At 44.3% G+C, this 57,046-nt stretch carries 59 protein-coding genes (2 of these 59 running past the window's edge); 19 read left to right on the plus strand and 40 right to left on the minus strand.

Annotation, left to right across the window (positions count from 1 at the left end; all coding sequences use genetic code 11):
* A protein-coding gene (locus POW22_RS12685) for a 2,3,4,5-tetrahydropyridine-2,6-dicarboxylate N-succinyltransferase (RefSeq protein ID WP_272833091.1) crosses the window boundary here: on the minus strand, positions 1 to 586 show its 5' portion. 230 nt of this gene lie to the left of the window's left edge; the window shows 586 of its 816 coding nt (coding positions 1-586); it begins with the start codon at positions 584 to 586; its stop codon lies off the left edge, out of view.
* A 90-nt stretch (positions 587 to 676) separates the two neighbouring features.
* On the opposite strand from POW22_RS12685, the gene ruvX reads away from it, so the two are divergent.
* The 4 genes from ruvX to mazG all read left to right on the plus strand — a co-directional run bounded on the left by ruvX (position 677) and on the right by mazG (position 3,004).
* Positions 677 to 1,090 carry a Holliday junction resolvase RuvX gene (ruvX, locus tag POW22_RS12690; RefSeq protein WP_272833092.1) on the plus strand — a complete coding sequence of 138 codons (414 nt, stop codon included), beginning with the start codon at positions 677 to 679 and terminating at the stop codon, positions 1,088 to 1,090.
* On the plus strand, positions 1,087 to 1,677 hold the full coding sequence (def, locus tag POW22_RS12695) for a peptide deformylase (RefSeq protein ID WP_272833094.1): 591 nt from the start codon (positions 1,087 to 1,089) through the stop codon (positions 1,675 to 1,677). Before ruvX ends, def begins: the two co-directional genes overlap by 4 nt.
* A gap of 60 nt (positions 1,678 to 1,737) precedes the next feature.
* Entirely contained in the window at positions 1,738 to 2,139 is a 402-nt protein-coding gene (locus POW22_RS12700) for a DUF5606 family protein (RefSeq protein ID WP_272833095.1), read from the plus strand.
* 88 nt (positions 2,140 to 2,227) lie between these two features.
* Positions 2,228 to 3,004 (plus strand): nucleoside triphosphate pyrophosphohydrolase, encoded by a 777-nt coding sequence (gene mazG, locus POW22_RS12705; protein WP_272833096.1) that lies wholly within the window; start codon positions 2,228 to 2,230, stop codon positions 3,002 to 3,004.
* On the opposite strand, the gene POW22_RS12710 is transcribed toward mazG, so the two are convergent.
* The 13 genes from POW22_RS12710 to POW22_RS12770 form a co-directional block, all read right to left on the minus strand.
* On the minus strand, positions 2,988 to 3,623 hold the full coding sequence (locus POW22_RS12710; RefSeq protein WP_272833098.1) for a class I SAM-dependent methyltransferase: 636 nt from the start codon (positions 3,621 to 3,623) through the stop codon (positions 2,988 to 2,990). The two genes, mazG and POW22_RS12710, sit on opposite strands and share 17 nt — an antisense overlap.
* Before the next feature lie 2 nt (positions 3,624 to 3,625).
* Positions 3,626 to 5,563 carry a DUF349 domain-containing protein gene (locus POW22_RS12715; protein ID WP_272833099.1) on the minus strand — a complete coding sequence of 646 codons (1,938 nt, stop codon included), beginning with the start codon at positions 5,561 to 5,563 and terminating at the stop codon, positions 3,626 to 3,628.
* Between the two features lie 108 nt (positions 5,564 to 5,671).
* Positions 5,672 to 6,403, minus strand: coding sequence for a shikimate dehydrogenase family protein (locus POW22_RS12720; protein WP_272833100.1), 732 nt, complete (start codon positions 6,401 to 6,403; stop codon positions 5,672 to 5,674).
* A complete protein-coding gene (locus tag POW22_RS12725) occupies positions 6,403 to 7,416 on the minus strand; it encodes a DUF368 domain-containing protein (protein ID WP_272833102.1) in 1,014 nt (337 codons plus the stop codon). Before POW22_RS12725 ends, POW22_RS12720 begins: the two co-directional genes overlap by 1 nt.
* A complete protein-coding gene (locus POW22_RS12730; protein WP_272833103.1) occupies positions 7,400 to 8,386 on the minus strand; it encodes a DUF368 domain-containing protein in 987 nt (328 codons plus the stop codon). The genes POW22_RS12725 and POW22_RS12730 overlap by 17 nt, the downstream gene beginning before the upstream one ends.
* A gap of 36 nt (positions 8,387 to 8,422) precedes the next feature.
* Entirely contained in the window at positions 8,423 to 9,823 is a 1,401-nt protein-coding gene (locus tag POW22_RS12735; RefSeq protein ID WP_272833104.1) for a tetratricopeptide repeat protein, read from the minus strand.
* A 140-nt stretch (positions 9,824 to 9,963) separates the two neighbouring features.
* Positions 9,964 to 11,148: an aspartate aminotransferase family protein gene (locus POW22_RS12740; RefSeq protein ID WP_272833105.1), complete on the minus strand. Its 1,185-nt coding sequence runs from the start codon at positions 11,146 to 11,148 to the stop codon at positions 9,964 to 9,966.
* Entirely contained in the window at positions 11,149 to 12,945 is a 1,797-nt protein-coding gene (locus POW22_RS12745; RefSeq protein ID WP_272833107.1) for an OstA-like protein, read from the minus strand. It lies immediately after the preceding gene.
* Between the two features lie 53 nt (positions 12,946 to 12,998).
* Entirely contained in the window at positions 12,999 to 14,270 is a 1,272-nt protein-coding gene (locus tag POW22_RS12750; protein ID WP_272833109.1) for an adenylosuccinate synthase, read from the minus strand.
* A 10-nt stretch (positions 14,271 to 14,280) separates the two neighbouring features.
* Positions 14,281 to 14,730: a Fur family transcriptional regulator gene (locus POW22_RS12755; RefSeq protein WP_272833111.1), complete on the minus strand. Its 450-nt coding sequence runs from the start codon at positions 14,728 to 14,730 to the stop codon at positions 14,281 to 14,283.
* Positions 14,731 to 14,754: 24 nt separating this feature from the next.
* Entirely contained in the window at positions 14,755 to 16,959 is a 2,205-nt protein-coding gene (locus POW22_RS12760) for a RelA/SpoT family protein (RefSeq protein WP_272833113.1), read from the minus strand.
* A gap of 89 nt (positions 16,960 to 17,048) precedes the next feature.
* The gene (locus POW22_RS12765; protein WP_272833114.1) at positions 17,049 to 18,287 is read right to left on the minus strand and encodes a M48 family metallopeptidase; all 1,239 of its coding nucleotides are present in this window, start codon (positions 18,285 to 18,287) and stop codon (positions 17,049 to 17,051) included.
* The gene (locus tag POW22_RS12770) at positions 18,287 to 19,087 is read right to left on the minus strand and encodes a TrmH family RNA methyltransferase (protein ID WP_272833422.1); all 801 of its coding nucleotides are present in this window, start codon (positions 19,085 to 19,087) and stop codon (positions 18,287 to 18,289) included. The genes POW22_RS12765 and POW22_RS12770 overlap by 1 nt, the downstream gene beginning before the upstream one ends.
* A gap of 52 nt (positions 19,088 to 19,139) precedes the next feature.
* Between POW22_RS12770 and POW22_RS12775 the strand changes: the two genes are divergently transcribed.
* Genes POW22_RS12775 through POW22_RS12795 form a run of 5 tightly spaced genes read left to right on the plus strand, consistent with a single transcriptional unit; the run spans position 19,140 to position 22,520 of the window.
* A complete protein-coding gene (locus tag POW22_RS12775) occupies positions 19,140 to 19,949 on the plus strand; it encodes a DUF6503 family protein (protein ID WP_272833115.1) in 810 nt (269 codons plus the stop codon).
* A 52-nt stretch (positions 19,950 to 20,001) separates the two neighbouring features.
* The gene (locus tag POW22_RS12780; RefSeq protein ID WP_272833116.1) at positions 20,002 to 20,673 is read left to right on the plus strand and encodes a hypothetical protein; all 672 of its coding nucleotides are present in this window, start codon (positions 20,002 to 20,004) and stop codon (positions 20,671 to 20,673) included.
* An 11-nt stretch (positions 20,674 to 20,684) separates the two neighbouring features.
* A complete protein-coding gene (locus POW22_RS12785) occupies positions 20,685 to 21,326 on the plus strand; it encodes a hypothetical protein (RefSeq protein WP_272833118.1) in 642 nt (213 codons plus the stop codon).
* Between the two features lie 9 nt (positions 21,327 to 21,335).
* Positions 21,336 to 21,926, plus strand: a complete 591-nt coding sequence (locus POW22_RS12790) for a hypothetical protein (RefSeq protein WP_272833120.1) — start codon at positions 21,336 to 21,338, stop codon at positions 21,924 to 21,926.
* A gap of 9 nt (positions 21,927 to 21,935) precedes the next feature.
* Positions 21,936 to 22,520 (plus strand): hypothetical protein, encoded by a 585-nt coding sequence (locus tag POW22_RS12795; RefSeq protein ID WP_272833121.1) that lies wholly within the window; start codon positions 21,936 to 21,938, stop codon positions 22,518 to 22,520.
* Here POW22_RS12795 and POW22_RS12800 read toward each other — a convergent pair.
* The 5 genes from POW22_RS12800 to POW22_RS12820 form a co-directional block, all read right to left on the minus strand.
* The gene (locus tag POW22_RS12800) at positions 22,517 to 23,200 is read right to left on the minus strand and encodes a DUF2490 domain-containing protein (RefSeq protein WP_272833122.1); all 684 of its coding nucleotides are present in this window, start codon (positions 23,198 to 23,200) and stop codon (positions 22,517 to 22,519) included. The genes POW22_RS12795 and POW22_RS12800 overlap by 4 nt on opposite strands.
* A gap of 66 nt (positions 23,201 to 23,266) precedes the next feature.
* Complete coding sequence (locus POW22_RS12805) at positions 23,267 to 23,959, minus strand: DUF2490 domain-containing protein (protein ID WP_272833124.1); 693 nt, start codon at positions 23,957 to 23,959, stop codon at positions 23,267 to 23,269.
* Positions 23,960 to 24,023: 64 nt separating this feature from the next.
* Complete coding sequence (locus tag POW22_RS12810; protein WP_272833126.1) at positions 24,024 to 25,316, minus strand: amidohydrolase family protein; 1,293 nt, start codon at positions 25,314 to 25,316, stop codon at positions 24,024 to 24,026.
* A 12-nt stretch (positions 25,317 to 25,328) separates the two neighbouring features.
* Complete coding sequence (locus POW22_RS12815; RefSeq protein WP_272833127.1) at positions 25,329 to 28,289, minus strand: amidohydrolase family protein; 2,961 nt, start codon at positions 28,287 to 28,289, stop codon at positions 25,329 to 25,331.
* A gap of 201 nt (positions 28,290 to 28,490) precedes the next feature.
* Complete coding sequence (locus POW22_RS12820) at positions 28,491 to 29,558, minus strand: DUF3810 domain-containing protein (protein ID WP_272833128.1); 1,068 nt, start codon at positions 29,556 to 29,558, stop codon at positions 28,491 to 28,493.
* 81 nt (positions 29,559 to 29,639) lie between these two features.
* Here POW22_RS12820 and POW22_RS12825 point away from each other — a divergent pair, with 81 nt between their 5' ends.
* Complete coding sequence (locus POW22_RS12825) at positions 29,640 to 31,097, plus strand: aminoacyl-histidine dipeptidase (RefSeq protein ID WP_272833130.1); 1,458 nt, start codon at positions 29,640 to 29,642, stop codon at positions 31,095 to 31,097.
* Positions 31,098 to 31,141: 44 nt separating this feature from the next.
* On the opposite strand, the gene POW22_RS12830 is transcribed toward POW22_RS12825, so the two are convergent.
* Genes POW22_RS12830 through POW22_RS12840 form a run of 3 tightly spaced genes read right to left on the minus strand, consistent with a single transcriptional unit; the run spans position 31,142 to position 33,831 of the window.
* Positions 31,142 to 32,248, minus strand: a complete 1,107-nt coding sequence (locus tag POW22_RS12830; RefSeq protein WP_272833131.1) for a peptidylprolyl isomerase — start codon at positions 32,246 to 32,248, stop codon at positions 31,142 to 31,144.
* A gap of 10 nt (positions 32,249 to 32,258) precedes the next feature.
* The gene (gldI, locus tag POW22_RS12835; protein WP_272833132.1) at positions 32,259 to 32,816 is read right to left on the minus strand and encodes a gliding motility-associated peptidyl-prolyl isomerase GldI; all 558 of its coding nucleotides are present in this window, start codon (positions 32,814 to 32,816) and stop codon (positions 32,259 to 32,261) included.
* On the minus strand, positions 32,809 to 33,831 hold the full coding sequence (locus POW22_RS12840; RefSeq protein WP_272833134.1) for a DHH family phosphoesterase: 1,023 nt from the start codon (positions 33,829 to 33,831) through the stop codon (positions 32,809 to 32,811). The genes gldI and POW22_RS12840 overlap by 8 nt, the downstream gene beginning before the upstream one ends.
* 91 nt (positions 33,832 to 33,922) lie before the next feature.
* Here POW22_RS12840 and POW22_RS12845 point away from each other — a divergent pair, with 91 nt between their 5' ends.
* Complete coding sequence (locus POW22_RS12845) at positions 33,923 to 34,969, plus strand: alkaline phosphatase D family protein (RefSeq protein WP_272833136.1); 1,047 nt, start codon at positions 33,923 to 33,925, stop codon at positions 34,967 to 34,969.
* 107 nt (positions 34,970 to 35,076) lie between these two features.
* A complete protein-coding gene (locus tag POW22_RS12850; RefSeq protein WP_272833138.1) occupies positions 35,077 to 35,496 on the plus strand; it encodes a nucleoside-diphosphate kinase in 420 nt (139 codons plus the stop codon).
* 12 nt (positions 35,497 to 35,508) lie between these two features.
* On the opposite strand, the gene POW22_RS12855 is transcribed toward POW22_RS12850, so the two are convergent.
* The 3 genes from POW22_RS12855 to recF are packed head-to-tail and all read right to left on the minus strand — an operon-like array spanning position 35,509 to position 37,299.
* On the minus strand, positions 35,509 to 35,805 hold the full coding sequence (locus POW22_RS12855) for a DciA family protein (RefSeq protein ID WP_272833139.1): 297 nt from the start codon (positions 35,803 to 35,805) through the stop codon (positions 35,509 to 35,511).
* On the minus strand, positions 35,798 to 36,223 hold the full coding sequence (locus POW22_RS12860; RefSeq protein ID WP_272833141.1) for a hypothetical protein: 426 nt from the start codon (positions 36,221 to 36,223) through the stop codon (positions 35,798 to 35,800). Before POW22_RS12860 ends, POW22_RS12855 begins: the two co-directional genes overlap by 8 nt.
* Positions 36,220 to 37,299, minus strand: coding sequence for a DNA replication/repair protein RecF (gene recF / locus POW22_RS12865; RefSeq protein ID WP_272833144.1), 1,080 nt, complete (start codon positions 37,297 to 37,299; stop codon positions 36,220 to 36,222). Before recF ends, POW22_RS12860 begins: the two co-directional genes overlap by 4 nt.
* A gap of 151 nt (positions 37,300 to 37,450) precedes the next feature.
* Between recF and POW22_RS12870 the strand changes: the two genes are divergently transcribed.
* The 7 genes from POW22_RS12870 (at position 37,451) to POW22_RS12900 (ending at position 43,547) form a co-directional block, all read left to right on the plus strand.
* Positions 37,451 to 38,215 (plus strand): tetratricopeptide repeat protein, encoded by a 765-nt coding sequence (locus POW22_RS12870; protein WP_272833146.1) that lies wholly within the window; start codon positions 37,451 to 37,453, stop codon positions 38,213 to 38,215.
* Positions 38,216 to 38,217: 2 nt separating this feature from the next.
* On the plus strand, positions 38,218 to 38,715 hold the full coding sequence (gene ribH, locus POW22_RS12875; RefSeq protein ID WP_272833147.1) for a 6,7-dimethyl-8-ribityllumazine synthase: 498 nt from the start codon (positions 38,218 to 38,220) through the stop codon (positions 38,713 to 38,715).
* Positions 38,716 to 38,810: 95 nt separating this feature from the next.
* The gene (locus POW22_RS12880; RefSeq protein ID WP_272833149.1) at positions 38,811 to 39,098 is read left to right on the plus strand and encodes a riboflavin synthase subunit beta; all 288 of its coding nucleotides are present in this window, start codon (positions 38,811 to 38,813) and stop codon (positions 39,096 to 39,098) included.
* The gene (gene mutL, locus POW22_RS12885) at positions 39,099 to 40,931 is read left to right on the plus strand and encodes a DNA mismatch repair endonuclease MutL (protein ID WP_272833151.1); all 1,833 of its coding nucleotides are present in this window, start codon (positions 39,099 to 39,101) and stop codon (positions 40,929 to 40,931) included.
* Positions 40,932 to 41,633 (plus strand): rhomboid family intramembrane serine protease, encoded by a 702-nt coding sequence (locus tag POW22_RS12890; protein ID WP_272833153.1) that lies wholly within the window; start codon positions 40,932 to 40,934, stop codon positions 41,631 to 41,633.
* A 2-nt stretch (positions 41,634 to 41,635) separates the two neighbouring features.
* Complete coding sequence (locus POW22_RS12895; RefSeq protein WP_272833155.1) at positions 41,636 to 42,514, plus strand: rhomboid family intramembrane serine protease; 879 nt, start codon at positions 41,636 to 41,638, stop codon at positions 42,512 to 42,514.
* Positions 42,515 to 42,575: 61 nt separating this feature from the next.
* Positions 42,576 to 43,547 carry an endonuclease/exonuclease/phosphatase family protein gene (locus POW22_RS12900; protein ID WP_272833158.1) on the plus strand — a complete coding sequence of 324 codons (972 nt, stop codon included), beginning with the start codon at positions 42,576 to 42,578 and terminating at the stop codon, positions 43,545 to 43,547.
* Here the strand turns inward: POW22_RS12900 and POW22_RS12905 are convergent, their stop codons facing one another.
* The 15 genes from POW22_RS12905 to POW22_RS12975 form a co-directional block, all read right to left on the minus strand.
* Positions 43,548 to 44,177: a WbqC family protein gene (locus tag POW22_RS12905; protein WP_272833160.1), complete on the minus strand. Its 630-nt coding sequence runs from the start codon at positions 44,175 to 44,177 to the stop codon at positions 43,548 to 43,550.
* Between the two features lie 6 nt (positions 44,178 to 44,183).
* Entirely contained in the window at positions 44,184 to 45,770 is a 1,587-nt protein-coding gene (gene lepB, locus POW22_RS12910) for a signal peptidase I (protein ID WP_272833162.1), read from the minus strand.
* Positions 45,771 to 45,823: 53 nt separating this feature from the next.
* Entirely contained in the window at positions 45,824 to 46,525 is a 702-nt protein-coding gene (gene dapB / locus POW22_RS12915; RefSeq protein ID WP_272833163.1) for a 4-hydroxy-tetrahydrodipicolinate reductase, read from the minus strand.
* A complete protein-coding gene (locus POW22_RS12920) occupies positions 46,522 to 47,118 on the minus strand; it encodes a DUF5683 domain-containing protein (RefSeq protein WP_272833164.1) in 597 nt (198 codons plus the stop codon). The genes dapB and POW22_RS12920 overlap by 4 nt, the downstream gene beginning before the upstream one ends.
* Positions 47,108 to 48,004 (minus strand): ParB/RepB/Spo0J family partition protein, encoded by an 897-nt coding sequence (locus tag POW22_RS12925; protein WP_272833165.1) that lies wholly within the window; start codon positions 48,002 to 48,004, stop codon positions 47,108 to 47,110. The genes POW22_RS12920 and POW22_RS12925 overlap by 11 nt, the downstream gene beginning before the upstream one ends.
* Positions 48,004 to 48,771 (minus strand): ParA family protein, encoded by a 768-nt coding sequence (locus tag POW22_RS12930; RefSeq protein ID WP_272833167.1) that lies wholly within the window; start codon positions 48,769 to 48,771, stop codon positions 48,004 to 48,006. The genes POW22_RS12925 and POW22_RS12930 overlap by 1 nt, the downstream gene beginning before the upstream one ends.
* A gap of 161 nt (positions 48,772 to 48,932) precedes the next feature.
* On the minus strand, positions 48,933 to 49,814 hold the full coding sequence (locus tag POW22_RS12935) for an SDR family oxidoreductase (RefSeq protein WP_272833169.1): 882 nt from the start codon (positions 49,812 to 49,814) through the stop codon (positions 48,933 to 48,935).
* Positions 49,815 to 49,875: 61 nt separating this feature from the next.
* On the minus strand, positions 49,876 to 50,418 hold the full coding sequence (locus tag POW22_RS12940; protein ID WP_272833171.1) for a GNAT family N-acetyltransferase: 543 nt from the start codon (positions 50,416 to 50,418) through the stop codon (positions 49,876 to 49,878).
* A 3-nt stretch (positions 50,419 to 50,421) separates the two neighbouring features.
* Entirely contained in the window at positions 50,422 to 52,548 is a 2,127-nt protein-coding gene (gene scpA, locus POW22_RS12945) for a methylmalonyl-CoA mutase (protein WP_272833174.1), read from the minus strand.
* Positions 52,541 to 53,161: a hypothetical protein gene (locus POW22_RS12950; protein ID WP_272833175.1), complete on the minus strand. Its 621-nt coding sequence runs from the start codon at positions 53,159 to 53,161 to the stop codon at positions 52,541 to 52,543. Before POW22_RS12950 ends, scpA begins: the two co-directional genes overlap by 8 nt.
* Positions 53,133 to 54,503 carry a methylmalonyl-CoA mutase subunit beta gene (locus tag POW22_RS12955; protein ID WP_272833176.1) on the minus strand — a complete coding sequence of 457 codons (1,371 nt, stop codon included), beginning with the start codon at positions 54,501 to 54,503 and terminating at the stop codon, positions 53,133 to 53,135. Before POW22_RS12955 ends, POW22_RS12950 begins: the two co-directional genes overlap by 29 nt.
* Positions 54,500 to 54,832 carry an FtsB family cell division protein gene (locus POW22_RS12960; protein ID WP_272833177.1) on the minus strand — a complete coding sequence of 111 codons (333 nt, stop codon included), beginning with the start codon at positions 54,830 to 54,832 and terminating at the stop codon, positions 54,500 to 54,502. Before POW22_RS12960 ends, POW22_RS12955 begins: the two co-directional genes overlap by 4 nt.
* Positions 54,832 to 55,440: a uridine kinase gene (gene udk, locus POW22_RS12965; RefSeq protein WP_272833178.1), complete on the minus strand. Its 609-nt coding sequence runs from the start codon at positions 55,438 to 55,440 to the stop codon at positions 54,832 to 54,834. Before udk ends, POW22_RS12960 begins: the two co-directional genes overlap by 1 nt.
* Positions 55,441 to 55,511: 71 nt before the next feature.
* Positions 55,512 to 55,973 carry a c-type cytochrome gene (locus POW22_RS12970; protein WP_272833179.1) on the minus strand — a complete coding sequence of 154 codons (462 nt, stop codon included), beginning with the start codon at positions 55,971 to 55,973 and terminating at the stop codon, positions 55,512 to 55,514.
* A gap of 21 nt (positions 55,974 to 55,994) precedes the next feature.
* Positions 55,995 to 57,046: the 3' portion of a PQQ-dependent sugar dehydrogenase gene (locus POW22_RS12975; RefSeq protein WP_272833180.1), read on the minus strand. It continues 73 nt past the right edge of the window; the window shows 1,052 of its 1,125 coding nt (coding positions 74-1,125); its start codon lies off the right edge, out of view; it ends in the stop codon at positions 55,995 to 55,997.

A 57,046-nucleotide genomic window follows, 5' to 3' on the forward strand; every position in this document is an offset into this window, starting at 1 on the left:
CATTGGCGCCTAGAACAGCTTCACGTTCCACACGAACGCCTTCAACCACAATACTTCGAGATCCAATGAAGGCATTGTCTTCAATGATCACCGGAGCTGCCTGTAGTGGCTCTAAAACCCCACCAATACCTACACCACCGCTTAGGTGCACGTTCTTTCCGATCTGCGCACAACTACCAACTGTGGCCCAAGTATCTACCATGGTTCCGGCATCAACATAAGCACCAATATTCACATAGCTCGGCATCATGATCACACCGCTAGAGATATAGGCACCATGTCTGGCCACTGCATTAGGAACCACGCGAATTCCCTTTTCTTCATAACCTCTTTTCAGGGGCATTTTGTCGTGGTATTCAAAGATTCCCGCTTCAAGGGTTTCCATCTTTTGAATAGGGAAATAGAGCACCACCGCCTTTTTGACCCATTCATTGACTTGCCAGCCACCTTCCACAGGGGAGGCACAGCGCAGATCTCCAGCGTCCAAGTGATTGATCACCGCACGGATGGCGTTAATAGTTTCTGGGTCTTGCAAGCGGGATCGGTCTTCCCAAGCTTGTTCTATTAGCGGTCTTAATTGCTCCATGTTTCTTTTTTTGGTAAAGATACTAAGCTGCCTCGGAATACGCGTGTATTGTTTGCTACTATTGGCGAATCGCGTATTTTTGCAGCGCAGATGCCTAGAATTATAGCCATAGACTACGGAACCAAGCGAACGGGTTTGGCAGTGACTGATCCGCTCAGACTCATTGCTTCTGGATTGACCACGGTTTCAACATCGGAGTTAATGCCCTTTTTGAAGCAGTATTTCCAACAGGAGAGCGTTGATCTGTTGCTTTTGGGACAGCCTAAAAGACACGACGGTAGTTTTTCTGACGTAGAACAGGAGATAGCGGTATTTGCAGAAAAACTGGCTGAAGCCTTCCCAGATTTGGAAATCAAGCGCATGGACGAACGCTTTACCAGTAAAATGGCTTTTCAGGCAATGATCGATGGTGGCTTGTCTAAGAAACAAAGGCAAAACAAGTCCTTGATAGACCAAGTCAGTGCAACCATTATTTTACAAGAATATTTAGAATATCACTTATGATTTTACCTATAGTGGCTTTTGGCGATCCCGTTTTACGCAAAAAAGCGGTAGACATTAAAGAAGATCATCCAGATCTTGACGTACTGCTGGAGAATATGTTTGAAACTATGTATGGCGCGCACGGCATTGGCCTGGCTGCACCACAGGTGGGACGCTCCATTCGTTTATTTTTGGTGGATGCTACTCCTTTTGAGGACGATGAGGATCTACCAGAAGAAGAGCGCAAAATGCTCAGCACCTTTAAAAAGGTCTTTATCAATGCTCAGATCTTAAAAGAAGAAGGAGACGAGTGGGCCTTTAATGAAGGTTGTTTAAGTATTCCTGATATTCGAGAAGATGTGTTCCGTCAAGAAACCATTACCATCAAGTATTTGGATGAGAATTTCAAAGAACACACCGATACCTACAGCGGAATCGCCGCTCGGATCATTCAGCATGAGTACGATCACATTGAAGGGATCCTCTTTACCGACAAACTTTCTCCGCTTAAAAAACGTCTAATCAAAGGAAAGCTTAACAATATAAGCAAGGGTAAGGTGAACATCGATTACAAGATGCGATTCCCCAACCCTAAAAAGAAACGTTAAGTAACTTGACATTTCCAATCAAAGAGCTTTAATTTGCAGCCAAAAATTAGCTGATTCAGTATGAGTTTAGAAAAAATCATGGCCATTTCTGGCAAGCCAGGTCTTTATGAATTAAAGACGCAGACCCGCACCGGGTTTTTGGCACAATCTCTTGTAGACGGAAAGACCCTAAGTGTTAGCGGACGCCATAATGTGAGTCTGTTGTCTGAGATCGCGATCTATACCTTGAGCGAAGAAGTGCCGCTTGCAGAGGTCTTTGATAAGATCAGCACTAAGGAAAATGGCGGGCAGGCCATTAATCACAAGAGTTCTAAAGATGAATTAGAAGCCTACTTCTTTGAGGTGTTGCCAGACTATGATGAAGATCGTGTCTATCCAAGTGACATTAAAAAAGTAGTACAGTGGTACAATCTTTTACAAAAGAATGGGCACACTTCTTTCGCTGCAGAGGAGGAAGAATAGGTCAAATACTTTTTATACAATCTTACCATAGCCATCAATTTGATGGCTATTTTCATTTAATTAAATTTGTTTCTTCTCAACCAGAATTATGAACTCACGCCAAGATCAACTCCAAGCCTTAGACCGATTGTTAACCATTATGGATGAGCTGCGCGAGCAGTGTCCGTGGGATCGTAAGCAAACCTTAGAATCGCTGAGACATTTGACCATTGAAGAGACTTATGAGTTGGGCGATGCGATCTTGGATAATGATCTGGAGGGTATTCGCGGCGAGTTGGGAGATCTTTTACTCCATATCTTTTTCTATTCTAAGATCGGCAGTGAAAAAAAGGCCTTTGATATAGCAGATGTTGCTCACGGAATCTCAGAAAAACTTATTTCTCGACATCCGCATATTTACGGTGATGTCACCGTTGCAGATGAAGAAGAGGTGAAGCAAAACTGGGAGAAACTCAAACTTAAAGAAGGTAAGAAAAGCGTTTTAGAAGGCGTGCCCAAATCTTTGCCTGCCATGGTGAAGGCCAATCGAATTCAAGATAAGGTAGCTGGAGTGGGATTTGATTGGGAGGAACCTCATCAGGTTTTTGAAAAACTGCAAGAAGAATTGGCTGAGTTCCAGCATGAGGTTGACAAAGGTGATAAAGCCGCTATGGAGGCCGAATTTGGTGACGTACTCTTCTCCATGATCAACTATGCTCGTTTTTTAAAGATTGACCCAGAAAGCGCCTTGGAGCGCACCAATAAAAAGTTCAGTAAGCGTTTTCAGTTCTTAGAAAAAGCGGCTGCCGCTCAAAAACGCAGCCTGTCTGAAATGTCGCTGCAGGAAATGGATCAGATCTGGGAACAAGCTAAGAAAGACGCGTAAATACTGGCGTGCGATGATCTATAAAGCTAAGATCCAGGTCTAATTGCACTGCCAAGAATTCCAAACTCTTTGGGTGGTAGATAAAGACATGAGTCGGATCGTTCTTGTAATACCACTTTTCAAAATTCAGTTTTCCATCGTAGAGATCTGTTTTGCAGATCAATTGCCCCTTCGGTTTTAAAAGCGACTTAAGCTTTGCAAATTCCAAGTCAGGCTGATGGAAGTGTTCCATAACTTCACAACAAATGATGAAATCATAAGGTTTTTTAAGCGGTGAAGGATCTGGATGAAAGAATGGGTCGTAAAGTTTGACCGCGTAGCCTTGTTCTTCAAGCATGACCGCTGCGACCGGACCGGTTCCTGCACCATAATCCAAACCCGTCTGCTCCGTGGTGAAATTTTGTGTGATATGATTGACAAAGGGCGCTACAAAATTGCGGTAGCCTTTGTCATTGACATCGTTGTTGTGGGTAAGATAGCGCTCTTTTTCTTCTTGGGCCGATAGTATATTGGTTGCAGCTCTATAAAGGCCAAAGCATTGGTCACACTGCCAAAACTCATGCAGTCTGTCTTGATAGAAAAGTTGTTTGTCAGTGCTATGGCATAGCGGGCAGCTCAATACTAATTGAGGGCTTTAAGTTTGCTCAACTTAGCACGCCAGACCTCTAAGGTTTCTTTGTGACGTTCAATATTGTCTTGTACCTCTTTAAATAGCGGATTCGAAGCATCGCTATTTTGGAAAAAGCCCAGATTGTTCTCCAATTGGTTGATTTCCTGGACGACCTCGTCAATTTTCTTGCTCACGTAAATCCGCTCATTGGTGAGTTTACGCGGGTCGTTATTTGCTTTGAGCGATTCCAGTTTAGCCTCGTATTTGATCATCTCTGCCTCAACCTTATCCATATTTAGACTGCCAAAAGCTTGATCCAAAGCCTTCTGGAATTTCGATTCAATGTTCTTCTTGTTAAAGGGAACACGTCCAGCGCTCTTCCAGCTTTCGAGCAGTGACTTTAAGTTGTCTACATCAGCAGCGGCATCTTTTGAAGCTTTAAATCCTGTCAAGGTATCCAGCAAAGCCTTTTTCTTCTCAAAGGCTTCAACCTCTTCTTTGTTTGCAGCATTGCGTTGTGCATGTAGCCGATCGAAGTAATGATTACAAGCGGCCTTAAATTCACTCCAAATACGATCACTGTCCTTTCTGGGGACATGCCCAATTTGTTTCCATTCGGTCTGAATGCGCTTCATGATGGGCGTAGCCTCTTCAAAATCTTCCGCGTCTTTGTATTTTTCAGCGGTTGCAATCAGCTCCATTTTCTTTTCCAGGTTAGTATACTGCTGTTTCTTTTGATTCTTGTAAAAGTCGTTTTTACTTTTGTTGAAGTCCCGAGTACTCGCCTTAAATGCATCCCAGATCTCTTGGTTTTTAGAGCGGGGCACTTTTCCGATCTCAAAAAATAGATTGCGCAGATCTTGTACTTTTTTGATGGCCTGTTGCCAACCCTGATGCGTAGGTTTTACTTGGCTTGTGGTCTCTTTTATGCTGTTGATCACTTCTTGCTTTTGCAGGTAATTCGTCTCATAAGACTTCTCCATTTCCTGCTGAGCGTTCATGCGCTTGTCATGAATGACCTTGGTGGCAGCGCTGAATTTTTCCCAAACTTCGTCTCGATACTGCTTGGCTACAGGGCCCAGTTCTTCCTTCCAAACTTTATGCAACATTTGCAGTTCGCGGAAGGCTTTGGAAACGTCGACTTCTTGAGCCAATTCTTCGGCGCGGGTAATGATCTTTAATTTCTGATCTAAATTGTGTTTGAAATCCATATCGCGGAACTCGCGATTCAAATGCAGAAAATCATAGAAGTTCTCTACGTGGTGGTGGTAGGTATTCCAAACGGTATTGTATTTATCTCTTTGGATGGGACCGGCTTCACGCCAGCGCTCCTGAATGTCTTTAAAGTGCTTATAGGTAGAGTTGATGTTCTCATCTACGGCAAGTAAGCCTTTAAGTTCTTCAATGAGCTCTAATCTTTTGTCTAGATTGGCTTGAAGGTCTTTCTTAAGGTTCTTGTAGTGATTGTTGAGCTTTTCCTTATAATTGAACAGCAGGGTGCTGAAGGCCTTTTTTTCCGGAGTCGAATAATGAAAATCAACGATGTTTCCACCTTCTGCAACAAAGGCTTCCTTCTGTTTTTCAAAGGCTTCTTGAAACTGTGCATTGAAAGCCTGTTTCAAGGCATCTACCTTGGCTTTGATGTTAGAGACCTTCCCACTTTTTAGGAGTTCTTCAAAGGTGCTGACCATTTCTGAAGCGCTCAGATCGCTGTAATCAACCAAGTCTTCCTCAGCCGCATCATCTTCAGTTGCTTCTGATTCATCAGCGACTTGTTCTGAAGCTTCCGCTGCGAGATCTGAAGCTGTTTCTTCTGCGCTTGCAGGCGCCTTAGGTGCATTAACGGAATCTTCTTGACCAGGAGTCTCTGTGGGCTCATTGGCTGTCGATTCAGCTGCTGCTTTGGTTTCTTCTGCGGAATTTTCCGGCTGCTCTTTAGGGTCAGACATGTCTTTCAATGTTTGGGTTCGTAGAAAAATATACCGTTAAGATACTATTTACCCCCTGATTTTGCAAGGCATTTTTTTGGATTCAAAATGGGTCTATCGGCTTGATTTTTAGGAATTCCAGATTTCCCAAGCTTTTTCTGCTTGCCCGACGAGCATTTGATATCCATTGGTAGTTGTCGCTCCGAGTCGGGCTCCTTTTTTCATAAATGTGGTTACCTCAGGATTGTAAACCAGATCAAAAAGCAAGTGATTTTCAGTAATAAATTCATAAGGAATCTCTGGGCTGCGGTCTGTATTGGGATGTGTTCCCAATGGAGTGCAATTCACAATAAGCAAATGGTCTAAGATCACGTATCGGCTAACCTGCTCGTAGCTCAGCGCTGCATCTGAGGCTTCTCGTGAAACGAATTGAATTCTAAAGTCGAGATTGGCTAATGTATGCACGATTGCTGCTGCCGCACCTCCTGTACCTAGAATCAAGGCCGATCTGTCTTTCAGTGGCAAGAAGGGCTCTAAGGCCTTTTGAAACCCAAAATGATCAGTATTATAACCAATTTTGCGTCCGCTTTCGGTGATCTTTATGGTGTTTACTGCACCAATCGCTTCTGCAACAGGGTCTAATTCATCCAAATAGGGAATCACAGCCGTTTTAAAAGGGATGGTGACATTGAGGCCTTTAAAAGGCACGGGCTGTTTAATGAATTGCGCTAACTCCTCAGCAGATTGCAGATCCACGTTCTCATAGGTGTGATCGAGACCAAGGGCTTTGAATTTTTCTCCAAAGTGTGCGCGACTGAACGAATAGTCAATGTTCTTTCCTATTAAACCGAATTGAGCCATTAGCGCCTTTTGTAAGTGTCATACCATCCCAGAGAGAGAATCAGCAGTACACCCAAGGCAATGAAAACTGCGGCCCAAAGTGTTTCTGAACTCATCAATTCCGGAAAAAATCGTTCGTAGTTACTGATAATGGGGTCTCCGTTGGCATCCATGGCGATAGCGCCAGAGGCGTCGTATTCATAGATCTTGTGTTTCCAAGGCCACACCACGCCGAGAGAACCGGTAATAAAGCCAATAATCGCCGCATAGGTCGCGCCTCGAAATCTTTTGAGTACATAACCCAAAGCGTGAGAAAGGGTAACCAGTCCCGTAAGTGATCCTAGTGCAAATACCGTAAGCACTAGCAGAAGTCGAAGCCGTTTTGGGTCGTCTGTAAAGGAAAAATCCCAACTGATGATATTCGCAACCGTATCGTAGAGCGCATTGACCGCATCCACCAAAAGCAAAACATAATTCCCGAATAGAATCAGAATAAATGAACCGGAAAGCCCGGGCAGGGTCATGCCAGAAACACCCACAATTCCGCAGAAAAACACAAAGATCAAATTGTCATTTTCCTTGGCGGGCTCTAAAAAACTAATGCTAATCCCCAGCATTGCACCTACAATAAGCAGGCTTATGGTTTGCTTGTTCCACTTTTTGAAATCGCGACCAATGTAGTAGATGGATCCAATGATCATCCCAAAGAATCCGCTCCACACATAGAGTTCGTAATGCTGTAGCCAATAATCCAGTATTTTGGAAACGCTGAAATAACTGATCAACATACCCAAGATGAGCAGCCCTAAAAATTGTCCATTGATGTATTCGTAAAAACTGCGGAATCTGCCGTTGAACAGTAGGGCAAAGGCTTTACTGTTAATTTTCTGAAGCGAATAAATGAACTCTTCGTAAAAGCCAGCTACAAAGGCAACAACACCTCCCGATACTCCGGGAACTTTATTGGCCGCACCCATAGCCAGACCTTTGAGGACCAGCCAGAAGCCGTCTACAAAACTACGCCCCGTTGCCATCTGCTTTCGCGGATTTGCGTTTCGCTAACCATTCAAAGCCAAGGATAAGTGCACAACCAGCTACTGCAGCAATAATGGCTCCTGCCACCTGTGGATCTCCCGAGAAGTTACTTGGCGAAATGCTGTTCTCTAACAAAGGAACCTCAAGACCTTCACTGTTGATTCGTGTGGTCAAGATCTCCTTCCAAGGCCAAACTTTATTCAGAGCTCCCAGCATAAATCCGGTTAAGACCGCTAGGGTTATGGCCTTGTAATTGTTGAACATCCAATTCAAGATGCCTGAGAATGCTTTGAGTCCTGCTACTGCGCCAATGGCGAAGATGGTCAGTTTTAAAAAGGAATCCCACATGAGATCTGCTTCGCCTGTGAGTCCGTCGATAACTCCAGAGATCGCCCCAATAACAGGTTCATAAGCTCCAAGGAGTAATAAAATAAAGGCGCCGGAAAGGCCAGGTAAGATCATGGCTATGATCGCAATAAAACCAGCCAAGGCCATAAACCAAAGGCTGTCTTGAGCAGCAATGGGTTCTGCAATGGTGATGAAGTAGGAGATCACTGCTCCCGCAATTAAAGCAACGATCACCGGAAGTCTCCAAGTGTCAATTTGTTTACCCACATAGATGATGCTGGCCACGATCAATCCAAAAAAGAAAGACCAAACCAGTACGGGGTGCGTTTCTAAAAGATGGGTAATTATCTTGGCCAAGGAGAATATACTGGTCGCGATCCCTAAAAAGAGTACAGCTAGAAATCCTAAGTTGTAATGCGACCACATGGCTTTAAAGCCGTGATTTTTCCAATGTTTGAACAGTCCCAGATCCAACTTGTGTATGGTGCCGATCAAGGTCTCGTAAATGCCTGTTATGAAAGCAATGGTACCGCCGGAAACACCAGGTACTACATCAGCAGCGCCCATGGCGATGCCTTTCAAATAAGTCGATAAGTGGGAAATAAGCGCGTTAGAAGCCATAGACCCTTAGTGGAATTCTCCCAAAAATAACGATTCCTAACGAGAAGCGTTTTCGTATTGGCGAATAATTTTCTGTACGATTGCCTTTGCAAAAACAGTGGGGAATAATTCCTCAATGATGATGCTGTATTCAACATCCAAACGCAGGGCGTTATTCAAGTGGAATTGTCCTTTGTTCTCTTCCCCGGTCAAGTAGTACAGACCAGCCAAACGGAACTCGATCTCTACCGCGTCGGGATAGAATTCTGCGGCCTGATTCAGGTTGTTGATCGCGGCTTCATATTCGCCCAATTGAATCAAGATATCTGTACGAGAGGTCCAAGAGTCGATCTCGTAATTGCCTAACTCAATGGTTCTGCGGAAGCCGTGTTCTGCTTCTTCAAAGAGGTTAAGGTTCTTATTGATCACGGCATAGCGCTTCCAATACAAAACGTTCTCACTGTCTATATTCAGGGCTTTGTCAATGTAGTAAAGCGCTTTTTGATAATTCTTTTTGCGGTTGTAATAATCCGTAATGGCAATCCACCCTTTGTCTAAAAGGCCGTCTTCTTCTATACATTTGTGATAGAATTGCAGCGCGAGTTCATCATTGCGTAACTTTTCATGACATTTGCCAATGCGCAAGAGTGCAAAACTAGTTGGATCGTCTAATTCTAAAGTAATGGTATAGCTGGTGATCGCTTCATTATAGCGTCCCAGCTTTTCTAAAACCTTGCCCTTTTCTAAATAGGCCCCAATAAAAGTGTCATCACTAATGATCGCAAAATCATAGGCGGCCAAGGCCTTCTTGTATTCCTTGAGGGTGTAGTATTGCTTACCGACTTGATGCCAGCCAACCTCAGAATAAGGGTTGGTGTTCAAGAAATCGTTCAAATAGTCAATGGCTTCTCGATGCTGCTCTAAATAATCAAAACAATAGATCACATTGTAGAGAGCCGAATAGTCTTGATTGTCTATTTCTAAACAGCGCATGAAATTGATCTTGGCCTTTTCAAAATTCTCCAAGAACAGATACTCCATCCCTATAAGCGAAAGTACATCCGCAGCATCATTGGTGATCTTTAAAGCTTTCCCTAAAAGGGCAATAGCTTGCTCGTGCTTGTCGCGTCTGGACAATACATTGGCCTTCTGGATCAGGATCTCCTCATTGGAAGATTCCAGACTGTAAAGCTCGTCGAGCAATGTGTCTGCTAGATCCAGCTTGTTTTCGAATATGTAGATCTCCACCTTATACAACTTCAGGTTCGTAGCCGTAGGATGCTGTTCCAAACCGAGTTTGGTAGCCTTCTTAGCTAGAGCCATCTTACCGTTGTCCAAATAATGCTGAATGATATCCTCGAACTCTTCTGCGTCAAAGAAGAGCACATTGTTGGTTTTCAGCATGGATTCGAAACGGGTAAGTGAGAAGTTAGTAGAGTCCTTATCGCCAAATTGCATAAGCGGGGTGTTAAGTTTCTTCCATATTAAAGTTAACCATGTAAATGGGAGTTCAATTCTCGTGCCGATTATGTTGTCAACAAAGTAATTAACAGAAATTTAAGGCTAATAGCCGCTGATTATCAGTCAGTTATAAATTTTTATTCGGAGTCGATTTTATTGAGGATATCCAGGATGACCTGACAACCTTTCCGAATTTCGTCTTTATTGATGGTCAGTGGTGGGGTTATTCTTACCGCTCGGGGCTCAAAAAGCAGCCAAAAAAGGATCAATCCAGCTTCCTTGGCTTCTAAGACTAAGCGATTGGTGATGTCGGCATTTTCAAGGATCAGTGCCAGCATAAGCCCTTTACCACGGATTTCTTTGATCTGCGGATGTTTAAGTAGGCTTCTAAAGAGCTGCTCTTTTTCCAAAGTCTCTGGCATAAGCTCAGATTCTTGAATCTCATGGAGAGTCGCTAAAGAAGCGGCCGCAATTACCGGATTGCCGCCAAAAGTTGTGATATGGCCCAGCTTGGGGTTGTCTTGCAATTGTTTCATATGAGCGGCACTGGCTGTAAAGGCACCAACAGGGAGGCCGCCACCCATGCCTTTTCCCATCACCACTACATCGGGTACAATATCGTAATGCATAAAACCAAAGAGCTTGCCGGTGCGTCCAAAACCCGGTTGGATCTCATCCAGTATTAAGAAGGCTCCAACTTCCTTACAGCGCTCAGAAAGCGCTTTGAGGTATCCATCCTCAGGAAGAATAAAACCAGCTCCTCCTTGAATGGTCTCCACAACTACAGCGGCGGTTTTATGAGTAATGCGTGGTAAATGCTCAAAGCTGTTGAAGTCAATAAAGCGACAATCGGGAATCAAGGGTCTAAAAGCAGATTTGCGCTCCTCAAAGCCCATCAGACTTAAAGAACCCATAGTGCTGCCGTGATAAGCGTGATTCGCGCCAATAAGCTCACTGCGACCGGTAACGCGTCTGGCGAGTTTGATAGCTCCTTCAATGGCTTCTGTACCAGAATTTGTAAAATAGGTTGTGTCCAAAGGATCTGGCAGGGCTTGAGCCAATTCTTTAGCTAAAGTAACAACAGGTGCTTGCACATATTCCCCATAAACCATAACGTGGAGATATTTGTCCGTTTGCTCCTTTATGGCTGCCACAACCCTTGGGTGCTTATGCCCAAGGCTACAAGCAGAGACACCTGCTACAAAATCTAAGTGTGCATTACCTGCGGTATCATAAATATAAGAGCCCTCCGCATGAGCTACTTCCATAGCCAAGGGATCTGGAGTGGTTTGCGCCTGATGTTTATAAAAATCGTCGAGCATTTAGTTTTCTCCGTCGTCGTTATCGTCTGGATCGTTGTCCTTTTTACCGGTCTTTCCCGGGAAGTATTTCTCCTTCTCTTGAGCAGCTTTGTCCTGCAGCGTGTCGCGAACTTGCGCCTTAGGGCCTTCTGGGTCGTTCAGCAGGTCCTTGGGTTTTAAGTTGGAGTATTCCGGTATCTCGAGATCTTCTTCTGGAACGTCCTCAAAGAACTCGCCTTCGTCATCAGGAAGCGGGATACCGCGAATCTTTGGCAGTTTCGGCGGTGGTTTGCCTATGAAGAGATCTTCCACAGATGTTAAGCGCTCATCGCCTCGCCAATTAAAACCGGGCAGAAGTTTCTTTTCTTCTGGATACATATCGACGGGGAAAAATTTACCCGTCCCGCGATTGATGAACCGAATTCCAATTATGTCTTGATTCTCCAAGGTGATCTGTATGCTACTTCCAATGGTATTGTCAATCCCTTCGAGTTTGTTGGTGTCTGTGTTGCGGGCATAGTAGACCACTTCTGCATTTTGATCTACGTTTACGGTATCTAATTCGTTCTCTGTGAAGAGCCCGGTGAGTCTAACTCCGGAGACTTGATTGTAACCGGCACTGTCTTTCTGAATTAGAAAAGCATTTTCAAAGACCTTCAGCGTGTCCAACTGCTCTGTAACCGTATTGGAAAGTAGGTGAATGGTGTCACCCGTCATTTGGTTTTCACCGCTCCAGAGCACTGGATTGGTGATCATTTTAGTAAGTCCAATGCGCTCGGAGGTGTAGATGGAATCACACTTTCCGCTCATATCGCTTTTGTATAGTCTGGCCCGGTGGAATCCTTTTAAAATTCGATTGTCTTCTGGTCCGGTAACCCTTAGGGTGTCTGCGTGAACGTAGATGGAATCGCCATCACGGACTGTAATTGCCACCGCTCTTTTGGTAATAAAAAGCGAGTCTTTTTGACGGAAGACCTCTGCATAATGCCCTTTGATCACGGAATTATTGACCGTGTCTAAGATCTTGATGTTGTTGGTGGCGCTGGCAAAACTCGTATTGCGATTGAAGTAGATACTGTCTCCGTATAGCGTTCGCGTTTCGTAGTCAATCTTGGAATTCTTTACAAAGTAACCGGTATCACCTCGGGTGTCATAATAACCGCGCTCGCAGTAAACCGTACTGGTCTCAGAGACAATAGTGGAGGGGCCATAGAGATAAGCGCCTCCTGTTTCTGAATAGAAATCCAATTGATTGGAATTCACCGTGTATTCTGGGTTGACGATCTTAACGTCGGAGAGGAACTGGTACTTTTTGTTGTTGGCAAAATACCTACCCACGTTACTGGTTAGTGTGCTGGCAGTGTCAATTACCGTTCCACCACTTCTGTAAAAAGCCTGCTGTTTGATGCGATCAAAATAGAGTGTATCTGTTCGGAGTGTCGTTTTTGGCTCTTTAAGGACTACATCACCTGTAGCAAAGGCAAATTGCGTGTTTCCGTTGTATTCTGCGTACTTGGAATTCATCACTACCGTGTCTCCTTGTGAGATACGAACCTTCCCATAGGCCTTGACAAAGTTCTCTTTGATGTACACAAAAGCTTGGTCACACCACATTTCAACGCCCTCGTGAACAATGAATACTTGTCCGCTGTTGTCTTTGGTGTAAATAACAGCATCGGGGAAGTCCTCCCGCTTCTCCAAATAGCCAGATTTAATATCTACTTTGGAGGGTTTGGGATCGGTCTGAGCCTGTCCAGGAAGAACAAAACAAACCAACAATAATGGCAATAGCGCTTTTATGATATTCGCACGAAGCATGCTCAAAAGTACATAAATGCCGCTATGGGAACTGTGAAAAAAGATATAATTTCCTATCGGTGAATGGTCTGGGTTCTATCCGGTCCTACAGAAACGATCTTGATAGGTACGTTGAGTTCTCCTTCCAAGTAAGCAATGTAGTCGTTAAGCGCCTCTGGCAGCTCATCGGCTTTAGTCATTTCAGTTATATCCTGCGACCAACCTTTCATTTCTGTGTAGATAGGTTCTACATTCTCCGGTTCAATATTGTACGGCAGGTGGGTAATAGTTTCTCCCTTGTACTTATAAGCAGTTGCAACCATCAGTTTATCAAATCCACTGAGTACATCGCCTTTCATCATCATGAGTTGCGTCACTCCATTAACTTGAACGGCGTATTTTAAAGCTACAAGGTCTAACCATCCACAACGTCTTGGACGACCTGTTGTCGCTCCAAATTCACGCCCAACGCGTCCCATGGTCTCACCGTAATCGTCGAATAGTTCAGTAGGGAATGGACCACTTCCAACACGGGTGGTATAAGCTTTAAAGATTCCAAATACCTCTCCGATCTGAGTTGGTGCCACACCAAGTCCTGTACAAGCTCCAGCGGCCGTAGTGTTTGATGAGGTTACGTAAGGATAAGTTCCGAAGTCAATATCCAACAGCGAACCTTGAGCACCTTCTGCTAAGATCTTTTTCCCAGCTTGTTGAGCTTGGTAAAGGTATTCTTCACTGTCAATGAAGGTCAATTCTTTAAGTACTTTTACCGCCTCGAAGAACTCAGCTTCCAATTCTTTTAGATCGTATTCGATCTCCGCTTTGTAATAATCAATCATGGCTTCATGCTTATCGGCCAAGGCACGATAGCGTTTCTTCCAATCTTTCATTTCGATATCACCTACGCGAATACCGTTTCTCCCGGTCTTATCCATATAGGTTGGACCTATTCCTTTTAAGGTCGATCCGATCTTGGCTTTTCCTTTTGAAGCTTCACTGGCTGCGTCCAACAAGCGGTGTGTCGGTAAAATAAGGTGCGCCTTGCGTGAAATAAGCAGTCTGGATTTGATGTCGATGTTGAACTGTTGTAGGTTATCCAACTCGCGCTTAAAGATCACAGGGTCAATTACAACTCCGTTCCCTACAACGTTCACGGCGTTTTCATGAAAGATTCCGCTAGGAATGGTGTGTAAAACGTGTTTAATGCCATCAAATTCTAAGGTGTGACCAGCGTTCGGCCCTCCTTGGAAGCGTGCAATTATGTCGTAATTCTGGGTAAGTACATCAACGATTTTTCCTTTTCCTTCATCTCCCCATTGGAGTCCTAGAAGCAAATCTACTGCCATATAAGCTTATTTAGTCGGTTGTTTTTCGGTTGCCGTAAAAGTAGAGTGAATGTTTGGTGATCTCAATGTCGAAGATCTCTTCGATGGTTTTTTTGATCGATTGGATGCGGGGATCGCAGAATTCAATAACCTCGCCGTCCTCAAGGATCACGTGATCGTGTTGTCTGTCAAAATAAGACTTTTCGTAATGTGCCTGATTTTGCCCAAACTGATGTTTACGCACCAAGCCGCACTCCAACAGCAATTCAATAGTGTTGTACAAAGTGGCACGGCTAACGCGGTATTTTTTGTTCTTCATTTTGATATAGAGCGATTCGATGTCGAAGTGCTCGTCACTATCATAGATCTCTTGAAGAATAGCGAAGCGTTCTGGAGTTTTTCGGTGCCCTTTTTCTTCCAGGTAACCGGTAAAAACATTCTTTACTATCGCTTGATTGCTATTGGCCGTTTTCCCACTCATATTAAAGGGCAAAGTTACGTTTTTTTACAGTCTTAAGACTTTATCAATTCCGTTAATTTTCTTGATGTTATTAACTAAATTATTAAGTATGGTCTTGTTCTTGACTACTACCGTGATCAAGCCCGTGAATATGCCGTCATTACTGCTAAAATTGATGGATCGCATATTGATGTGCATATTGTTAGAGATCACCTTGGTCACCTCGTTGACCAGCCCAATATTATCAATTCCGGTGATCTCCAGATCCACGCTGAATTCTTGTTGACTGGAATCGATCCATTTGGCCGGTAAGATGCGGTAGCTGTAGTTACTCTGCATCTGAATGGCGTTCGGACAATTCTTTTTGTGAACCTTGATTCCATCATTAACCGTGGTAAAACCAAACACCGGATCACCGGGAATTGGGTTGCAACAGTTGGCCATGGTAAAGTCCAGCTTTTGCTCGTCCTTCCCAAAGACCAGCTGATCGTAATTGACAGATATCTCATCCTTGTTGATGTTCTCCTTTTCCTGTGGCTTGCGAATGCGATTCTTAAAGAAGCTGATCAAGGCATTGTTACGCGAGGCCGCAAAATCCTTGAGCATTTTGTTGTCAATGATTCCTGAGCCTACGCGATAGAACAGGTCCAAACTGGTCTGTAGTTTGAAAAACACCACCAACTGATTGACCGTCTTTTCGTCTAAAGCGATCTTTAGCGATTTGAGCTTTCTGGCCAGTACCACTTTTCCTTCTGCCGCAATTTCTTTGACCTCTTCTTTTAATGACGATTTGATCTTAGAACGCGCACGCCCTGTAGTCACATAATCCAACCAACTCGCAGAGGGCTTGGCTTTGTCTGAGGTCAAGATCTCCACTTGATCCCCGCTTTTGAGTTCGTGACTCAGCGGAACCAGTTTCCCGTTGACCTTAGTTCCTCGGGTTCGCATACCTACTTCCGTGTGAATGGAGAAGGCAAAATCCAAAGGAGTTGCCCCTTTTGGCAAGGATTTTAGATCTCCTTGTGGTGTAAAGACAAAGATCTCTTTGGCGTAGAGGTTCAGTTTAAAATCGGCAACAAAATCTACCGCATTGATCTCTGAATTCTCTAAAGTATCTTGAAGCTTGTTTAGCCAAGCGTCCAAGCCTTGGTCTTCTTGTTCTTTGTTCTTGTATTTGTAATGAGCGGCATAACCTTTCTCCGCGATCTCATTCATGCGTTCGGAACGTATTTGCACCTCTACCCAGCGTCCTTTAGGGCCCATTACCGTTATGTGCAAGGCTTCATACCCTGTGGATTTGGGAGACGAGATCCAATCGCGCAATCGCGTTGGGTTTGGCCTAAAGTGATCCGTCACTATGGAATAGATCTTCCAGGCAATGAATTTTTCATTCTCGGCATCCGAACGGTAAATGATACGCACGGCAAACTTGTCATAAACCTCGTCAAAGGTGACGTTTTGCTTGAGCATTTTTCTGCGGATGGAAAAGATGGACTTAGGTCGTCCTTTGATGGTGTAATTGAGTTTCTCCTCGTCCAAAGAGGTTTGAATCACTTTGGAAAATTCGCTGATATAAGCGTTCTGTCCTTCCTTGCTGTCCTCAATTTTATCGTAAATGTCTTGATAGACTTCGGGCTCGGTATATTTTAGTCCGAGGTCTTCCAGTTCTGTTTTGATGTTGTAAAGCCCAATCCGATGCGCAAGCGGCGCATAGATATAAAGCGTTTCCGAAGCGATCTTGACCTGTTTGTGCGCAGGCATGCTTTCCATGGTCTGCATATTGTGCAAACGGTCTGCGATCTTGATGATGATCACCCGCACGTCCTCGTTCAGGGTGAGTAGCATCTTGCGGAAGTTTTCCGCTTGCAGAGAAACGTCTTTCTCGCTCTTTAGGTTGGAGATCTTGGTGAGTCCGTCCACAATGCGCGCTACGGTCTCTCCAAACATTTGCTCCAGATCACCCAGGGTGTAGTCGGTGTCTTCAACTACATCGTGGAGTAGGGCAGCGGCAATAGAAGTCGCGTCCAAGCCAATCTCAGAAGCTACAATCTTAGCCACAGCGATCGGGTGGAAAATATAAGCCTCACCAGATTTTCTGCGCTGGTCTTTGTGCGCATCTACGGCAATGTCAAAGGCGTCGCGGATCAGTTTTTTATCTTCCTTACTCAAGGTCTGATAACTGATACGCAAAAGCTCCTTGTATTGCTTGGCGATCTGCTTGTTTTCTTCTTCTATAAACTGCTCAGTCATTACTTAAAAGTACAATTTAGTACTACAATACACAACAATTTCCATGCCCATCGGCATCAACTGTAAGCTTGTCAGTATTTATGGCGGTTTTATTGCGGATTCAACATTGCATTAATCCGTTGATCCAGTGGAGGATGCGAGTAATGTACAAAGACGTAGGCCGGGTGCGGACTGAGGTTACTCAGGTTCTTTTTAGCCAACTTTTTTAAGCCATTGACCAAGGGCAAAGCTTTAAAAGTTTTCACGGCATAAGCATCCGCCTGAAACTCAAATACTCGAGAGAGATAATTCATTAATAGTCCCGTGATCTCAGACAGCGGAGAATACAAAATACCAAAGGCAATTAGGCCTAAATGAAAGGAGGGTTGTCCTACGCCTAAGGCCTCAGAAAGCAAAGGGTTATCAATCAGCAGTGAGAAAATAAAAAGGGTCAAGCCTGTTGTGACGATCCCTAAAACTAAATTGATGGGAATGTGGTTGCATTTATAATGACCAATTTCATGAGCCAAAACCGCAACTACCTCGTCTTCTTCTAAATCGTCAATGAGTGTATCGTAAAGAGTGACCTGTTTTTGGCGTCCAAAGCCAGAAAAATAAGCATTGGCTCGGGTACTGCGCTTGGAGCCGTCTATGACCATTATTTTAGAAAGTGTAAAGCCAACCGTTTGCGCATAGGCTTCCAATCGGTCCTTTAAAGGCCCTTCTTCCAGAGGGGTTTGCTTGTTAAAAAGCGGCACAATGAGACGGGTATAGAAGAAGTTCATCAGTACAGAAAAACCAGTAATTACCGCCCAAGCGTACCACCAGAAATTAGCTCCGGTTTGCTGGTAGATCCAAATCAGAAGCGCTAAAAGTCCGCCACCAATCAAAGCGCCAATGAACGCTCCTTTGATCTTGTCTAGTACAAAGGTCTTAAGTGTTGTTTTATTGAAACCAAAGCGCTCTTCGATTACAAAGGTTCGGTAATAGGAGAAAGGTAGCGATAGTATACTGCTCGCTGTTAAGATGATTCCAAAGAAGAGCAAGGCTACTACGATCTCATGATCACTCCAAGATCGCGCAAGAGCATCAACCCAAGCAAAACCGTCCACTAAAAAGAAGATCAGAGTTGCCGCAAAGGAAACTCCGCCACTTAATAAACCAAAACGGTAGGTAACTCTTTTGTACTCTTGAGATTTTTGATACTCTTCGGGGTCATATAGATCTGCTAAGGCAGACGGAGGTTTATTACCGAATCGCTTAGCGTTGAGATAGCCCAAAAGCAAGTCGAACAGATAGTTGACCACTAACAATCCTATGATGAGTAAAAATAGGGTCTGCGGATTCATTAGCTTTTAAAATTGCGTTGACGTTTGGCCTCAAAAATTAGGATTCCTGCGGCCACAGAAACATTCATAGAGTCAATGCTTCCTTGCATGGGGATCTTAATTCGAGCATCGGCTTGCTCCAACCAAAGATTGCTCAAACCATCGGCCTCTGTGCCTACTACCAAAGCAGTCGGCTCTTGATAATTCTGTTCGTGATAAGCTTGCGCTCCTTCTAAGCAGGCGGCATATGAACGGATATCGTTTTCCTTTAAAAAAGCAAGAACCTCTTGGGTAGTACCTGTCGCTACTTGATTGGAGAACAAACAACCCACGCTTGACCTTATGATGTTTGGGTTGTAAAGGTCTGTCCTGGGATTGGCAATGATCACAGCGTCTAAATTGGCTGCGTCTGCTGTTCTTAACAAAGCCCCGATGTTTCCAGGTTTTTCAGGGGCCTCGGCTACAAGCACAAGCGGAGCTTGGCTTGAGAGGCTTAGTGCCTCTAAATCGTGAGATTTGGCCGACGCCACCGCCAAGACCCCTTCTGTGGAATCTCTAAGTGCCAATTTGGCGTATACTTCACGATTGATATGAATGATCTCTGCTTCTGCTGTAGCGTTCCAACTTTCCAATGTGGATTCGTCAAGCAAATCAGGACAGAGGAGCAATTGTTTTAATTCATAGTTGTGTTTTAGCGCAATGCCGATCTCGCGTTGGCCTTCTATGAAAAAGCTTCCGCTTTGACGTCGCGTTCGCGATTTATCGCGCAACGGTACCAAAGATTTGATAAAAGAGTTCTGTGAACTTGTAATGAATTTGATCATCTGCAGACTAAAGCACAAATTTAATATCTTGTAAAGATAAACCAACCCTATGAAACCATTACTACTCGGTCTAGCTGCTTTAACACTAGTGGCTTGCAACAATTCAACACAAACCAAAGACAAAGAGCAATCAGAAACTCTTGAACAACAAGTGGTAGCGGAAGCCGCACCAAGAATTTTTCCAAAAAGTATTGGACCCGTTTTTGAGGCGCACGGCGGAGTCGCTCAATGGGACAAAATGAACAATTTGTGTTTTGAGATCGAAAAGCCGAGTGGGGTAGAGAAGCATTCCACAGATCTAAAAAGCAGAAGAGCGCGTATTGAGCACAAGGACTGGGTGATCGGTTTTGACGGAACAGACGTTTGGTTGGATCAAGATACCACCGCCTACAAAGGCAATGCTCGATTTTATCACAACCTGTATTTCTATTTCTATGCTATGCCGTTTATCGTGGCAGATCCTGGAGTCAATTATCAACAATTGGCGGAGCCATTAGAATTTGAGGGTAAGAGATATCCAGGGACGTTAATTTCCTACAACGATGGGGTGGGCGACTCTCCCAAAGACGAATACATCATTTATCGCGATCCAGAAACAGGACAAATGGCCTGGTTAGCTTATACTGTAACCTATCGGGATAATGAAAAGAAAGACAATTTCTCCTTCATTAAATACTCCGAATGGCAAGAGGTCAACGGTTTAGTTTTACCTAAGACTTTGACGTGGTACACGGTAGAAGACGGTCAGCCCAAAACACCTAGAAACGATGTGAGTTTTACCAAGGTCAATGTCACTGAAACCCAATTGGACGACTCCCTTTTTGCAAAACCAGAAGGAGCCACAGTAGTACCGCGCTAAATTTTTACGCAACCTTTTTGCAAGTTGCAGTCTATTAAGAAAGCAGCTTGTTATGAGGATACTCTATTACCTCTCCATTTTCTTTCTATTTACAGCCTTTCTCTGTGAATCAGATGACACCTTGGTTTCTGATGAATCTATTGCCTTTCCAGAGGCAGCTTCAGGAGAGCTAGCCATAGAGATAGAAGGCTCTGTGCGCATTATTTCTGGTCCCTTTTTAGTCGGAAGATATAAGGCCGACGAATGTTTTGATGAAGAGGTTTCTTTCAGTCGCGTGTTATTAGCAGGATTGTTGGATAATCCAGATGGATCTCGCGTTTCTGTATGGTTGAGACAGTACAATGCAGATGTCGGCCTGTTTGAAAATACCTTAGATGAAACTACATATGCCTGTGAAAGTTCTCCTGGCATAAATTCTCAAATTCGATTGAGTCTGAGTTATTACGAACCGGATGCTACATCAGCAACTGAGAGCTACCGCAGTGATCCTGATATTGGTGGTTTAGGTAACTTGGAAGTGACCGAGTTTTTGGTTCCTGAGTGCTGCTACAGTCCTATGGATCCAGATCCTGGTGACGATCTTGACGGTTATGTCAGCGGAAATTTCAACTTTACTTTGATACGCGTGACTCCCGATGATCCAGATGCAGATCCTTTAGAAATTCGAGGGGCATTCAATCGTGTACCCCTGAAGTACTTTTACGATATACCCTATTACTTCTAAACTTCAAGCCTATGAAAATCTTACTACGACTTTGCGGTATATTTTTATTATTCACAGCGTTTTTATGTGAATCTGATGAATCCTTGGAATTTGAAGAGACCAGTATCTTTCCAGAGGCCGCTCCGGGTGAAATAGCTATTCAAATAGATGATGCCATCATTGTTTTTCCCGCAGTTAATGTATTGGGTGAAGTTGGCGTTCAATGTGGAGATCCTGCGCTACTGAAAACTTTTGGTGTCCTGACAAATCCAGATTTTTCTAATGTAGTTTTTCAAGTGCTTTTAGTAGATCCAAAAGTTGAAATGTTTGATCAAGTAGAAAATTTTTGGGAATGGTGTGAGTCCACAACAACAGACCGAGATTTTGGTTTGCGAGTTCGAATGTGGTACAACAGTCCTGATGGGAGCACCAATGAATTTTATCATGCAGATCCTTCTCTAGGCGGTAGTGGTTATTTAGATGTGACCCTTATGGATTTTCCAGATTGCAGTTTGTTTCCGGACATTCCTCTAGGGCAGTTTACCGCTACTTTTGAGGTGACTATGCATCGTGCTATTCCTGATGAAGGCCCAGGTGTTATGCCGTTAAATGTTCGTGGTAGTTTTAATATGATTCCTGTTGGGTGCAGTTTTGGAACTTCTCCTTATCTTTAAAAACGGCCTATGAAGATTTTTTACTCCATATTTTCATTACTGATACTAATTAGTTGCAGCTCTGAAAGTACAGACCCAGTATTTGAACCTTTGGCCTTTCCAGAGGCTGCAGCCGGGGAAGCTGCGATCACTTTTGAAGGTGAGGATTATATTTTAGACGTTGAACAAGAAGGCACCATCACCACCTGTGCTCCAGATATCTGGCAGATCGGGTATGTTCCATTTGTAGAATTGCCCGATGGCCGCAGACTCAGTTTTCTGTTCCGTATTTCGAATCCTGAGGTCGAAACTGTTCTTTGGGAAGACTTTTCCAATGATATTGAAACCTGTTCCAGAACTCGTTTGGGTGTTTTTGTTTATGAAGAAGATGGCTCTTTTGTCGTTTACAGCAGTCTGAGTGATTGGGGCGGTTTTGGTACGCTGAATATCACAGAATTTGAATTCACTCTAGAGACGGGGGCAGACAATTATTTCAGTGCAGAGATTACTTTTACCGGTGGAGGCTTAGCAGATGGAGAATCTACTGGGGAGTTCATTGAGGTGCTGATGCATTTGAATCGTATTCCATTGACCTTAACCTGTTCAAGTCCTTTTTGCTAAATTGAACCTATGAAAAAACTTCTTTTACTTCCGCTTTTTGCTCTTTTAACAGCCACTACCTGTGATGTCACCGAGGATCCCATGGATGATGATCTGAGCCTCATCCCAGAGGCCGCTCCAGGGACCATGGCCGTAGAAGCAGACGGTTCCATATTGGTTTTAAGTGATCGCGTAGAAGGCGCTGGCAATGAAGGCTGTTTGGTGACTATGCTCGCAGAAAATATCAATCCAGACGGTTCTTCTGTTTCCATTCGCATTCGTATCACCAATGTAGATTTTACGGGTTATACTTTAGGAGATTATGAGGCGTCCAGACCCGATCCCTGCATGGATGTGCGCGTGCTTTTATCCTATCAAGCGGCAGGTGATGATGGGGTCTTGGAACAATACAGTTCATACAATACCTATAACGGTGTGGGAGAACTTGTCGTGACCGATTTTCAACTCAATTTTGACGACACAACTCCAGACTTTGTAAGCGGAACATTTTCAGTAATCGGTGGTCTGGTAGGTGGTTCCGGCGAGACCTTAGAATTTAGGGGATCTTTTAACGAAATTCCTATTCAGTACGCTTGTCCTACAACTTCTTGCTAAAATCGGTGATGCAAACTGGCCTGCAGGGTCATACGGTCATCGGTACTTCTTATTAAACGCATAGCGCCCAGCTGCAGTTTAAAATCTTTACTAAACGCATAGCCGAGTGCCCCATAGATCCTGTTTTGATCAAAAAAGGTCACTTCGTTGCCATTTCTCAATTTGCGTTCTCCGTTGACAAAGAATTCATTGTAGAGTGCCAAATACCATGTTTTGGCCGTGATTTGTTTACTGCCTAGTGGGATATTTAGAAACAAACCGTAGCGAATTCTCGACCTAAAAAAACCATTAAAGAAACGCTGCTCGTACCGGAATCGATGGTTAAGGGTTAGTCCAAAGAGGTTAGAAGGAATCTTTACCTCTTGATAAATACGATTTTCTGTCACCTTAGCATCTTCTGCCCCAATAACCCCAAAAGTAGCATGACCATAACCCAGTGCGAACTTTACTTTAGATTCTGGTAATTGATAGGTCAGACCAGCTCTGACCAAAAACCAATTGAGATCACTGATCGCTTCATAACCGGTGTATTGTACTTCTCCGTTCAAACCCCAAGGGGTCTGTGAAAATTGATGGTCAAAGTTATAAGTATACCATCCACCCAAAGGGTCAGGAGCCTCTTGGGAATAGGCTTGAAACGCAAAGAATAGTAAAGAAAGCGTGAGGTAATTTTTAATCATGAGCGTTGTGTCAACGATCGCAAAGTACGTTTTCTTTGATTTCTAAAAATTGATGCCCATCAGTTTTTAAAAACTGTGAAACACACCCAATTGCAATTGCGTCTTATCCACGTTGTTGGTGATCTGTCGCATAGCGCCTACTTGAATTTTTAGGTTGGATTTTATCGCGTAGCCTACAGAACCAAAGAAACGGTTTCTATCAAAGGTGCTTACCCGTCTGCCATCACCAATATTGCGTTCGCCATTGATGAAGAGCTCATTGTAAAATCCTAAATACCAGGTTTTGGCCACAATTTCTTTTCCGCTTAAAGGAATGTTTAAAAACAATCCATATCTAAATCGAGTTCTAAAATCTTGCCCTTCGTTAAAGCGCTGCTCGTATCTAAAACGATGCGTAAAATACAAGCGACCACCCACTTTTTGCGGCATCAAGGCTTCCTGATAAATTCGATTTTCATTCACCGTGCTGTTGTCATCACCAAAGGCACCTGTAGTGATATTGGCATATCCCAAGGCGAGTTTAATGTTGGTGTCCTTAGGGCGATAGGTAACCGCGCCACGCAGCAAAAGTTGCTCCAAATCGCCAATCACATCCCAATTACGGTATTGGATATCACCTTGGAATCCCCAGCGGGAATTCTCCAGATCTGCCGTCCAAAAGTACATATACCAAGCTCCAAGCTGATCCTCATCAACCTGTGCCGTGGTGAGATTTGGGCTAATTAGTAAAACGGTAAGTAGAAGAAAGATTCTTTTCATATGTGTTTCAAAAAAAAGAGAACCGCCAAAAATGACGGTTCTCCAATATAGGATTTTTATACGATTAGTTTTGACCGTATTTATTGCTGTAGCGTTTCCAAAGCTCCGTTTGGTGTGTTTCTAAAGAAACAGCGCGACCGTCAATAAAAATATGCGTCAAAATATTGGTGCGCATATCCAAGGCATCGCCTTCAGAGACAAAAAGCGTAGCGCTCTTTCCAACAGCCAGGGTTCCGTACATATCATCAATACCCAGAATCTTTGCGTTATTTCCAGTGATGAGTTGTAGTGCGCGTTCCTTGTCCATGCCTTGTCCTACCACCTGTCCAGCATAAAACGCCATATTTCGGGTTTGGAAATTTGACATGTCTGCATTTTGAATACCCACTAAAACTCCTGCGTCATCAAGCAGCTTAGGAAGTTTATACGGCAAGTCGTAATCATCGTCCTGGAAATTTGGCAGGGCGTGCGTTTGACTTACCAATACAGGAACATTGTTACGCTTTAAAAAGTCTGTGATCTTGTAGGCTTGATACCCACCAACAATTACATATTTCTGTATACCGTTATCACGTGCCCAATTCACGGCATCAATGATCTCTTTCTCGCCATCGGCGTAGATGTAAAGTGTCTTTCCTCCACTGAAGAGCGGTACCGTAGCTTCAAAGGCCAAATTGCGTTCAGCACCCTTTCCGGTGCCGTAAGCTTTGGCGTTGTTCATAAAGCTGGCAATCTCTCCAACCTGATCGGCGTAATCCTTATTGGGTTGGAACCCACGAGGCTCGCCAACCCACCAACGTCCGCGTCTAAAGCTGCGCGGCCAGTTGAGGTGAATTCCGTCATCTTCTTTTATAGCGGCATCTTCCCAATTCCAAGCGTCAAATTGTACAATGGATGAAGTTCCAGAAATACGACCTCCTTGAGGCGTGGTCTGACCAATCAATACGCCGTTTGGGCGCATGGACTCAACCACTTTAGATTCTGCGTTATAGGCGATCAAACTGCGAATGTGCGGAATGAAGTCTCCCAATTCGTCTTGATCATCACTCGCGCGAACCGCGTTTACTTCTACCAATCCTAAAGATTTCGCAGGGGCAATGATCCCTGGGTAGATGTGTTTTCCGCTGGCATTGACCACGGTGCCTTGAGTAGGGGTTGAACTGTCTCCTAAGGCAGTAATCACTCCGTTGTCAAATACAATCGTGGCATTCTCAATAACGGTCCCGTCTCCGATGTGTGCTGTAGCGCCTGTAATGCTAATGGCTCCACTTTGAGCGTCACCTGGAGTTTGTTGGGCGTAAATGTTCCCTGAAACAATCAGGGCAAGGGCTAGAATAAATTTGAATATATTTTTCATCTTTTCCTGATTTTAAATGGTTTCACATGTGAATCGTTGCTTCGGGCGGCTTCCGGGTCTGCGTTTGTTACCGTTCTTACCTCCCTTGTCATCGAGCATCATTTTGATAAGCGTATTGCGCTCCTGCTGAATTGCAGTGCGCATGGCGGCGTCCTTATCCAGATCAAAGAACAAAGCACCTTCAATATAGGTTTGCTGAGCTCTTGCATATACAGACAATGGGTTGTCCGTCCATAAAACTAGATCGGCATCTTTGCCTACTTTGATACTACCCACACGATCATCAATATGTAGGAGTTTAGCTGGGTTGAGTGTCACCATCTTCCACGCTTCTTCCTCACTCATACCTCCGTACTTAATGGTCTTGGCAGCCTCTTGATTCAAACGACGTGACATTTCACCGTCATCACTGTTAATAGCAACCACAACACCTTCTCGCGCCATGATGGCGGCGTTGTAAGGAATGGCATCATTCACCTCGTATTTATAAGCCCACCAATCGCTAAAGGTAGAACCTCCAACACCGTGAGCAGCCATTTTATCTGCTACTTTATATCCTTCCAAAATATGGGTAAAGGTGTTTACTCTAAAGTTGAATTTCTCGGCCACCTTCATGAGCATATTGATCTCACTTTGTACGTAAGAGTGGCAAGAGATGAAGCGCTCTCCATTGAGGATCTGCGCTAAGACTTCAAGTTCTTCATCATAGCGAATATTAGCGCCGCTTTTCTTTTTGGCGTCGTATTCCTTGGCTCTGCTGAAGTAATTCATATACAGCTGTTCCACACCCATACGAGTCTGTGGGAAGCGGCTGTAGCTTTGCCAGTTGGATTGTTTTACATTCTCACCCAACGCAAATTTGATGAATTTCGGGGTGTTGTTGTAGATCATATTGTCTGCGCTTTCTCCCCATTTGAGTTTGATGATCGCAGAGCGGCCACCAATCGGGTTGGCAGAACCGTGTAGGATCTGAATGGAAGTAACCCCACCCGCCAAGTTGCGGTAGATATCAATATCCTCCGGATCTACTACGTCTTCTATAGTTACTTCTGCGGAGCTATTATGTCCCGCTTCATTGATCGCTAAAGCTGCGATATGCGAGTGTTCGTCGATGATACCTGCCGTGAGGTGTTTCCCAGTGGCATCGATCACTTTAGCACCTCTGGCGCTGAGGTTTTGACCAATGGCTGCGATCTTTCCATCGCGAACCAGTACGTCTGTACTCATGAGAATTCCATCAGCTTCACCAGTCCATACCGTTGCATTTTTAAACAATATGTTTTGAGACTGTGGTACTGCTGAGTAACCGTATCCAATGTTTGGATAGGTAATGTCTACCATGGTTGGAGCCTCATCATTATCTCCGGAAGCTTCTTTTTCAGCCTCCTCAGGACCTGCAGTTTGATTTGCATTAAAGCTGGTCTCGCGTCCATTAGGGAGTACCAATCTTCCGCTTAGGTTATTTGAAGAGCTAACCACCGCAGCGGTCATTCTATAAATATCGTTGTTCTCCTCGTCAGTCATAGAGAAGATCACCCAGTTGTCATTGTACGTTAACTTAGCAGGAAACTTAGTATCGCCTTGCGCAATCTCAATTTTTGGCTTAGCTGCGTCTCCACTCAAGGTCATTTCATAAGATTTACCACCCGCCATAAGCGTGTAGGTTCCTCGAATATCCTTTACACTGCGGTCATTGATCACGTTCTTAGTTCCTTGAACCCAGTTCTCATAAAGTGTGGTGCTGCTTTCAAAGATGTCTCCAGAAGTGATCAGAAAGTTGGCCTGAGCCCCTGGATTTAAATTCCCCAGTGTTTCGCTCATTCCAATGATACGCGCTGGAACTGTTGTTAGAGCCTCTAGTGCTGTAGTTTTGTCCAGACCGTATTGGATCGCCTTCATGAGTTTGCCCTTAAAATCAGCTGCGGATTTAAGATCGTAGGTCGTAAAGGCAAAGGAAACTCCATTGTCTGCCATGATCTTTGGATTGGCTGGAGCTTGATTCCAGTTACGCATGTCTGCCAAGGTTACATAATCTGCTTGGTAAGGGTTGGATACATCATAAGCATCCGGAAAGTTGATCGGCAGAATATAGGTAGCCTTCGTGGCCTTGATGTCTGCAATCGCTTCGTATTCATCACCTCCACCTACAATTACATATTGAATACCGAATTGGTCTCCAACCTTGTCAGCTCTTAGATCATTGCCTTTATCGCCTGCATTGAAAACCGCATACATGCCTTTTTTCTCGATCAAAGCTTCTAAGGATCTATCTGTGGTATTGCTATTGCCAGCCTCGTACCAACGCATGTCGTGATACATTTGACGCAACAAAGCCATGGCTCCCATCAATGAAGTAGGGTAGGATTGTCTTGATGCGACAGAACGATCAAAGGAGAAGTACTGTCCCGCTGCTGTATTGAGAACGCGATCGGCATCATCGCCCTTGCTGTTAAGAGCTACTAATACGCCTGTTCCTTGTGCAATACCATCGTTGCGGTGAGCGCCTACAACTCCGAATCCAGCTTTACGCATGGTAGCTGCAGTTTTATTGTCGAATTTAAAATCTGCAATGGCATTGTATTCAGGCATGATGTGATCGTTCCAATAGAATCCAGCTCGGCTAGGACTGTATTGAGGAGACCGGCCACCACCCTGAGCGCGTTCGGCCTTTTTTACACCGAACTCCGTATAAGGATCAATGAATGAAGGGTAGATGGTAGTACCGCTAGCATCTACAATAATACTGTTTTGTGGTACGGTCACGTTAGTTCCAACAGAAACGACCTTCCCATCGCGAATGACCAAAGTTGCATTTTTGAGTACTTTGGTTGGAGTCACATAGATCGTGGCTCCGGTAAACGCGGTGTAATTGGTGTTCTGTTCTTTTACACTGTCGTTGTCTGGAAAATAATCCTGAGCTGCTAACTGCCCGCCTAGAAAGAGGCAGCAGAGCAACAGTAATCTGAATTTCATAAGATTGAATTTGAATTTTGAGCGCAAAACGGGGTTCGTTTCATTAGATAATGAATACAAACAAGAACGGTCCCAAGCGAACCTATCTTTGAGGAATTTCACGTTTTGACTAAAAATGGTTGGTTTACTCCTTAAAGATACTAAGGGTATTTGGCGGGCTGCTTGGCTCTAACAAATCTTTAACAGCGTGTTAAATCAAGCTTAGAGCGGATTTTGTTCAAAGTAGTTCACCGCCAAGGCAACCATATAGCTGTAACTCATGATTCCTTTTTCTTGGTTGTTTGCCTTTAAGAAATTGTCCCAAAAAGCTTTAGAGATATCTTCAAAGGGGTTGTTGTAGCTCGCCCAAAAGTCACGCATCTCTTTGTAGCTCTTTAAAATTCCGGGATTGATGGTTGTGAGCATTTCCCGATAAACAGCCTCATCTCTACGGGCGATCTCATTGATGCAGTATCGGAGCATAAAGATATAGCCGGTATATTTTATATAAGTATCCGGGTTGTGAATGGTGGCCAAGGCAGCGATGAAGTTGGCTTCATTTTCTGCTGCATAGCCCATTTGGTGTGCTTCTTCATGGCAGGCAACCACTGGAAATTTATAGGATTTGATGAGTCGATTGACCTGTGCTTCCCCAGTTAAGGGATTGTAATATCCGCTGTAACCCATATAGGTCAGCCCTAAACTCAAGCCTGATTTTTTAATGGATCTCGGCCTGTAATTGAACATGGGATGCTTTTCTGACAAAGCCGCATAGCCTTCTAAAGAGCGTTTGAAGATCTCCTTTTGCGAGTAGGGCAGGTCGATCTTGATCGAATCCGCATAGCCCAACTCTCGGTGCAGCTCGTTGGATTTAGCGATCATGCGCTGCGTCAGATCATAAAGCTGTTCATTGGTATAGGACTTCTCCAATTCCAATGTTTTATACAGCGGATTGCGGTAGTAGTTGATCCCCCAAATCAGATTGAACATTAAATAGGCTAAAGAGACGGCAGCAGTTATATCTAAAAAGAATCCAGCCGGGCCGGTTCTCAGGCGTTTTACGTTTAGGTAAAGCCAGCGAAGGGCGTAAACAATGAGTCCGAGGTAAATAAAATCCCCAACAGAAAAAGGGATCCAACCAAAGATATAACGACTCAGTTTGGAAAAGAACGGGTAGATCCCTAGACTGTAATAACGCTCCACAGTATCTGGTATATAGCGCAACAGACGCAAGCCAAATATTTGGACGATCAGCAGCAGGGCCAAGCCGAGTTTTATCTTCAATCGCATTGTTCAAACTTACGAACAATTCTTTGTTTTTTAATTTTTTGAACGCCCGCTAATCCGCTAAATTTGTTAAAAATTTATTTCATGAACGATACCGTACGTCAATTAGAACCTCAAGTGATCTGGAAGCATTTTGCCGATCTCAATGCCGTTCCGCGAGCTTCCAAAAAGGAGGAAGAGGTGATAGCCTTTATGAAATCCTTCGGGGAGGGCTTAGGCCTAGAGACCTTTGAGGACGCCGTAGGAAATGTGATCATCAGAAAACCAGCTACTCCAGGAATGGAAAACAGAACTCCAGTGGTGATGCAATCGCATTTGGATATGGTGCATCAAAAGAACAACGACACAGACTTTGATTTTGCCACACAGGGCATTGAAATGTATGTTGATGGGGATTGGGTGCGTGCCCGCGGGACCACTTTGGGTGCAGACAACGGTTTGGGCGTAGCCACAATTATGGCAGTTTTGGCTTCGGATTCAATTGCGCATCCCGCGATTGAAGGCCTATTCACCATTGATGAGGAAACCGGAATGACCGGTGCCATGGGGCTAAAAGGAGGCTTGTTGCAGGGAAAGATCCTGTTGAATTTAGACACTGAAGAAGATGACGAGATAGGAGTAGGTTGTGCTGGTGGCGTTGATATCACAGCCAGTGGAAGCTATAGACCAATGCCTTTGTCTGACCTTTACGCTGGTTTCACGATTCATGTAAAGGGATTGCAAGGAGGTCATAGTGGCATGGATATACACAAAGGTTTGGGCAATGCCAACAAGCTTATGAACCGTTTGCTTTACGCGATGGGTGATTACGTTCGAATCGCGAAAATCGATGGTGGGTCTTTACGTAACGCCATCCCAAGAGAAAGTACGGCGCAGATAGCCATTGCTGCTGATGCAAAGGCGGAAGTCATGGCGCGTTTTGAAGCTGAAAAACAGGCAATTTTGACCGAGTTTAAATCTCTAGAGCCCAGTTTAACCTTGGAGGTCAAGGAAGCCAAAGCTCCAGCAGATGCTATAGATCCCGCTACTCAAAAAGCCCTGATTAATGCCCTTTATGCAGCGCACAATGGTGTTTACAGAATGAGCCCTGCCATTGCCGATCTGGTGGAGACTTCAAACAATATTGCGCGCGTTTTAGTTGCTGACGGGAAAATTCATATTGGTTGTTTGACCCGATCCTCTGTAGAATCCTCTAAGGCCGATCTATCCAATGCTTTGCGCGCTAATTTTGAGAATGCCGGCTTGGAAGTTGGTCTTTCTGGCGATTACCCGGGGTGGGCACCGAATATGGACAGTCCTATTTTAAAAGTGATGGAATCGCTCTATACAGAACTTTTTGATGCACAACCTCACGTTGCCGCTTGTCACGCGGGATTGGAATGTGGTATCTTGGGGCAGAACTATCCAGGGATGGATATGATATCCTTTGGCCCTACCATCAAAGGAGCGCATTCTCCAGACGAACGCGCCAGCATTTCTTCAGTGCAAAAATACTGGAGTTATGTTCTTGAAACTTTAAAACGGATTCCAGAAAACGCATAAAAAAAGCCCCGAGAGATCGGGGCTTTTTTATTTCTTCTAGAAGCTTACTGTTTGATACCAGTCATCTTCATTCTAAAGATCAAGTCTGTGTTTGGCGGAATCGCTCTGGATCCTTGTGGACCGTAGGCTAGGTGAGAAGGCAAGTATACCATTACTTCGTCTCCAACGCGCATGCTCAACATAGCTTCTTTAAAACCAGGGATCATACGAGCATCTGCAGAGAAAGGAATCTCTAGTGGTCCGTAACGTCCTGCTTCTTTGCGCGCCAAGTTCATCACGTCAAATTTCTCAGCTAGATCTGGATTGGAAGTGTCAAACAACATACCGTCTGTAAAATATCCTTCATATTCCAAAAGAATGATTTGTCCTTCAACAGGCTCTGCCCCGTCACCACGGGTCACATAGGCTCTGCGTAGCCCAGAATCCATCTCTTCTGCATCTGCAAGTGTCGCTTCGTTCTTCGCTTTGTATTCATCTGCAACAGCTTTGATCTCTGCAGCGCGTGCAGCAGCTTCTTCAGCTTTATTGGTTAAGGCCGTTTTAAGCGTAGGAACTGTAATGTCTCCTTTGGTAATGATGTTTACTTCTTGCATTACTACATCTTCCATTGGCTTGTCTCCAGGCTTAGAAGTCTCTACAGATCCAATAGCATCAACAACATCTTGTCCAATAACAATCTCTCCAAAAACGGCGTGCTTGTAATCCAAGTGCGGCGTTTCTTTTAGGGTGATAAAGAACTGACTTCCGTTGGTGTTCGGCCCACTGTTAGCCATGGACAGCATTCCTTTTTTGTTGTGTACAAGACCTTGTACAAACTCATCAGGGAATGAATAACCTGGGCTTCCCATTCCGTTTCCTAATGGACATCCTCCTTGGATCATGAAATCTTTGATCACACGGTGAAAGATCAGTCCGTTATAATAAGGTTTACCCGCGTAGGTAGAATCGGCCATTTCACTTTTGCCGGTAGCTAGCGTTACAAAGTTGGCCACCGTTACGGGTGCCTGATCATGAAATAATTTCGCTACAAAGGTACCTTGAGTGGTAACAAACTCAGCGTATACACCATCTGCCAAGTCTGGGTATTTTGGATTTTGACAAGACGCTGCGAAAAGTCCTGCAAATACAAGTAATAAAGTGATTCTCTTCATTTCTATCTTCTTAATTATTGGATTCATTTTTAGATTGGGGCTCAATTGACTTTAGGTCTACTTTGACCTTCAAAGGGTAATTGATGCCTATTTTATTATCGTCTCCATAATAGCCGTAGGCAGTATATGAAGGCAGAAAAAGGGTCATGGATTCGCCGGCATGCATCATCTTTAGCGCTTGGCGTAATCCGGTGATCAATTCTTGCTGGTCCATCACATAGCTGCGAGGACTGATCTGAGCTTTAGGGTAGATCACATTCCCATAAATATCTTCCACTTGGTAATCAAAAACCAAGCGATCTCCAAATTGAGGTAGGTAAGTGGTGCTGGAGTCGGTTACCGTTTTACTGAACCAAAAACCATTTTCTGAAGCCGTATATGTGGTCGTAGTATCTTTAGCGATCACTTCTTTTATAGCCGCCTCTTGTTGTGCTACTAACTTCTGATTGCGACTTACCGAGGCATTCACAAAACTACCAGAACTTTGACTCACAGGCTTACGCGCTTCCGGCTGGGCGCAAGAAACTACCATAAAAAGGGTGATGAGAAAAAGCAGGGGCTTAGGCATTAAGCAGGGCATTTTGATAGGAGGGCAAGATACTAATAAAATACTTTATGGTTTCCTCCATGTTTTGGGTGGATCTTCCGCCCGCAGCATTAATATGACCACCACCGTCAAAGTGGGCTCGGGCCATCTCATTGACTGAGAAATCTCCCTTAGAGCGCAGTGATATCTTAATGATCCCGTCTTTCTCGCTTTCAATAAAAATAGCAGCGAGAACAATGTTTTCAATAGAGAGGGCATAGTTGACAAACCCTTCCGTGTCTCCTTTTTTGTAATTGCAGGCATCGAGTTCCGCTTGATTGAGGCTGATGTAAGCCGCGCGGTGCTCTTGCATGACCTTGAGGTTGCTCAGAGCCGTGCCTAACAATTGCATGCGGTTCTCACTGTTGTTGTCATAAACGTTGCGGTGGATCTGCGAGTTCTCAGCACCCTGTTCAATAAGATCTGCAACCACTCTGTGGGTGGTGCTGGTTGTCGCCGGGAATCTAAACGAACCAGAATCGGTCATGATCCCTACATAGAGGTTTGTGGCAATATCAGCGTCTAAATAATTCAGGTGGCCCATCTTTTCCATAAAGTGGTAGACCATTTCTGAAGTGGATCCCATGCTCGCGTCACTATACGTGAATTTTGCATAGCTATCCGGTTGCTGGTGATGATCTATCATCGCAAATGGACAATCCAATTTTTGAAGTACAGCTTCCATTTCTGGACCCAGACGGTGTAAAGCATTAAAATCTAGGGTGAAGACCAAATGCGCCTTTTTAAGCAGGGTTCCGCAGTTGTCCGCGTGGCTCTCAAATCTGAGGATCTTGTCATTACCTGGCATCCACTTAAGGAATTTAGGATAATCATTGGGAACCATAACGCGAACATTGTGTCCGAGTTTTTCGAGATAGCCCGCTAGGCCCAAAGTAGAACCAATAGCGTCCCCGTCGGGATTTTTATGTCCAATCACCACGATGCGGATGGGACTGCTCAATAGCTTTTTTAATTCTGAAATTTCAGCGGAATTCATCGCCAGCGAAGATACAATTTAATAACGAGAGACCAGCTGCCAATACTTCCAATAATGGTTAACTTTATCCCAAATAAATCCAACCATCGTCATGTATAAAATCACCTTTTCTCTTTTGCTGATCTTGTGCTTAGCAGCTTGCAAGAATACGCAGTCCAACTCCCAAGTAGAACCAGAGTCTACAGCGGTCAACGATACGCTCACCTTTGTTTTTGCCAGTTGTAATGATCAGGAGCGAGAACAGCCCTTGTGGAATCCTATTTTAGGACATAAGCCAGAACTCTTTATTTGGGGCGGTGATAATATCTACAGCGATACGCGTGACAGCTCAAAGATGCGCGCAGATTACAACAAGCAGTTCAACCAAGCAGATTACACCAAACTTAGACAACAAACCAAAGTCATTGGAACTTGGGACGATCACGATTATGGTGAGAATGATGCCGGAGCGCAATACCCGATGAAGATCAAAGCGAGCGAACTTTTCTGGGATTTTATGGAGTTGCCAAAAGGAGATAGTTTGCGCGATCAGCCAGGAGTGTTTCATTCCTATGTGCACAAAACAGATCAAGGATCGGTCAAGTTCATTATGTTGGATACTCGCTACTATCGCGATCCGCTATTAAAAAGTGAAGATCCCGACAAGCGCTATACGCCTTGGCCAACGGATCATGACGGTTGGTTTTTAGGGCCATTACAATGGGTTTGGTTGGAAAACCAATTGAAGGACACCGCGCATGATTTCACCTTCATAGTTAGCAGTGTACAGTTCCTAAACAACGCGGATCACGGCTGGGAGAAGTGGGGCAACTTTCCTGCAGAGCGCATCAAGATGTATGAAGTTTTAAAACAGGCGCAATCCAAAAACATCATTTTGCTTTCTGGGGACCGACACCATGCAGAAATGTCCAAAGATGATCAGGCGGGTCTGGGATATCCTTTACTAGACTTTACCGCCAGCGGCTTGACTCACACCTTTCCAGGTTCTCCGCTTGAGCCGAGCGAATACCGCTGGGGCGAGGGAACCAAGGAGCTTAATTTTGGTCTGATCAAAGTCCATCAACCTTCCAAAACGGTAGTTTTTGAGATTCGAGGGAAAGACGATGTGCTAATTGAGCAATTTATTCAGTCTTATTAGACTGAATAAATACTTAAGAATCAAGTTTATTTTGCGGTTAAAGAATCGTTAAGCGCTTGCAATCTGCTTGAAAAGGGCTACTTTTGCACAAATTTTTTACACCTGACATGAGAACAGACAGAACATTTACAATGTTGAAGCCCGACTCCGTTGAAAAAGGACACATCGGAGCGATCTTAGAAAAAATTACAGCCGCTGGTTTTAGAATCGTAGCTATGAAGCTTACGCAAATGACTACCGATGATGCCAAGGCTTTCTACGCAATCCACAAAGAGCGTCCGTTCTTTGGAGAATTGGTAGAATATATGACACGCGGGCCTATCGTTGCTGCGATCTTGGAAAAAGAGAACGCTGTTGCTGACTTTAGAACCCTAATCGGTGCTACAAACCCAGAAGAGGCTGCAGAAGGAACTATCCGTAAATTGTATGCTGCTTCAATCGGTGAGAACGCTGTTCATGGAAGTGACAGTGATGAGAACGCTGCTATTGAAGGGAATTTCCACTTTGCTGGAAGAGAGCAGTTCTAAAACGCATCGCGCTTAGCGCAAAACTAATTTCTTAATCATTTCTGTGCCCAATTCTTCATTGAGCATGGAAATGATTTTTTGTTTCCCGTAACTGAGTTCTTCACGAAGCACAGAGGAGGTCAGTCTCACATAAAGGGTTCCAGATTCCAACCGAATGTCTTCTGTGTAACCGGCAATGGCTTGCCCCATTATTTTGTTCCAAGTATCGCGCACGTTCATTTGATCCATGCCGCGCTTGAGCTTCCCTTGCCCAAAGAAATCCTTCAGGGCATCACCAAGACTTAGATGTTCTCGATTGCGCTTACTCATCACCTAGAATGTTTGTCGCCTTATAAGGCTTGTATTGATACTGTGTTCCTTCTTGATCCTCTAAAATGAGTTCGGTCTCATTAAGACGCACCACCTTTTCACGCCAGCTGTCATAAGGTGTGGTAAATTCAATGAAATGATCACCAGCCTCTTCAATGAGTCTAAAAACTTCGCTATTGTTGGTTTTAGCAAAAGTACCATCGAGCTTCGGGGCTAGTTTTTTACGAATTCCGCTCTCTGCGTTGGGCAATTCAAAATAGTCAACCACTAGGTTAGTCTGATAGGCTTTGACCACTTGACCGTTTGTGCTCACGGTTTCTATTTGCCAGTAGCCCTGTAAATTAGAATAGTCTCCGTTGAAACCAGAATGACAAGACCAAAGTAAAAAGCTAACTAAGATTCCGAGGAACTGTTTCATAAGGCGATCATTTTATAAGATTGGTGGATGCTGCTTATTACGGCCTCAGTGCGATCCGCATGGGTGTCGCTGATAAAAATCTGACCAAAATTATCTTCTTTGACCAATTGTAGCAATTGCGCTACGCGAGACTCGTCCAACTTATCAAAAATATCATCCAAAAGTAGAATCGGGTTTTGGTTGGCTTTGTCTTTTACAAAGTCAAATTGAGCCAATTTTAAGGCGATCAAAAACGACTTTTGCTGTCCCTGAGAACCGAATTTTTTAATGGGATGACCGTCTATTTCAAAGTTGAGGTCGTCCTTGTGAATGCCTTGACTGGTATACTGTAAAGCCTTGTCTTTATTGATGCTTTGTGTAAAAAGCTCCAACAAAGTGGTGTTTTCCAATTGGCTTTTGTAGTGCAAGCTCACCGCTTCGTGGCCGCCGCTTATTTCTGCATACCGTCTGTTGAAGATAGGCGTGAACTGGGCGAGGAATTCTTTTCGTTTTTCGTGAATTGGCGTTCCCAACTGATCCAGCTGTTCATTATAAACAGTCAACGTGTCTTCATTGTACGTATTGTTTAAGGCGAAGTACTTGAGCAAGGAATTGCGCTGAGACAGGACTTTGTTATAGTCCAAGAGGTTTTGCAAGTAAGCCGGATCATTCAAAGACAATACACCGTCCATGAATTTTCGGCGTACATCACTGCCTTCTGTGATCAAGTCACGATCTGCCGGAGAGATGATCACCACAGGGATCAACCCAATATGGTCAGAAAAACGCTCGTAGGCTTTTCCGTTGCGTTTGATGATCTTTTTTTGCCCTTTTTTGTTGCTGATCAAGATGCGTTGCGGTTGCTCTTGATGGGTGAAATTGCCGTCGATCACAAAGAAATCTTCCCCGTGACGAATGTTTTGACTGCTGATAGGATTGAAATAACTCTTGCCGTAAGCCAAGTGGTAAACCGCATCTAAAACCGTAGTCTTGCCCACCCCGTTATTGCCCACAAAACAATTGATCTTGTGGTCAAAACTAAAACTTTGGCTTTCAAAGTTTTTGTAATTAACTAAGGATAAGTCGGTTAAAATCATGTGCTGTCGCTCTAATCAAGACGGGTATGCTGAGACGCGGAGCTTAAAATCCGCAGTGCGAAACAGCCTGCAAATTATTGAAAATTAACGAATAAATTGTCTTTCAAATTCTAATAAAAATTATATTTTTGCCCCGCAATAAATCAGCAGTATGGCAACGTATAAAAAACGCGGAGGAAGACCTAAAACAAAGGTAGAACAGCAAACCAAGCTCGAAGAAGATAGCGCAACGGCAGAGGTATTTAACACTCTGGATGAAGGAGCTAATAAAGCCGAGCAGTGGGTTGCAGATAATCAGAAGTACATCTTTGGAGTTATTGGTCTTATAGCTTTAGGTATCTTAGGATACTTGGCTTACCAGACTTATGTGCAAGAGCCCAAGGAAGCCAAAGCGATGAATGAAATGTTCCAAGCGCAGAATTACTGGGAACAAGCCATGACTGCTACAGAAAACGATTCTTTGTTCAACCTCGCTCTTAAAGGAGGTAACGGGCAATACGGTTTTGAAGAGATCATCTCTAAGTACGGAGGAACTGACGCCGGAAACATGGCGCGTTACTACGCTGGTATTGCTTATTTGCAAACGGGAGATTACAGAAAAGCCATTGAAAGCCTTGACGGTTTTAGTGCTACAGACGAGATCTTGGCACCTCAAGCCAAAGGAGGAATTGGAGATGCCTTCGCAGCATTAGGAGAATTCGGTGATGCTTTGAATTACTACAAACAAGCCGCTGATCTCAACACTAACGACTATACGACCCCAAAATACCTTTTGAAAGCTGGTAAAGCTGCTATTGAGTCAGGTAACTACAGCGAAGCGGCTCAATTGTTAGCGCGAATCAAAGAAAACTTCCCAGACTCTCCTTTCGTAGATGAAGCTCAGATCTTCTTAGGACAGGCTGAGGCGATGCAATAGTTATGGCAACCGCAGGGAATAACCTATCGGCCTACAATAAATCCGAAGTACCTAACGCCAAGGATTTTAAATTCGGTCTTGTTGTTTCTAAATGGAATCACGAGATTACTGAAGGTTTGTTTCAAGGTGCTTTTGATGCCCTTAAGGACTGCGGAGCAATCAATGACAACATTGTTCGTTGGAATGTACCGGGCAGCTATGAGCTGATCTACGGCGCCCAGCGCATGCGTGAATCTTACGATATGCTAGATGCAGTGATCGTTATAGGTAGTGTGATCCAAGGAGAGACCAAACACTTTGATTTTGTTTGTCAAGGGGTGACCAACGGTATTGCTCAACTCAACGCAAGTGGAGGGATTCCGGTGATCTTTTGTGTCTTGACAGATAACACCATGCAGCAAGCCATTGATCGTTCTGGTGGCAAGCACGGAAACAAAGGAACGGAAGCGGCTATTGCAGCGATTGAAATGGCGCAACTGCGCAAGGAAAGCAGGTTCTAAAACCCCCTAATTTGCTCTGGCATTGTTTTTGTTTTGTTAAAGGAGAAAAGCCTCTTTAACAAACGCGGCTATTTTAGTAAATTTGGTAGAGTATAATGGGAATATTCAAAACACGCAAGAACAAGAGATACGATTACGAACCTCGGTATTACAATAACGGGGGTAAGCGTCCTTTTGAGATGGGCAATCGTTTTGAAGAGTATCGCACCGCATCTACACCAGCTCGTGGCCTAAAGAACAAGTTCAAGCACGCTTGGGCCGACTACAAAGGCAATCCGAGTCATGATGTGAATAGACGGGTGGTGTTTATCATCGCGGTTTTGGTGTTGTTATTCCTGTTTATGATTGATTTTGATCTATCCATTTTTACGAGTTCCCGATAAATGGCAGTTACGATAACGCGCTTACCCGAACATGTGGCTAACCAGATCGCCGCAGGAGAAGTGGTTCAACGCCCGGCTTCTGTAGTGAAAGAATTGCTGGAGAACGCTGTGGATGCTGGTGCAACAGATTTGCAGTTGGTGATCAAGGATTCGGGAAAAACACTCATACAACTTATTGATAACGGCTCTGGGATGTCTGCAGAAGACGCTCAGGCCTGTTTTGAGCGGCATGCGACTTCAAAGATCCATCAAGCGGAAGATCTTTTTAAGCTCCATACCAAAGGGTTTCGCGGAGAGGCCTTAGCCTCTATTGCCGCGGTGGCCCAGGTCAGCCTTAAAACGCGTACTGCAGATGATGAGGTTGGGACCGAGGTGAAAATTGCCGGCAGTGAGATCACAGAGGTCTCAGAATGTGTGACCCCTGTGGGGACCGTGCTCTCGGTCAAGAATTTGTTTTTCAACATACCCGCGCGACGTAACTTCTTAAAGAGTAACCCGGTAGAGTTAAGACATATCATTGATGAGTTCCATCGTGTGGCTTTGGCGCATCCAGAGCTCGCCTTTAGCTTACATTCTAACGATTCACTGTTGTTCTCTTTGCCTAAGTCGAACTTAAAACAGCGTATTACAGGAATTTTTGGCGCAAAGACCAAGGAGCGTTTGGTCCCCGTATCTGAGGAAACTGACGTGGTCTCCGTAAGCGGATTTGTGATCAAGCCCGAATACGCTAAGAAATCACGAGGGGATCAGTTCTTTTTTGTGAATGATCGCTTCATCAAATCGTCTTATTTGCATCATGCCGTAACTGCAGCCTTTGAAGGCCTGTTACGTGATAAGACCGTTCCTGGATACTTTCTATTTTTGAAGGTGCCAACAGACAGTATCGATATCAACATACACCCTACCAAGACGGAGATCAAGTTCGATGACGACCACACCATCTACGCCATGTTGCAAGCCTCTGTAAAGCACAGTTTGGGGCAGTTCAATGTAGCCCCGGTACTCGATTTTAATAGAGATGAAACCTTGGATACGCCCTATGATATGAATCAGGCCAGTCCAAAGATGCCTAAGGTGGCCGTGGATCCAACCTTTAATCCGTTTAAGGAGAAGCCTGCTGCAAGCAGAAGCAATTATCAACGACTACAACAACATCAACCCAGTTGGGAAGCCTTATACACGCAAGTGGACCCTGGAGATATCAAGACCGATCTTGAAGAGATCACTTTAGAGAGCCGTGAGGTGAGTGGTAGTTTCTTTGAGTCTGAACAGGAGCAGTCCCAATTGCCAAGTATGCAATTGTTTGGAAAATATTTAGCCAGCCCAACTAAGGGCGGCTTGTTGTTGGTGCATCAAAGGCGAGCCCATCAGCGGGTGCTTTATGAAGATTTTTTAAGGCGGATGGGGTCCGAGGCGGCAAACAGTCAAGCCTTGTTGTTTCCCTTAACTTTAGAGCTAGATGCCAAACAACGCGCTTTGTTGCAAGAAGTAAGTGAAGGGATGACCCATTTAGGCTTTGAGATGAGCTTTGAAGAGCAGGTTTCATTGACGGCCATCCCAACATCTGTTCAAGCTGAGCAAGTAGGAGCGGTGGTTGAAAATTTATTGGCAGACCTAAGTGCTGATGTTCCTGAGTTGAGTTTTAGTGCGAATGATGCATTGGCGAAAAGTATGGCGAAGAGCTTGAGTGTGCATTCGGGCTCAAAGATGAATCAAGATGAGCAACAACACATGATCAATCAGTTATTTGCCTGTAAAGACGCTGCGGTGAGTCCTTTTGGTAAGCCGACCTTTAAAATAATTACGAACACAGAAATAGACAATAAGTTTTAAGTGTATTCCATCTCAGAAACAGTAAAGGTTCTTTTGATCATTAACGTGATCGTTTTTGTAGGTACCATGAGTATGCCCGATACCATGTATCAGCTGTTCTCTTTGTACTTCTACGAGAATCCTTCGTTCAAATTCTGGCAACCGGTAACGCATATGTTTATGCACGGAAGTGTTTCTCATATCGCATTCAACATGTTGGGCTTGTGGATGTTTGGTACCCCGCTGGAGCGTCAATGGGGCTCCAAGCGCTTTTTGTTCTTTTACTTTTCTGCCGGATTGGGAGCGGCTTTGATCCATACCCTTGCTAATTATATCGATCTGCAGCTGGATATCAATTTCCTAACACAAGTGGGGATTGGCAGGGATCTCATTGACGAGGCTATAGCCAATGGACAGGTCTTTGTGGATTATCCAAATATTAACTTTGAAGGATATTTTGTGCCTGCTGTTGGAGCTTCTGGCGCAGTTTACGGCGTCATGACTGCCTTTGCCGTGTATTATCCGAACGCCCAATTGATGATGATCTTTTTACCCATCCCGATCAAGGCAAAGTATTTTGTTCCGCTTATTTTGATAGGATATACGGTATTGAATTTAACCGACAACTTGCCTGGAATTGCGCACTGGGCCCACGTAGGAGGAGCCTTGTTTGGTTTTATCATGGCGTGGAGTTGGCGAAAAACAATGTTTAATCCCCAATAATTATGGCACAAAACGATCTGCTTCAGAAATACAAGATGTCTAGCGTATTGATCAAACTCATAGTGATCAATGTGATTGTGTTCTTTGTGTTTTATTTGGGATCCTTCATTCTCAGAATCAATGAGGCCGATATGAAATCTTGGTTCGCACTGCCGTTGCAAACCTGGGATTTCCTTTACAAACCGTGGACTTTCTTTTCCTATGCCTTTCTGCACAGTGGGTTTTGGCACATCTTCTTCAATATGCTGATCCTCTATTGGTTTGGAAACATTGTCTTAAACCTGTTTAAAGAACGCACTTTACTCACCTTGTATCTTTTAGGTGGAGTAGCAGGTGGTGTCTTGACAGTCTTAGCATTTAATTTATTCCCTGCCTTTGATGGTTTCACCGTTGGAAATCTTCAAGGGGCTTCTGCCGCAGTGTTTGCGGTGATGGTTTTTATAGCCACATATACGCCAAACGCAGAAATGCGCGTTTTTATGTTTAACATAAAGCTTTGGCAAATTGCTGCCTTCTTTGTTTTGAAGGATCTTATTGCGATGCCCGCATCAGATAATGCTGGCGGTTTAATGGCCCATATGGGTGGTGCCATCTTTGGTTATACTTATGCCAAACAATTGGCCAAAGGCAATAATATCGGTGCTGGTTTTGAACGTTTTATGGATGCTTTAGTGGCTTATTTTAGCCCTCGTAAAAAGCGTCCGTTCAAAAAGGTACATCGCAATCCCAAGGGAAACGTACGAAGCAGTACTACATCCTCTGCGAGCAGTAAAGACGAGCAGCAAAAGAAGATCGACGCCATATTGGATAAGATCGGCAAGAGTGGTTATGAGAGCTTGAGCAAGGCAGAAAAAGACTTCTTGTTCAAGTATCGGGAGTAAACAAACAATAAATCCGCGATCATTGAAATTGATCGATAAAATCCTTTACGCGCTAAATGTTGTGGCAGCTATCTTGTTGACACTGTCCTTCATTACCCCTTATATAGCCCCAGACAGTTTTCCGCTGCTGAGTGCATTATCGCTATTGGTTTCCCCTTTGTTAGCCATCAATTTGGCCTTTGTGATCTATTGGTTGTTTCGTTTAAAAAAGCGCATTTGGGTGTCTGCGCTTTTATTGCTGATAGCCTATGTTCACTTCAACGCTTTTTGGAAATGGGGATCAGAATCAGCAGATCCTTCTCCCAAGCAGCTCAAGGTAATGTCCTTTAACGTGGAGCTCTTTGAGGCCTATCGCGATACGCCAGATCCTGAGGTAAATGCTAAAATGCAGGCCATGATCGAGGAGCACGATCCTGATATATTGCTCATTCAAGAATTTTATGATCTGGAAACGATCAGCTTTGATGTCTTTGCACACAAATACGTCCACTTTAAAAACAACAGACCTCTAGGTCATGCTATATTCTCAAAGCATCCCATCATTACAAAAGGAGCCTTTGATTTTAATAGAACTGGCAACAATACCCTTTATGCGGACATCGTTGCGCATCAAGACACGCTACGGGTCTATAACGTCCACTTACAATCTTTCAAATTGGCGCCCAATGTTTCCGATCTTCAGGACCGACCTCGGAATTTGATCCGCCGCCGTATCAGTGAAGCCTTTAAGCTGCAACAGGAGCAGGCCGCAGCTGTTTTGGAACACAGCCGACAATCGGGTTATCCGGTTATTTTAGCGGGAGACTTGAACAATACTGCCTTCAGTTATGTATACCGTCGTTTTGCTCTAGAGTATCAAGACGCATACGCTCAGGTGGGTTCTGGCTTAGGGAGTACCTTTACTTTTGATTTCTACCCGATACGAATCGATTATATCTTTGCTGATCAGAGCTTGCGAATTGATGCTTTTAAGACCTTAGGAAGGCCCTTTGGAGATCACAGACCTATTTTGGGTACTATTGGGTGGGAATAGTTAGAGTTCCAGCTTTTCTAAATAGGAAATACTTTCTGGGCCGAGATTGAATAGCAGATCCAAAACACTCAGATTATTCAAGTACCCATGAGCCACCTCATGAACTTGGTGGTAGTGCGGTGTCGTAATCTCAGGAACTTTTTTAGAACGGATCAAAGGTCTATAGTCTTTAGTTCCTGGGGGTGTTTCTAGATCGTATTGCTCGGTAAAGGAGTATTCGAAAGGTATGCCTATCAAGTCTGCTATGAGCTCCATGCTTTGCAGATTGTTCTCAAAGAGGATCTCTTTTCGTTCTTTAAAAAAGGGTTCCAGCTCGTCCTCATAGAACTCAAAGAAAGGGGAGCTTCGGTATCCAGCTTCTAGGCTGCGCCAATGATCTCGTTGCCAATGAAAATTATTTTCAATAGTTACGGTGGCTGTTTTTTGACGTTCGCCTTTTTTGCTGTGTCTGATAGGGATGTTTAAACCCAACTTACCGTTGCTGTGGGCAATGTACAGTCGGTTGCGGTAGGTTTGTTTCTGATAGTTGTCACAGCGTTCAATGCGCAGGTCTTCTGCCTTAACAATAACACTCCAAAGCGCAATATTGCCAAAGTATGCGGGATGTATTAAAGAAGTAACCTCAGGCATAATATTTTACGCCTTTTGTTTGCGACGTTTTCTAAAGAAGTTGAAAACAAACCAAGCTGCTAAAAGACCTAAGAAGATCTTGAAATAAGACACGGGCTCTCCAGAACCACCGACAGTCGTAAAGAATCGTTCCCAGCGGAATTTATTCGCCAAACCTTTGGCTTGGCTGTCAATACTCATCCAGACAAAAACAGGCTTTCCAACCACGTGATTGAAGGGTACATAACCCCAGGTACGCGAATCCTCACTGTTGTTTCGGTTATCACCCATCATCCAATAATAGTCTTGGGCAAAGGTGTACTCGGTGATGGGACGCTCGTTTAACAGTACCTCTGTTGGAGTAACACGAATGGTGTTGCTTACGCCCATCTCATAGCCTTCATAGACTTCAATGATCCGTTTGTAGAATCCGATACTTTCTGGGGTGATGGCCACAGTTGCTCCTTTTTGAGGAATATAAATCGGTCCAAAATGAACGTTGTTGTTCGGGTAGCGTGGGTCGTATGGGAATATACCACGAGACCACTTACCAGCTTCTTCATATTTACGCAGCGACTCTACTTGCAAAACTTTCGCAAAGTTTCGGAACTGCTCCAAAGCAGGATCCGTGATTTGCATATAGTAGGTGTTAGGCTGACGGTATTCTGGGATGATGTCCGTAATGTCAAAGCGCTTTCTGATGTAGTCAATATCACCTTCATTTAAGGCTTCTTTGGTATAAACTACATAGCCAAACTGCAATTTTGCACGGTCTGGCAAAACGTTTTGCTGACCGTTAACCCAGACGTATCCGTCTCGAACTTCAATAGAATCTCCCGGAAGACCCACACAACGCTTTACGTAGTTCGTTTTTTTATCTATGGGTTTGTAATGGAATTTGCCATCATTCGGTGCACTAACAATGTTCACCGTGTCCACGGGCCAGTTAAAGACCACAATATCATTGCGCTTGATCTTTTGAAAGCCCGGCATACGCATGTAGGGGCTTTTGAGCTGCGGACTGTAGGATTTGCTGTTTACCAAAGGAACCGTGTCATGCACCATTGGGAATGCAATTGGTGTCATCGGTGTGCGAGCGCCATAGTGAAACTTACTTACAAAGAGGTAATCACCCACCAAAAGCGTTTTTTCTAAGGACGAGGTTGGAATGGTGAATGGCTGCATAAAGTACGTATGAACCAGCGTGGCTGCCACAACGGCAAATAAAATAGAGCTGATCCACTCTCCTGCAGAAGTAGTGGGTTGTAAACTGCGGTCGGGTATATGCGTTACATCAACAGAATAGTTAATGTAGTAGATATAAAAGCCTAATGTGAGTACGCCCAAATAGGTGTCCGCATTGGAGTTTCTGCCAAAACTGCGCAGTGTTTCAACCCAAAGTACGGGGAACATGATCAGATTGACAATCGGTACAAAAAGTAAAATGGTATACCACCAAGGACGGTTAATGATCTTCATCAAAATTACCGCATTGTACACAGGGATAGCAGCTTCCCAGGCTTGTCTTCCCGCTTTTTGATACAATTTCCAGGTACCCGCAAAATGTATGATTTGAACAATAAGAATGAATATCAAAAGTCCTTCTAAGGTCATGCGTAGCGATTTTGACTGCTAATTAGCGATAATTTTGATTCAAATATAGGGCTTTAACTCAGGTTTAATACATCCTGCATGCTAAAGACGCCTCGTTTTCCAATGATCCACTTTGCAGCGACAATAGCTCCTAGCGCAAAGCCATCTCTACTGTGAGCTTCATGGCTAATGGTAAGGGTATCTACAGCAGAGGTGTATTTGACATGATGCGTTCCCTTTACATCGCCTTCACGGATGGAATCGATCCATAGGTCGCTGGGGTTGTTGTTTTGTAACGCCCAAGCCTGTTTTTGTGAAAACTTTAATACGGCGTCTGCCAAGCTTATTGCTGTTCCACTGGGTTTGTCGAGCTTTTGGGTATGGTGGATCTCCGTGATGGCGGGCTCGTATTGCGCTTGCTCGCCCATAAGTTCTGCCAACTTTTGATTGATGGCAAAAAAGATATTGACTCCAACGCTAAAGTTAGAGGCATACAAAAAAGCACCTTGTTTTTCTTGGCAATAGGTTTCAATTCTAGGAAGTTCCTCCAGCCAGCCCGTGGTTCCAGAAATTACAGGAATGCCCGATTCCAAGGCTTTTTTTATGTTGTTGTAGGCTGCCGTTGGCACGGAGAAATCAATTGCTACATCAGCATTATTGAAATCCGCAATAGAACTGCTATCATTGGTGGCCACTACAATTTCATGTCCTTGAGCGGTTGCCAGACGTTCAATGGTCCGTCCCATTTTTCCATAACCGAGCAGGGCTATTTTCATCGTTGTCCAAAATTGAAGCGCAGACTCAATCCGTAGCTGGCCTGCGTAGAGACGGGATCAATCTGCAGTTGAGGGGTTAGTGAAAGATCGTCATTAATGTTGTACTGACGCAAATGCGCATCCACGTTAGCATCTACTATATTGATCAGATAAAAGGCCACGGCCACAATAAGGCTGATGTCTTTGTTTTTCTGAGCTTGCCTTTGGGCGTCTATCAAACGATCGTTAGAAACCAAAGGAGTATCGCCGTCTCCAAAGAATTCGTCGTCAGTAAATCCGGCCAAACGGCGCTTGAAGGCGTTTCTAAATCGGTCGTATTCTTGATCCTGTTGAATCCAAAAATAAATCCCAGTTCCAATTCCTGCATAAACGATAGGGATCTTCCAATATTTTTTATTGTAAGCCTGACCCAATCCGGGCAAAACCGCAGAATAGAAGGCGGCCTTAGACGGCGCTAGCGGATCGTAATCCAAAATTGTCGCCGTTGAGGCGACCACGGTGTCTTGTACGCGAACGTCCAGTTCGTCGTCTTGGGCGTGGGTTAGAGTAGTGGCGATCCCAAAAACCAGAAGGAATAAATACTTAATCTTCACCTTGAATGCGTTTGACAATACGTGCTAAGTCGGCTTCAGAATCGAAAGGGATCACTAATTTCCCTTTTCCTTTCGCGTTCATGTTTATGCTGGTTTTAGCATTCAAAAATGAACCGAGGAGATCATTTTGTTTTTTGGCAGCAGCAGGGATGCTTTTGGCGGTTTTAGTAGGCGCAGACGGATCTTTAAAAGAACGAACCAAGGCCTCAGTGGCGCGTACAGACAGATTCTTATCAATGATCTTTTCATAGATATCCAATTGACTTTCTGAATCGTCTATATTGATCAAGGCGCGTCCGTGTCCCATACTGATAAAACCGTCACGCATTCCTGTTTGAATGATTGGATCCAATTTGAGCAGTCGCAAATAATTCGCAATGGTAGAGCGTTTTTTACCCACACGATCTGAAAGCGCTTCTTGAGTCAAATCGATCTCCTCAATCAGGCGCTGATACGACAAGGCGATCTCAATAGGATCTAGATCTTGACGTTGAATGTTCTCCACCAAGGCCATTTCCAATGACTCTTGGTCATTGGCAATACGAATGTAAGCGGGAACGGTAGTGAGTCCAATCAGTTTTGAGGCGCGGAATCTGCGCTCTCCAGAAACCAACTGGTATTTGTTAAAGGCCAGCTTGCGAACCGTGATGGGTTGAATCACACCCAATTCACGGATAGAACTTGCGAGTTCTCGCAATTGTTCTTCATTAAAGCTGGTTCTAGGCTGGAACGGATTGACCTCGATAAAATCGAGTTCCAATTCTACAATATTTCCAACAACCTTATCGGCATTCTTGTCGCCAACAGCTTTAATATCGTTTTCAGGGTCTTTCAAAAGTGCTGAAAGACCACGTCCCAATGCCTGCTTTTTAGTCGCCTTGGCCATTAATTGCTATTTTTTTCAATGAGTTCTTGAGCCAAACTTAAGTAATTATTGGCACCTTTACTACCCGCGTCATAACTAATGATACTTTCCCCGTAGCTAGGCGCTTCACTTAAACGCACATTGCGTTGGATAATTGTCTCAAAGACCATTTGATCAAAGTGCTTGCGCACCTCTTCAACAACCTGATTGCTCAAGCGCAGACGTTGGTCATACATAGTTAGCAAAAGGCCTTCAATGTCCAGATCTGCATTGTGGATCTTTTGTACACTTTTTATGGTGTTCAAAAGCTTTCCGAGGCCTTCTAGGGCGAAGTATTCGCACTGAATAGGAATGATCACAGAATCCGCAGCGGTTAAAGCGTTCAAGGTTAAAAGGCCTAAAGAGGGCGCACAATCAATAATGATATAATCATAGCGACTCTTTAAATCTTCAATGGCGCGTTTGAGCATATACTCGCGCGCTTCCTTGTCAACCAGTTCAATCTCTATGGCAACAAGATCAATATGCGCAGGGATCAGATCAAGATTTGGGGAATCTGTTTTTACGATAACATCGTCGGCACCTACAGTATGCTCCAAAAGCTGGTAGGTTCCGTTTTGAACCTGAGCCACGTCAATACCGAGGCCCGAGGTGCTGTTAGCCTGAGGATCCGCGTCGATGAGCAAAACCTTTTGCTCCAACACTCCCAGACATGCCGCCAAGTTCACAGAGGTGGTTGTCTTTCCGACACCGCCTTTTTGGTTGGCTACAGCTATAATTTTACCCATAAGTAGTTTTCGTTTTGAGAATTTAAAAATACAATTATTAGCCCGTTTAGGAAAGCCTACTTGTTAACAGGAAGTGAACAGCATCGCTTAGGCATAAAGAACTTTTCAACAGCCCTTCAGCCTTAGGTTTAGAAAGAATAAAGCAAATTTTGAGTCTTAGACTACTTTTTCTTTTTGGCGCGGATCATCATTTCTAGCATATCCCACATTTCTTGTGGAATTTCTTCTAGTAGATTGAATTGTCCTGCCCCTTTTAGCCATTCTCCACCGTCAATGGTAATTACTTCTCCGTTGAGATAATGCGAGAAGTCTGAGGCCAGATAAGCTGCTAGGTTGGCTAGTTCTTGGTGGTCACCAACACGGTTTAACGGTACTTTCTTAGCCAGATCGAATTTTTCCTTGAGATCACCCGGAAGCAATCGGTCCCAAGCGCCTTTAGTTGGGAATGGTCCTGGAGCAATTGCATTAAAGCGGATACCGTATTTGGCCCATTCTACTGCGAGAGAACGCGTCATAGCGAGCACACCTGCCTTAGCTGTAGCACTTGGTACAACAAAAGCGGAACCGGTCCACGCATAGGTGGTCACAATATTCAATACTGTTTTGTTGGTTTCTTTTTGTGCGATCCAATACTTCCCGAAGGCCAAGGTGCAGTTCTTAGTTCCTTTTAGGACGATATCAATAATGGTATCAAAAGCATTGGCAGACAGACGCTCGGTAGGAGAGATGAAGTTCCCTGCGGCATTGTTCATCAAAATATCGGGACTTCCAAAGGCCTCTACAGTTTTGGCCAACACATTCTCAACAGCTTCATAATCACGAACATCACAAGCAACAGGTAATACTTGCCCGCCAGTCTCAGCTTCTAATTCTGTCTTTGCAGCGTCCAGTTTTTCTTGATTTCTGGAAGTGATGACTACTTTGGCTCCAAGTTCCAAAAAGTAACGGGTCATGGATTTTCCCAATCCCGATCCACCACCGGTAACTACAATTACTTTTCCTGCTAGCGCGTCGTCGCGCATCATTTTAGCTGAATGATTCATGATTTGCTGTTTTGTTCAAAGTTACGGTTTTCTCCTTAAATACTATGCATGCATAATAAAATTAATTCCTACTGTCAGATTTCCACAAATAGGCCACACAGCGTTTGAGATCTGGGTAATCTTCTAGTTTAGGATGATCAAAGGATCCTGCTGCTTCCATGCCGATCTGTTCCATCACTTTAATGGAGCCTGTATTCTTTTGAGTAGCAAAGGCATAAACCTCCTGGAGTCCCCAGATTTTATCAGCATTATCTAGTATTGCAGCTGCGCCTTCTGATGCATACCCTTTGCGCCAATGATTAGGGCTGATCCGCCAACCAATATCTACAGAAGGGGTGAAGTCTGAATCGTAATTCTGATCCATAAGTCCAATCATTCCAATGGCTTCTCCCGATTCTAACAGATCAACTGCAAAGTAGCAGTAGCCGTTTTCTCGGTAACTGTCCGCCAAGCGCTGAAAGAACAGTTGAAGCTGTTCTTCAGGCAGTGGGTTTGGAAAATGTGCCATGACTCGGGCATCTTGATTTAAAAGCCTAAAAAGCGGCAGGTCGTCTTGCGTCCATGGGCGAAACCCGAGACGTTTGGATTTTAATACGTATTCCATGATTTAATTTACAGAGTCAATCAAGATCTCAAGCATCTCAATAGCAGCGTCGGCAATACGCGTACCCGGGCCATAAACTGCAACAGCTCCAGCCTCAAACAAGAATTCATAATCCTGCACTGGAATAACTCCGCCTACAATGACCATAATGTCTTCACGCCCGTATTTTTTGAGCTCTTCAATGACTTGAGGAACCAAGGTCTTATGTCCAGCGGCTAAAGAGGATACTCCTAAGATATGAACGTCATTTTCCACAGCTTGTTTGGCGGCTTCTGCTGGAGTTTGAAACAGCGGTCCAATATCCACGTCAAAGCCAACGTCCGCATAGCCGGTGGCAACCACTTTAGCTCCGCGATCGTGTCCGTCTTGACCCATTTTGGCAATCATAATACGCGGTCTGCGACCTTCCAGTTCTGCGAACTGATCGGCCATTTCTCGCGCCTTTTCAAAGGTTGGGTCTTTCTTGATTTCTTTGCTGTACACGCCGCTAAATGATCTAATTTGTGCCTTATAGCGTCCAAAGGATGCTTCTAGAGCGTCACTGATCTCTCCTAAGGTTGCTCGTTCTTTGGCTGCTTCTACAGCTAAAGCTAGTAAATTTTCTTCACCCGATTCTGCTGCTGCAGTCAATCGTTTTAAACAGGCCTCGACTGCTTCATTGTTCCGCTCTGTTTTAATGCTGGCAAGTCGCTCCATTTGAGCTGCGCGCACTTTTTGATTGTCCACATCCAAGATGTGTAACGGGTCCTCTTGCTCCAGGCGGTATTTGTTTACCCCAACAATCACATCTTGCCCACTATCAATACGCGCTTGCTTGCGGGCTGCAGCTTCTTCAATGCGAAGTTTGGGGATTCCTGCTTCTATGGCTTTGGTCATGCCGCCAAGCTCTTCAACTTCTTGGATCAAGGCCCAGGCCTTTTCGGCAATGTCATTGGTGAGACTTTCCACATAGTAACTGCCCGCCCAAGGGTCAACAGTCTTGGTGATGCTGGTCTCTTGTTGTAAAAAGATCTGTGTGTTGCGTGCAATTCGAGCGGAAAAGTCCGTTGGCAAGGCAATGGCCTCATCCAAGGCGTTGGTATGCAAGGATTGTGTGCCTCCAAATGCGGCAGCAGCCGCTTCTATGCATGTTCGTGCTACATTGTTAAAAGGGTCTTGCTCGGTAAGACTCCAGCCACTGGTTTGACTGTGTGTTCTCAATGCCAGTGATTTTGGGTTCTTCGGATTGAACTCAGAAACGATCTTTGCCCAAAGCATACGCCCAGCGCGCATCTTGGCGATTTCCATAAAGTGATTCATCCCCACAGCCCAGAAAAAGGACAATCTAGGAGCGAAACTGTCAATATCCATACCTGCCGCGATACCTGTACGGATATACTCCAAACCGTCTGCAAGGGTATAGGCCAACTCAATATCACAAGTCGCTCCTGCTTCCTGCATATGATATCCAGAAATACTGATGGAGTTGAACTTAGGCATGTTTGCAGAAGTGAACTCAAAGATATCTGAGATGATCTTCATAGAAGGAGTCGGTGGGTAGATATAGGTATTTCGCACCATGAATTCCTTCAAAATATCATTCTGAATGGTTCCTGAGAGTTGCTCCAAGGAAACTCCTTGTTCTTGAGCCGCCACTATATAAAAAGCCATGATGGGCAGAACAGCACCGTTCATGGTCATGGAGACGCTCATCTTATCCAAAGGAATTCCATCAAAGAGGATCTTCATGTCCTCAACACTGTCTATGGCCACGCCTGCTTTTCCTACATCACCTACCACGCGCTCGTGATCACTGTCGTATCCACGGTGTGTTGGCAAGTCAAAGGCTACAGAAAGTCCTTTTTGCCCTGCGGCCAAATTTCTGCGGTAAAAGGCGTTGCTCTCTTCCGCAGTAGAAAAACCAGCGTACTGTCTAATGGTCCAAGGACGTTGTACATACATGGTCGGGTAGGGGCCTCGCAAATTTGGAGCGATCCCCGCTGCGAAATCCAAATGCTTCAAATTCGCAGTGTCCTGCTCGGTATAATGAGATTTAACGGTGATATCCTCCGCAGTCCCAAAGGTTTTTACCTTTTTGGGAACGGCTTTACCGCTATTTAAACTCATATGCTGAACGTCTTTTCTACTCATTGCTGGAGCTTAAGTGCAGGTTGCGATTCAATAAATTCTTGTAATAACCCTCTAATGCTACGATCATCCCAAGTTCAGGGTCATCTACTGTGTTTACGGCTCGTTTTCTCAAAGGAGGAGAAAGCAAACGTGATTCTATTGCATCTGCAGCGATCAAGGATTGTAAGATCTCTCGAATTTCTTGATCTTCTATATTACTCACCAAACAGGAAACGAACTTTCCTTTGTAATTGACTTGATATTGATCGTCTTTGATCACCCAAAGCTCGTCTTGTTCGCTCAAGATCTTTGCAACTGTCTTTGAATGTTCATCCATAATGTCTACGAAAGGAGCGGTATTAGTAATGCCTGAATACATGAACTGCGCATAGCCGTTCTCTTTATAGACGGGAGTTGAAGGACTGTAGTTTCTATAATTGTAATGCTCAGCGATGGCGATTTCAAAAGTGTACAGTGCTTCGTGCATCAACTTGAGATTTGCTCCACTGCAGGTTACTGTTTGCGGCTCATCTGCGTAACGGTATTCCATGGGTTCATTACATCCCACTAAAAACATACTCAAAAAGGCAATTAGCCCAAAGTTCTTACTCATGGTCCAAACGATTTTTTTCATGACTTTCTGCAATTCTTTTGATGATCAATGGTTCAATAATTGTTTTACGCGATTCTTGTTTTAAAAAGGGGTAGAGTTCCACGGTTTGGCTAACCTTTTCTTCCTCGTTGGGGTAGAGGTTAGTTCCTAAAAGCGCTTTTTTACCCGAATCAAAGGCAGCTTGCGCTTCCTTGGCCTGTTCGCGGATCTTTCGCTGAATGGTCCCTGCAAACAAGGCCTTGACAAATCCCCCTGAAGCCTCCAGCTGTTTGAATAGCTCTAGGGCTTTTTGAGCCAACTGTTGACTGAGATCTTCAATGTAATAGGCGCCATCTGCCGCATTGGTCACTTGATCAAAGTAACTCTCGTTTTTTAAGATCAACAATTGATTTCTGGAGATGCGTTCTCCAAATTCATTGCTTTTGTGATAAACGGCGTCGTAGGGTAAATTACAGACTGCGTCAACTCCACCTAATACAGCGCTCATGCATTCCGTAGTAGTTCGGAGCATATTCACGTTAGGGTCGTAAATAGTTTTGTTTCTGCTTGATGGTCGCGCTAAATGCGTATCATTTAACTGGATATTGTAGAGCGCGCCGAGTTCCTTGATGAGCCGTCTAAAAGCTCTAAACTTAGCAATCTCCATAAAATAGTTCGCACCGATGGACCAACGATAGTTGATCGCTAGATCTTGTTCTAATTTTCCCGCCTGTTCCAGGTGATTCAAGTACTCGTTGGTGTGGGCTAGCGCATAGGCCAACTCTTGTACGGCATTGGCTCCAGCATTGCCGTAATGATTGACTGAAACACTTAAACCTGAGTTTGCATGAGCTTTCACTGCTGCTTCCATCAAATGGTGATCGGATTCATTGCTGGCAATCCAATTCCCTGTTTTGACCAGGTTCCCAATGATATCAACACCTAGATGAACATGAGCTCTAGTAGTGCTGGCAGCCTTGGAGAACTTCGTTAAGAATTCAGCGTCCCAGTGCGTAAAATCACAATAGAGGCTAATTCCGTTTAAATCCAATCCTTCAAACAAGGCCTCCGGGTCAAAACTTGAGGCAGCTTCCAACAAAATGGCTTCCGCGCCGCCTTGAATACTTTTTAAGATCAGGCCACGAGCCACTCGTGTGTCGTGTACAAAAACAGCCTGAGTCACTGACCAATTTTCTGGATAATTCAAGCCAGAAAGGGTCTCTGGTGTGGTCTCTGCGTTGTAGAAAGGCTTAATAGTAATCCCCTCTGGCGTGGATGTTAAAAGGGTCTCGTTGTAGTCAGCGCCTCTTAATCCTGCCTGAATACTCTGCTTCCACTGCTTGGCAGAAACGCCCTCGAACTGCTCAAATAAGTTATCGCTCATGGTTTTTGGTCGGTACTGTCTTCGTGAGTGATTATAAAAATATCTTCGTTCTCTTTTTTCAAATAGTAAGCTTCGCGTCCGTATTTTTCAAGTTCGTTAGTGTCTTGAAGTTTTTCCAACTGCTGCTTATCATCTTGAATGTCTTGCTGATACTTTTCTGTAGTTCCTTTTAAGGTCTCTATCTCCTCATTGAGTTCTTGATGAATGAAAAAGTTGTTGGAGTCAAAGGCGAGCATCCATACGGCAAAGATCAAAGCGATCAATACGTATTTGTTGGTCAGCCATTTGAACCATTTACTCGAGGTGATATGCTCGAATCGTTTTTTCATTAAGAGAGACGCTCGCTAATTATAGTTCTAACGATATCCACGGCAACCGTATTATAACGGTGTGTGGGTATGATGATATCCGCATGTGCCTTGCTAGGTTCTATGAACTGCTGATGCATGGGTTTTAAGGTGGTCTGATAACGTTCTAAGACCTCATTGAGATCTCTTCCGCGTTCGCAAATATCGCGCTTCAAACGGCGGATCAAGCGTTCGTCACTATCGGTATCCACAAAGATCTTAATGTCAAAAAGCTCACGCAATTCGGGTTGAGACAGTACTAAGATTCCTTCTACAATAATCACAGGCATGGGTGCAATAGCCACGGTTTCACCCGTTCTGTTGTGTTCTTTAAAAGAATAAACAGGCTGTGCAATGGGTTGACCAGATTTAAGTGCCTTCACGTGCTGAATCAGCAGTGGAAAATCAATGGAATTCGGATGGTCAAAGTTGATCTTTACCCGTTGCTCGTAGGTGAGATCACTCGTATCTTTATAATAAGAATCTTGGGTAATAACGGCCAGTTCCGCCGCTGGTAGTTCTTCAACAATTTGATTGACTACAGTGGTCTTTCCGCTTCCAGTTCCTCCGGCAATGCCAATAATCAACATGGGTGATAATGTTTATGCAAAAGTAGGACTTTTAGCGATTCTATTCGCTCTGAGTAGGGCTGTTTCTGCGCTTATTTTGTAACCGCTTTAACTTCCTCTACGGTAACCATTTTGTCTTGTTTGTTGCTCCAAGAATTCATGACGTAGTTCAGTACATCGGCTACCTCTTGGTCGCTAAGTCCTAATGGAGCCATAACGCCGTTATAGGTTTCTCCGTTGACTACAATTTCTCCTTGTTGCCCGTATTTCACACTGTGGATACTCTCCGCGCGCTTTTCTGTAAGCCAGTTGGAACCATCTAGCGGAGGAAATGCGCCTTTAACTCCTTGACCGTTACCCATATGGCAAGCTACACAAAGGCTGGTGTATACCGCTTCCCCGCGTTCCATACTCGCTTTGAGGTCTGCCTTGCTCGCAGAGGTTTTCTGGCCGCCCAATTTTACACCAGAACCTTGGTCACTTTCTTCTTTTTGTTCGGATTTACAAGCGATTAAAGTGGCAAATACAGTAGCTAGTAACAATAATTTTTTCATGTTGATTGAGTTAATTGATGTTTAATTGGGTAGTAATCTCACAATTCCCTGGCCTTCCAGAGCGATGTAAATATAACCATTTGGCCCGATTCTAACGTTACGGACGCGGCCAATTCCGTCAGCGATCTTTTCTCGCCCAATTACGCGATCTCCATCCAATTTAAGCAGTTCTACATAATTGAATTTTAAGCTGCCCACCAAAAGATGATTTTTCCAGGCTGGGAATTTATCCCCGGTCACAAAGGCCATTCCACAGGGCGCGATAGAAGGGACCCAATAATGAAGTGGCGCTTCCATACCTTCTTGCTGGGTTTTATCGGTAAAGGAGGTTCCGCTGTAGTTCACCCCATAAGAGATCACCGGCCAACCGTAGTTGGCTCCTTTTTTAATAATGTTCACTTCATCACCTCCTTTTGGGCCGTGCTCGTGGGTCCAAATGTCACCGGTTATGGGGTGAACATCCATGCCTTGAGGATTTCTGTGTCCGTAAGAGTAAATAGCTTCTTTGGCTCCGGCAACCCCAACAAAAGGATTGTCCTCAGGGATACGGCCGTCATCGTGTAAACGGTAGATCTTGCCGTTGTCTCTTTTTATGTCTTGCGGATTCACATCCCGATTGCCTCGATCTCCAACACTGAAATACACATAACCCTCGGCGTCAAAAGCAATGCGAGATCCAAAGTGTTGTCCCTTGGTGGAATTGGGCATGGCCTTGTAAAGTGATTCCACATTCATGAGTCTGTTTCCGTCTAGCTTGGCGCGGATCAGTTTGGTGTTTCCGCCATCACCACCACCTTCTTGAGAAGCATGTGTAAAGTAGATCCAACCGTTATTGGCGTAATCTGGGTGGAGCGCAACATCTAAAAATCCGCCTTGCCCGCGAACATAGATCTCCGGAAGATTCTCGATAAAGATCTTTTTACCATTTTTAAAGTGGATGAGTTCTCCGCCTTTTTCGGTGATGAGCATGGAGCCGTCCGGCAGCCAGGTCATGCCCCAGGGATTAGAGAGTTCAGGCACCGCGGTTTCAATGCGATAAGCACTGGAATTACCTCCTTCAAGAGCCAAGCTGT

It is taken from the genome of Gilvibacter sediminis (genome assembly GCF_028561565.1).
GTDB lineage: Bacteria > Bacteroidota > Bacteroidia > Flavobacteriales > Flavobacteriaceae > Gilvibacter > Gilvibacter sediminis.

Bases quoted from the DNA above. Each gene is read 5' to 3' on its own strand.
- ruvX (WP_272833092.1), top strand. From the start codon at position 677: ATGCCTAGAATTATAGCCATAGACTACGGAACCAAGCGAACGGGTTTG.
- def (WP_272833094.1), top strand. From the start codon at position 1,087: ATGATTTTACCTATAGTGGCTTTTGGCGATCCCGTTTTACGCAAAAAA.
- POW22_RS12700 (WP_272833095.1), top strand. From the start codon at position 1,738: ATGAGTTTAGAAAAAATCATGGCCATTTCTGGCAAGCCAGGTCTTTAT.
- mazG (WP_272833096.1), top strand. From the start codon at position 2,228: ATGAACTCACGCCAAGATCAACTCCAAGCCTTAGACCGATTGTTAACC.
- POW22_RS12715 (WP_272833099.1), bottom strand. From the start codon at position 5,563: ATGTCTGACCCTAAAGAGCAGCCGGAAAATTCCGCAGAAGAAACCAAA.
- POW22_RS12720 (WP_272833100.1), bottom strand. From the start codon at position 6,403: ATGGCTCAATTCGGTTTAATAGGAAAGAACATTGACTATTCGTTCAGT.
- POW22_RS12725 (WP_272833102.1), bottom strand. From the start codon at position 7,416: ATGGCAACGGGGCGTAGTTTTGTAGACGGCTTCTGGCTGGTCCTCAAA.
- POW22_RS12730 (WP_272833103.1), bottom strand. From the start codon at position 8,386: ATGGCTTCTAACGCGCTTATTTCCCACTTATCGACTTATTTGAAAGGC.
- POW22_RS12735 (WP_272833104.1), bottom strand. From the start codon at position 9,823: ATGCAATTTGGCGATAAGGACTCTACTAACTTCTCACTTACCCGTTTC.
- POW22_RS12740 (WP_272833105.1), bottom strand. From the start codon at position 11,148: ATGCTCGACGATTTTTATAAACATCAGGCGCAAACCACTCCAGATCCC.
- POW22_RS12745 (WP_272833107.1), bottom strand. From the start codon at position 12,945: ATGCTTCGTGCGAATATCATAAAAGCGCTATTGCCATTATTGTTGGTT.
- POW22_RS12750 (WP_272833109.1), bottom strand. From the start codon at position 14,270: ATGGCAGTAGATTTGCTTCTAGGACTCCAATGGGGAGATGAAGGAAAA.
- POW22_RS12755 (WP_272833111.1), bottom strand. From the start codon at position 14,730: ATGAGTGGGAAAACGGCCAATAGCAATCAAGCGATAGTAAAGAATGTT.
- POW22_RS12760 (WP_272833113.1), bottom strand. From the start codon at position 16,959: ATGACTGAGCAGTTTATAGAAGAAGAAAACAAGCAGATCGCCAAGCAA.
- POW22_RS12765 (WP_272833114.1), bottom strand. From the start codon at position 18,287: ATGAATCCGCAGACCCTATTTTTACTCATCATAGGATTGTTAGTGGTC.
- POW22_RS12775 (WP_272833115.1), top strand. From the start codon at position 19,140: ATGAAACCATTACTACTCGGTCTAGCTGCTTTAACACTAGTGGCTTGC.
- POW22_RS12780 (WP_272833116.1), top strand. From the start codon at position 20,002: ATGAGGATACTCTATTACCTCTCCATTTTCTTTCTATTTACAGCCTTT.
- POW22_RS12785 (WP_272833118.1), top strand. From the start codon at position 20,685: ATGAAAATCTTACTACGACTTTGCGGTATATTTTTATTATTCACAGCG.
- POW22_RS12790 (WP_272833120.1), top strand. From the start codon at position 21,336: ATGAAGATTTTTTACTCCATATTTTCATTACTGATACTAATTAGTTGC.
- POW22_RS12795 (WP_272833121.1), top strand. From the start codon at position 21,936: ATGAAAAAACTTCTTTTACTTCCGCTTTTTGCTCTTTTAACAGCCACT.
- POW22_RS12800 (WP_272833122.1), bottom strand. From the start codon at position 23,200: ATGATTAAAAATTACCTCACGCTTTCTTTACTATTCTTTGCGTTTCAA.
- POW22_RS12805 (WP_272833124.1), bottom strand. From the start codon at position 23,959: ATGAAAAGAATCTTTCTTCTACTTACCGTTTTACTAATTAGCCCAAAT.
- POW22_RS12810 (WP_272833126.1), bottom strand. From the start codon at position 25,316: ATGAAAAATATATTCAAATTTATTCTAGCCCTTGCCCTGATTGTTTCA.
- POW22_RS12815 (WP_272833127.1), bottom strand. From the start codon at position 28,289: ATGAAATTCAGATTACTGTTGCTCTGCTGCCTCTTTCTAGGCGGGCAG.
- POW22_RS12820 (WP_272833128.1), bottom strand. From the start codon at position 29,558: ATGCGATTGAAGATAAAACTCGGCTTGGCCCTGCTGCTGATCGTCCAA.
- POW22_RS12825 (WP_272833130.1), top strand. From the start codon at position 29,640: ATGAACGATACCGTACGTCAATTAGAACCTCAAGTGATCTGGAAGCAT.
- POW22_RS12830 (WP_272833131.1), bottom strand. From the start codon at position 32,248: ATGAAGAGAATCACTTTATTACTTGTATTTGCAGGACTTTTCGCAGCG.
- gldI (WP_272833132.1), bottom strand. From the start codon at position 32,816: ATGCCTAAGCCCCTGCTTTTTCTCATCACCCTTTTTATGGTAGTTTCT.
- POW22_RS12840 (WP_272833134.1), bottom strand. From the start codon at position 33,831: ATGAATTCCGCTGAAATTTCAGAATTAAAAAAGCTATTGAGCAGTCCC.
- POW22_RS12845 (WP_272833136.1), top strand. From the start codon at position 33,923: ATGTATAAAATCACCTTTTCTCTTTTGCTGATCTTGTGCTTAGCAGCT.
- POW22_RS12850 (WP_272833138.1), top strand. From the start codon at position 35,077: ATGAGAACAGACAGAACATTTACAATGTTGAAGCCCGACTCCGTTGAA.
- POW22_RS12855 (WP_272833139.1), bottom strand. From the start codon at position 35,805: ATGAGTAAGCGCAATCGAGAACATCTAAGTCTTGGTGATGCCCTGAAG.
- POW22_RS12860 (WP_272833141.1), bottom strand. From the start codon at position 36,223: ATGAAACAGTTCCTCGGAATCTTAGTTAGCTTTTTACTTTGGTCTTGT.
- recF (WP_272833144.1), bottom strand. From the start codon at position 37,299: ATGATTTTAACCGACTTATCCTTAGTTAATTACAAAAACTTTGAAAGC.
- POW22_RS12870 (WP_272833146.1), top strand. From the start codon at position 37,451: ATGGCAACGTATAAAAAACGCGGAGGAAGACCTAAAACAAAGGTAGAA.
- ribH (WP_272833147.1), top strand. From the start codon at position 38,218: ATGGCAACCGCAGGGAATAACCTATCGGCCTACAATAAATCCGAAGTA.
- POW22_RS12880 (WP_272833149.1), top strand. From the start codon at position 38,811: ATGGGAATATTCAAAACACGCAAGAACAAGAGATACGATTACGAACCT.
- mutL (WP_272833151.1), top strand. From the start codon at position 39,099: ATGGCAGTTACGATAACGCGCTTACCCGAACATGTGGCTAACCAGATC.
- POW22_RS12895 (WP_272833155.1), top strand. From the start codon at position 41,636: ATGGCACAAAACGATCTGCTTCAGAAATACAAGATGTCTAGCGTATTG.
- POW22_RS12905 (WP_272833160.1), bottom strand. From the start codon at position 44,177: ATGCCTGAGGTTACTTCTTTAATACATCCCGCATACTTTGGCAATATT.
- lepB (WP_272833162.1), bottom strand. From the start codon at position 45,770: ATGACCTTAGAAGGACTTTTGATATTCATTCTTATTGTTCAAATCATA.
- dapB (WP_272833163.1), bottom strand. From the start codon at position 46,525: ATGAAAATAGCCCTGCTCGGTTATGGAAAAATGGGACGGACCATTGAA.
- POW22_RS12925 (WP_272833165.1), bottom strand. From the start codon at position 48,004: ATGGCCAAGGCGACTAAAAAGCAGGCATTGGGACGTGGTCTTTCAGCA.
- POW22_RS12930 (WP_272833167.1), bottom strand. From the start codon at position 48,771: ATGGGTAAAATTATAGCTGTAGCCAACCAAAAAGGCGGTGTCGGAAAG.
- POW22_RS12935 (WP_272833169.1), bottom strand. From the start codon at position 49,814: ATGAATCATTCAGCTAAAATGATGCGCGACGACGCGCTAGCAGGAAAA.
- POW22_RS12940 (WP_272833171.1), bottom strand. From the start codon at position 50,418: ATGGAATACGTATTAAAATCCAAACGTCTCGGGTTTCGCCCATGGACG.
- scpA (WP_272833174.1), bottom strand. From the start codon at position 52,548: ATGAGTAGAAAAGACGTTCAGCATATGAGTTTAAATAGCGGTAAAGCC.
- POW22_RS12950 (WP_272833175.1), bottom strand. From the start codon at position 53,161: ATGAAAAAAATCGTTTGGACCATGAGTAAGAACTTTGGGCTAATTGCC.
- POW22_RS12955 (WP_272833176.1), bottom strand. From the start codon at position 54,503: ATGAGCGATAACTTATTTGAGCAGTTCGAGGGCGTTTCTGCCAAGCAG.
- POW22_RS12960 (WP_272833177.1), bottom strand. From the start codon at position 54,832: ATGAAAAAACGATTCGAGCATATCACCTCGAGTAAATGGTTCAAATGG.
- udk (WP_272833178.1), bottom strand. From the start codon at position 55,440: ATGTTGATTATTGGCATTGCCGGAGGAACTGGAAGCGGAAAGACCACT.
- POW22_RS12970 (WP_272833179.1), bottom strand. From the start codon at position 55,973: ATGAAAAAATTATTGTTACTAGCTACTGTATTTGCCACTTTAATCGCT.